This window comes from Rhodococcus marinonascens NBRC 14363, assembly GCF_001894885.1.
GTDB lineage: Bacteria > Actinomycetota > Actinomycetes > Mycobacteriales > Mycobacteriaceae > Rhodococcus_F > Rhodococcus_F marinonascens.
The window spans coordinates 115,344-161,210 of the sequence record NZ_BCXB01000007.1 but is presented as its reverse complement, the minus strand read 5'-3'; the positions used below and the strand labels follow the sequence as shown (position 1 = coordinate 161,210).

Genomic DNA, 45,867 nt, shown 5'->3' with positions numbered 1-45,867 from the left:
GCAGCTGATACCGGGACCGCCACCACCGGCACCGGGGCCGCCACCACCGGCACCGGTATCGCCGGTTACTCACGGCTCGCAGGCGCTCGCCGCGGCCAAGTCGAAGATCGGCTCGCCGTACGTCTGGGGCGCGACCGGCCCGAATGCATTCGACTGCTCCGGACTGGTGCAGTGGGCCTATCAGCAGGTCGGCGTGTCGCTTCCGAGAACCACATACGACCAGGTGAACAGTGGGATTCCGGTGGAGAGGGGTGACTTGCAGCCGGGCGATGTCGTTCTGTTCAACGGCGCCCAGCACGTCGCGCTATTCGAAGGAAACGGAATGGTCGTCCACGCATCCACTACGGGGCAACCCGTCAAGGAGGCACCACTCGATTCGATGCCGTTCTACGCAGCACGTCGGTATTAGCAGCGCACTACGAGTTACGGATCAGGTCTGACGCTCGCTCGCCGATGAGTATTGATGGTGCATGGGTGTGTCCGCGGATGAGGGTGGGCATGATCGATGCGTCGGCAACGCGCAATTTGTCGACGCCCCGCACCCGAAGTTCCGGGGTGACGACGCTGGCGGTGTCGCTGCCCATCCGGCAGGTTCCTACCGGATGGTAGAGCGTGTGGGCGTTTTCCTCCAGCGCCCGAAGGAGCATCTCCTCGGACGGCGTTCTCGGCGACACCGCTGGACGAATCATGCTGCCCAGCTTCGACTTCAGCGCCGGAGCCGACGCCACCTCGTCGCACTGTCTGAGACCCTCGAGCATCGCCTTGCGGTCGACGCCGTCGCTGTCGCTGAGGTAGCGGGGATCGATGACCGGTTTGTCGAGGGGATCTCCCGAACGCAGCGAGATCTCGCCGCGACTCTGGGGCTTCAGAAGGATGCTGCCGATCACCACGGCGTGACGGGTCGCCGGAATGAGTGCCTCGTCGAAGAACGGTGCGGGTCCGAAGATCATCTCCAGGTCCGGCAGTGCCAGATCGTCCTGACTGCGTGCGAAGCCGTACGCCTCTCCCACATTCGAGGTGAGCATGCCCCGGCGGCGGGTGAGGTAGTTGACGAGTTGCGGGAACTTCTCTGCGGCGAACAGCGAATCCGACTCGACGCTGTAGCCGAGGAACGACACCAGGTGATCAAGCAGATTCTTTCCGACCCCGGGCGCATGGCATCGCACTGAGATGCCGTGCTCGCGCAATTGCGTCTGGTCGCCGATACCGGAGAGCATGAGCAGTTGCGGTGTGTTGATCGCCCCGCCGGCGAGCACCACTTCCTTCGCGGCGTGCACGGTGCGTCGAGTGCCGTCTTTCTCGTATTCGACGCCGACGGCCGCCGACCCTTCGAAGAGGACCCGGGTGGCTTGCGCGCCAGTGAGAACAGTCAGGTTCTTCCGTGTAAGGGCCGGTCTGAGGTAGGCGTCGGCAGTGCTCCAGCGCGCGCCACGCTTCTGGGTGACCATGGTCTGTGAGAAGCCCTCGGGCCGACTCTTGTTCGGGCGCTCGACCGGATGGCCGGTCTCCCGGACAGCTTCCAGGAATGCCTGGGTGAGCGTGCGGGGGCTCCGCTGGTGCGAGACCAAGATCGGTCCGGCGGTTCCGCTGTCTGGATCGGATGCGTCCTGCACGTTCTCGATGCGGCGATAGTACTTGACGACCTCCTTGAACGACCACGATTCGTCGGTGAGTTCAGCCCACTCGTCGTAGTCCGCCGCGAATCCGCGTACCCACATCATCGCGTTCATCGACGACGAGCCACCGAGCATCTTGCCGCGGGGCCAATAGATCTCGCGGCCTCCCAACCCCGGTTGTGGTTCCGTCAGGTAGTCCCAATCCAAATTGCTGCGAAATAGTTTCGGGAATGCGGCCGGAATGTGCGCGAACTTGTCCTTGTCCTCGGGACCGGCCTCGAGGACGATGACCGAGCTGCCGGGATCGGCGCTGAGGCGATCGGCCAGCACGGCTCCCGCCGAACCTGACCCCACTATCACATAGTCAGCTACCGACAGTGCCTGGTTCATCGTTCGTCTCCACTTCGACGGGGGTGAGGGACGGAAAGTGCGGGCCCGTCATCCGCGCAAGGCGGACGCGAAGATTGCAGGAAGCCGGGTCCATGAGGGGGCACCGGCAAATCCTGTCAGCAGACGGCCCGTCGTCGCAGCGGTTCGGTTGTTGACGAACCATGGCGGCTTCGGGGAGATGGACATCTCGCCGTTCAGGACCGACCGTGGCGAGGGACGGAAGGGACCGCGCACGATTGTGCGTTCGGGGCGGTTGATGAGGAGTGCGTTGTGCACCACTCCGATCCCGCTCTGGACGTTGTTCAAAGTGTGCCCGGGGAAGGCTCCCCAGGTCGCAGTGGGGGTGAGATAAGCGAGGCCGGTCCACGCGTTCACCGCGATGGCTCCGTACCGCAGGCTTTCGAGGAGTGAATCGAACGCCGATCCCATCGACTTGATGGTTTGCGGCGCGGCGATGATGTTGACGCCGAGGGTACCGACGAAGTCCTCGTTCACCAGGTTCGCGGCCCGCGCAGCGAACTCGGCGCCCCCGTACGGAAGGTCGATCACGCCCAGTACCGGGGCGAAGTACTCAGTCTGGAGAAGTGGTGCGTACTCGTCGAGGTTCAGATCCGTGACGAGGACCCGTCCGCCGTTCATGCCCAAACGCGCCGCCGAGGGAAACACCGCGGTGGCGCCGGCTACACGGGAATCACTCCCGGGGTAGTACGCGGAGCGATCCGGAGCCCGGTCGATAGCGTCACGCAAGGCCGATACGAACTCGTCGCGCTGTTTCCATTCGGACGACACGACCACGGCTTGTGACGCGACACAGTTGTAGCCGCCGTTGTGCAATCGTTGAGTCGCAACGTGTTCTGCCTGGAACTTGATGTCGGCACTACTCCATTTTCCGGGCAGCACGATGGTCGGAGACACACCGCCAAGTTCGCTGGAGATGGGCTTGTCGAGAATCGGTTCGTTCGCCGCCTTGCGGCGGGCGCCGTCGTCGCCGGTGCCGAACACGATGGCGTCGTGGGTGAGTGCGCTGCCGGTCATGTGTACGTGGTCTACGAGGGCGTGGTGTACCAGATACGTCCCGACATCCGCACCGCCGGTCAGTATTCGGACGGCGCCGATCGAGATCAGCGGTTCCAGGACGCGTTCCAGCACGGGCAGTAGTGAGTCGGTGATGGGGTTGAGCTTGAGTGCGACCACACGGTTGTGTGCGATCAGTTCGTACAGGGTATCGAGCGGGGCGATCGAGGTGATGTTTCCGGCGCCCAACACCACGCCGACGCCCTGCGTCCGCGACGGGGCGCGTTGGGCCAGTCCGGCATCGCGCTGTGCGGTCGCACGATCGATTCCGGGCTGCAGCCAGACTTCAGCACTGAATCCGCTCAGGAGCAGCCTGTCGAAGATGTCGAGCGGCAAAGCCTTGACGGTGGTTCGGCCGCCGGGTGCGGTGCCGAATGTGGCACCGTCGAGCGGACTTGTTCCGGCGTCCAGTTTCGCTAGGCTCGCGGACAATGCCGCGGCGGCGATGGCGAAGGGGTACGGCCCCGACATCCATTCCTCGCCGACCAGCGGGGACTTCGGGTTCAGGCCCTTGATCGCGACTGCGGCGTCCACCCAGTCGGCAGCATGTTGCACGGCGAGTTCGCGCACCTTGTCGAGCAGTTGGGCGCGGTCTGCCAAGGAAAGGGCGGCCCACGCGTTCTCGCCTTTCGCGAGGTCGAGGAGGGCGGCATCGACGTCCGGGTGTGCCGAGACGGCGTCGGGTGTGGGGGAGGCGGCTTCGGATTCTGAAGTGCTCACTGTGGACAACTCCGCTGGCTTCGAGTGGACGGATGGCGACACCACAGAGGACGAGCACTTCTGTGGAGTTCAACATTGATTCTCGTCCCCCGCAGGGCGCGGCGCCATAGGAATGCGCTGTCGATGTCGGCACGGGGGCTGAAGAAGCATCGCCGAATCGGGTCCAGCGCCCGTCTCAGAGCTATCCTCTCAATGGGGGCGCTGTCGTCAGCCGGGGTAGGCCAAACAAGTTGAGGCAATGCAAATGAGTGATTCTCGTGAGATAGACAATGACGAGTCCGTGATGCTGAGCCAAGGTGGAGGCTTCGGCCCTGCGGACCGGATCGTCGGCTCGGTCGTCGACCTGGCCGGGATATCTCGGGCGAAAGTGTTCCCGATGTCGAGGCTGGCGTCCTTCGTCGACTCCGGCGCGGGTGCATCACCGAGTTGGAGTGTGCATTGCGTCGACAACCATATCGCGATGACCCCGAGCTTCTCGATGGTCGGCGATCTGCGCCTGCGGATTGACCGAGAGGACGTGAGGAACCTGGGGAACGGAACGTATTGGGCGCCGGCGTGTCTGTCCGAGCAGGATGGGACGCCGTCGCTCGCGTGCACCCGAGGTGCGCTGCGACGGGCGACGGAGAGGTTGGCGGCGGCCGGTCTGGACGCACTCATCGGACATGAGATCGAGTTCACGCTCTTCGGCGCGGTGACCAGGGAGGAATGGGCGATCTACGGATTGAATGCCGTTCTCGCGCAAGAAGAGTTCATAGCAACTCTGCTCGCCACGGCCTCCGTGGCCGGGCTGTCGATCGACCAGGTCCACGCGGAGGGCGGGCTCAACCAGTTCGAGGTGTCCCTAGCGCCCGCAGATCCCGTCAGTGCTGCCGACAATCTAGTTCTCGCACGCGCACTGATCAGCCGTGCTGCACGTACCAGTGGGTTGCGAGTATCCTTTTCCCCGATGCCGGTCGCGGGGGATTACGGTAGCGGCGCCCATCAACACGTGTCATTCTGGCGACGAGGTTTGCCGATCCTGTCGGGCGGTCCCGGCCCGCACGGGTTGACGCCCTCCGGCGAAGGCGCCATCGCCGGCATAACGCGCGCTCTGCCCCAGTTCGTTGCGGTTATGGCCGGATCGGCACTGTCGCACCTGCGGTTGGGGCCGGGAATGTGGGCGGGCGCGTTCTGCTGCTGGGGTCTGGAGAACCGCGAGGCGGCCGTGCGGCTGTGTGCGGATACCGCCGGGAACCCCCACGGCGCAAGCCTCGAGGTCAAGCCCATCGATTCGTCCGCGAACCCGTACCTGAGCAGCGCCGCCATCCTCGGCGCCGCCCACGCCGGAATCGTCGACCATCTTCCTCTCCCGAACGAGGTGTCGGTCGACCCAGCCGATCTCACCGAAGAGAACGTGGTCGAACTGCTCCCGACCTCGCCGTCGGACATGCTCGCAGAGCTCGAGTCGTCAGCCCTCGCGCGGGACCTGTTCGGTCCTCTGATCATCGAGGCTCTCCTCGCGGTCAAGGGCTACGAGTACGCCGAGTACCGCCACAAGCCGGTGGACGAAGTGACACAACAATTGCGGTATGCGTGGACCTGCTGATCGGTGAATCGACCGATCGTCGATTTTTGAAGAAATTGTCCTCGTCGAGGATGATTGATTGCCCGGGTTATGGGTACCGCGTCGAGAGGCAACTAAATCGATGGAGGCAGTCATGAGAACGGGCAGGAGATTGGCCGCGGTGGCGGCATGCGTCACCGTGCTCGGATCGGGGGCATCGGGTGTTGCCTGGGGCGATGCTCTCGACGCTGAAGTGCCGGTGAGCAAGCAGGACTACCTTGTGCAGGAGCCCTACGATCCGCAGAACAACTGCGACGAATTCTACGGGGACTACGTGCCTGGATTTGGTGTCAATCCATACAGCGAGTTGGAAGACGAGTGCGAAGGTTCCAATAGCGACTTCCCACCGCCGGTCAATGAGGGCGAGTCACCGCCCACCGACGACAGAGGGGTGGTCCCTCCGGCGTAGTTGCTGCGGGTGATTGTTGTAGGCACCGGGTACGAGCAGGCACTGGACGTGGTGTCACCGCTGGAATCGTGCGGCCTCTGGTTCCGTGGTGTCCGGTTCCCAACCGGAATGGACCCGCGCTCGACCCCCAATCGGTACACCGCCTCAGTCCACCATCACCAGTGAGAGTGGTGGAGACTCGTCGAACGAGCCGTGATCACCCAGTCTTCGTCCAAGTCCCGCAGCCGTCACTCGTGAATGCGGCGTCCGGTGGTGAGACCGTGACGACGGACGAACCACTGGGTAGGTCGTTGGCGATGATGTCGTCAAACTCTCCTGAGCGGCTGTGGAACTTGGGGTCCGGAACTCGGATATCCACATGTACGTGTAGTCGATTACGGATACTGGGATCATGAGCACTCCGACGCGGCGGCGGTGGGTGCTACACGTCGATCTCGATCAGTTCATTGCCGCGGTCGAGGTCCTGCGCAACCCTGACCTGCGGGGACGTCCCGTTGTTGTAGGCGGTCGCGGAGATCCCACCGAGCGGGGTGTGGTTTCAACGGCATCGTACGAGGCGCGCGAGTTCGGTGTCGGTTCCGGAATGCCACTGAGGATCGCGGCACGCAGGATCCCGGACGCGGTGTTCCTTGCTGTCGACGCCGAGGCATACAGCGAGGTGTCGGGGGTCGTGATGGACACTCTGCGGACGCTGGACGTCGTCGTCGAGGTAGCGGGCTGGGACGAGGCGTTTCTTGATGTCGAGACCGGTGACCCGGAAGCCTTCGCTGAAACGGTCCACGATGCTGTCTTGGCCGCGACCGGCCTCCATTGCTCAGTGGGCATAGGTGACAACAAGTTACGCGCCAAGGTTGCGACCGATCTCGGCAAGCCACAGGGCGTCTATCGGCTCACCGAGGAGAATTGGTTTGCTGTCATGGGGGAGCGCAGCACCGAGTCGTTGTGGGGAATTGGTAGGAAGACCTCGAGAAAGCTTGCTGCCTTGGGTGTTAGCACGGTCCGGCAACTGGCAGACGCTTCGGACCGGGAGTTGGCCGCGACCCTCGGTCCGAACATGGGTCCGTGGTACGCCCGGATCGGTCGCGGTATCGATCATTCGCCGGTCTCGGCTGAGCGGTGGGTTGCGAGGTCGCACAGTCGGGAGACTACGTTTCAACGGAACCTTGTGGACTGGACGGACGTCACGGCAGAGGTCCGTCGCTTGGCAGTTCGCGTCAGGGAGGACATCGTCGCGGAGAACCGTCGGGCGGTGCGAGTGACGGTAAAGGTGCGCTACGCCCCGTTCGACACGCACACGACGAGTATGCCGATGCAGGATCCGACATTCGATGCGGACATGATTGCTGATCAAGCAGCAGCCTTGGTCGATAGGCTCGACCATGAGCGAGAGGTACGACTTCTCGGTGTGCGGTTGGAGATGACGCCGCCTGTGTGAGAAACGCCGCCTGTGTGAGTGGCCGCCTGTGTGAGTGACGGAGTGCTCACGCGCCCGCTGCGGCTCACCTGTCAGCGGCGGGCGAAGACTGCAGGTTCGGAGTTCGGCACCTGCGCGACGAGGTCGCGGGCGACGAGGTGCCGAAGGTGGGCTGCCGCCTCGGACAGTGCCATGCTCTTACCCATGGGAGAGATGTCTGCCCACGGCTTGTACCACTGCATGCGCTCGGCGACCTGCCACACGGTGATCTGATCGTCGCCGAATGCCCTGTACAGATGGTCGAGTCGCTCTTCGTGGTGTTCGATCAACTCGCCGGCCCGGCTCGTGACGTCGTCGATGGGGATGCCGTGCGCGCCGAGTCCGCGGGTGACGTGCATGGTCTGAACGCGACGCAGCGAGTCCATGAATTCGGCCAGGGCGTCGCGTTCTTCCAGCGGGTAGACAAAGTTACCGACATGGGGCGTCGTCTTCTGTAGGACGTGGTCGCCGGTGAACATCACGTCGGCGTCTTCCAGGTAGAAGCAGACGTGGCCGGGCGTGTGTCCCGGGGTGTAGACAGCGCGCAGGCTGCGGTCCGCGAGTGCAATGAGTTGGTTGTCGACCAGGACACGGTCCGGTGCAGAGCTGGGACCGACTGGCGGGTGCGTGCCTGAGAAGCTCTGGAATGCCTCGAGGTCTGATGCGCCGGCGCCGGCACGCGCCATGTTGGCCTTCTGAGAGTTCATCCACTCGGTTCCGAAGCCGGTCGATATGTGCGCGAACAACTCGTGATCGGATTCGTGCATTGCGATCCATGCGCCGGAGGCCTCCCGTACCCGGCCGCACAGACCCGTGTGGTCGGGGTGGAAGTGAGTGAGTACGACGCCTTCCACATCCTTCACCGAGTGCCCGATAGCTTCGAGTCCGGAGGTGAGACCGTTCCAGGCGTTGTCGTCGTTCCAACCGGCGTCGACGAGAATCAGGCCGCCGGGGGATTCCATCGCGTACACGAGTGTGTGACCGAGGGGGTTGTTCGTGATCGGGACCGGGATCTGGAAGATCCCGTCACCGATGGGCGCCGCGTCGGGCATGTGCACACCTCGTCGTCTGGATGAACAAGCTAGTTCCGGTTAACTTCATACTGACCTTTCGCCGCGGAATCCGACACCCCGGGTCCCGGCTGGCGGGACGGTCGTCTCGTAACCCGGCGGTTGATCTGGTCAACGAATCGCGCCGAGATCATCGGTTTCGGTTCGAATCGCCACCGTCCGTGGGAAGGGTTCGCTTCGTGTGACCGTTGGACTGGGAGTCACCTGCCACGTAGGACAGGGCCCGAAGACAACTGTCGGTGGTTGCGTGTATTTTCAGCGGCACCGTTCGAGGTTCAAGGGAAGCGAGGCAACACGGAGTTGGACCGCGGCTTCGCGATTTCCGTTGAAGCGACGGTGTCGTATCTTCGCGATTGCCAGGGCTGCCTTCCAGCGCCGGGCACGTTATGGTTCTTTCCACACTCGCAAAGATCGCGGAAGCATTCCTGGCATGGCGCGTTTGCCACTACGAACTGGAGGATGAGCATGGGAGTCAGTCTGGCAAAGGGCGGGAACGTCTCTCTGACCAAAGAAGCCCCTGGGCTGCAGGCCGTGCTGGTCGGCCTCGGTTGGGATGCTCGCACCACCAGCGGGGCCGACTTCGACCTGGACGCGAGCGCGTTGCTTCTGAATGCATCGGGGAAGGTTATCTCCGATCAACACTTCGTCTTCTACGGCAACCTCACGAGCCCCGACGGCACCGTCGAGCACACGGGGGACAATCTCACCGGCGACGGTGACGGAGACGACGAGTCCATCAAGGTCGATCTTATTTCTGTGCCGACGGACGTCGACAGGATTGTCATCACCGTGTCGATCTACGACGCTCGCGAACGGGGCCAGTCGTTCGGGCAGGTCAGCAATGCCTACATTCGCGTGGTAAATCAAGCCGACAACGTCGAGATCACGAGATACGACCTCACAGAGGACGCGTCGACGGAGACGGCAATGTTGTTCGGCGAACTTTACCGCCACGGAGGCGACTGGAAGTTCCGCGCTGTTGGCCAGGGTTACGAGTCCGGACTCGCCGGACTTGCCCGTGACTTCGGCGTCAACATTGCCTGAGTATTCCCTATCCTGACCTAGAGGTGGCTATCGGACTGATGGGTGGCGCGTTCGTCGCTGCGGCGCTCGTGCTCCATCACCCGAGTACAGCGAAGACCGGTATCGCAGATAATCGACACAACACTGAGGAGAATTGATCGCGTGAGTGTGAACTTGAGCAAGGGACAGCAGGTTTCCTTGACCAAACCTGGCGGCGCCACCCTGACGCAGGTGCGTATGGGTCTCGGCTGGGATGCCGCGAAGAAGCGAGGCATCTTCGGGGGTTTGAAGAACCAGACGATCGACTTGGACGCCTCTGCGCTGCTATTCGATGCTGCGGGCAATCTGACGGATCAGGTGTGGTTCCAGCAGCTTCAGAGCAAGGACAAATCGGTCCTGCATACCGGCGACAATCGCACCGGCGCCGGCGATGGCGACGACGAATCGATCAAAGTTGACTTGCAGCGCATCCATCCTTCGGTCACGACGATTGTCTTCGCGGTCAATTCCTTCACGGGCCAGGACTTCTCGCAGATTGAGAACGCTTTCTGTCGATTGATCGACGAGACGACGGAGACGGAGATCGCCCGGTACACGCTGACCGGATCAGGTAGTCATACCGCCCAGATCATGGCGAAGGTGACTCGTGACGGCGACCGTTGGTCGATGACGGCACTCGGTGCTCCCGCCGCTGGGCGCACCTTCAAAGAACTGCTACCGGCAATCGTGGCGCTCTTGTAATCTCCGCGGGCGGTCCGCGCGGCAGGCTGTTCAGTGGTCGCCGACTGCCCTTCCCGCGCCTTTGATCGTTGTAATACACCCTGCAAGGAGTCAATCAATGTCCGACCTCGACCTCGGATCCACCTCGGCGCCCGCAACGCCGACGGCCTCGGCCGGCAATGCCCTCGTACTGACCCCTCCTGCCCCCGTCGTGATCGTCAAGCAGGAAGAAGCCGCCGACGCGATCGCCCTCGACGACGGCAAGCAGGTCGAGTTGCGAACAAAGGCGACCGCCTTCGCCAATGAGCTTGTGGTCATGGACATGCGATCCCCGGACTTCGCGAAGAAGATCGACTCGATTACCTCGATGGGCAACACCGAAATGCGCGCTTCTGCGGGTGTGACGAACCGCATTCTCGATCGTCCGGCTGCCGGTGCAGGAGCGGCGAAAGGGCGGCAGAGCGACGATGCGCAGACCCGCGTCAGCAACACACTCCTCGATCTACGCAATACCGTCACCGAGCTCGATCCGGGGCGCGCCGAGCTCAGCGGTGCAAAGAAGCTACTCAGGTTCCTTCCCGGCGGTAACAAAATCGACCGATACTTCGCCCGGTACCAATCCTCACAGGCGCACTTGAACTCGATTATCAAGGCATTGGACTCCGGTCAGGACGAGCTGCGCAAAGACAATGCCAGCATCGAAACGGAGAAGGCCAACATGTGGAACATGATGGCCAAACTGACCGAATACAACCAGCTTGCCGCGGCCCTCGAGAGCGCTGTCGAACAGAAGGTCGCCGAGCTCGAGGCATCCGGAAACACCGAGAGTGCGAACACCTTGCGTTCCGACGCGTTGTTTGCGATCCGCCAGCGTCGTCAGGACCTCATGACGCAGATGACGGTCAACGTGCAGGGTTACATGGCATTGGACCTCGTGCGGCGCAACAACCTTGAACTGATCAAGGGTGTGGACCGCGCCCAGACGACCACGATCACTGCGCTCCGCACGGCCATCATCGTCGCTCAGGCACTGTCCCGGCAGAAGCTGGTGCTCGATCAGATCAGCGCGCTGAATACCACGACGTCCAATCTGATCGAGTCGACCTCGAACCAGCTGCGGATCCAGGGGGCGGAGATCAACCAGCAGGCAGCCACTAGCATGATCGACGTCCAGAAACTCCAGGCAGCTTTCGACAATGTCTTCCAGACGATGGATGCGGTCGATGCTTTCCGCGCCCAGGCTGTCGACAGCATGGCAGAGACCGTGACTGCGCTGGAAGGTCAGATCGAGCGCGCAAAGCCCTACCTCGATCGGATCCAGCGTGGATCGGCCGACGCGGCAGGACAGATCGGCTACTGACGAATGATGGCGTGGTTTCGGAGGGGTCAAGGCGAGCCGGATGGTTCGCCGTCGGCCGATGTGCTCGAAGAAGACGAGGATAGTCCCGAGGCGTTGTTTCGGGATCTGCATCAACTCGTCTCCTTCATCAACCTGAACGCTGGACGGCTCTCGAACGAGTCGGTTGTCGCAGCACGTTGTGTCACCGACACACTTCGGGAGGTCATCGCGACCGCTGAAGCCCGGCCCCTGGATATTCATGCCGCCATTTCGGTAAGAGCGATTTCGACCGATTACCTTCCTACGACTCTGCGCAGCTATCTGGCACTCGACGACCAAACTGTGGCAACGGTCGGACGGTCCGGGCATACGCCTCGGCAACTCCTCCTTCAGCAGGTTGATTCGCTGTGGGAGGCTGCCACGGACATCCTTGCCGCAACCAGATCTCACGACGTTGATGCGCTGACGACGCAGGGCAACTTCCTCCGCACAAAGTTCACAAGATCGGACCTTGATTTATGACGAGCGTCATGCGCCGGGGAGCGAATGTCGAACTCACCAGGGAGATCCCAGACCTGGCCGGGTTGGTGCTGGGTGTCAGTTGGGATGCGGGAGGGGAATCGCCTCTTCACGATAATCTCGTGATGGCGACGATTCTCTGTGGCGCGAACGGGAAAGCCCTGTCCGGAGATCACTTCGTCTTCTTCAATCAACTGAACTCTCCGGAGTTGTCTGTTCAGCAGCTCGAGCAAGCACTCGGGGGCGATCAGGAGCAGGTCGAAATCGACTTGTCGGCGATACCTGACACCGTGGTACGACTTGTCGTCGTGCTCTACCTCAACGAAGGTGCTGCGCGGCGCCGTGCCCTTGGTCAGCTACGCAAGTGTGAGTTGAGAGTTCTCAACCTTGCAGGCAACGCCGAACTCGTGCGGTCGGAAGACTTTGCTCCGCTGCTGTCGAACGAGACGGCGTTGGCGCTCGGCGAGGTGTATCGATACAAGAACGGTTGGAAATTCAAGGTAATCGGCCAAGGCTATGCCAATGGCATAGCCGGTATCGCTCATGACTACGAAATCCCTCTGTGAGGGACAGCGTATGAGCTTCGTCGATCCCACTAGCGCGCCCGGCCGTCCCGACCTTGTGTTTCTTCGGCGGCGTACGCGGCCGAAGGTCGGAGCAACCGCCGACCCCGCACCGCCGGTCAACGACGGTCCACAGGTTGACGACCGTTTGTCGGTCGAGCCGCCCACGTATACGAGCGACTTGCTGGATCTGTCGACTCCCGAAGACGTGGCACTCGATCTGTCTGTCGACAGCGTGGTTGCCTCCACGCCCGCGGTCGACGTGCCGTCCTCGGCTCGTCCCTGTAGGCGGGCCGACACCGGGGAACGCACCATCCTGACTCCGGACGAGCCCACCGTCACACTGACCCGGTTGCAGAGTGGCGTGGGCCTACTGGCTGTGGAAGCTGCGTGCTCGGATGCTGTGGGAGACTTGCAGTTCGGATGCGCCTACACGCTCCGGTCCGGTGTTTCATCGACTCTGGCGCCCACCTCCGGCAGGATTGCCGCACCGCCGAACTCCACCGCACCCGCACTATTTGGAATCAATGACGGCCGTGGGAAGTTCGCCATCGATCTACGGCAGTGTCGAGAGTTGGAACGGCTGGTCATCTACGGGTATTCGGACGCCGGCAACGAGGTTCCGTGGAGCGGTACGTTGGTCGTGACGACCTTTGCGAATGGCCGGATCGAGATTCCGCTGGACCCAATGCCCGCAGGGAGCATTGGTGTCGTGATGTCTCTGTACAACGTGCACGGAGAGTTCGTACTGCGCGCCGAAATGTGCCCGATCAGCGGATCGATCCAGCAGGCGTGTCGCGCCTATGGATTCGATCGCATCACCTGGATCGACGATCGAACACCTCTGGACTGAACGCTGATACACCGTTGTCGACTCGGTGGTATTACGAATCCGGCGAGGCGTCGAACAGTGTTGGCTCCGAGGCGATGTCGAAGAGTTTCATTTGCGGCGCGGCCCAGCCCGAAGAGGGAGTTCCTGGTGTGCCGTTGGGCAGGGCGACAACGCGTAGCGCTGTTCGCAGCGACTCGACCGTCTGATTCCACGCGTTTGCCTCATGGTTACAGGCGGCGGCTTCCTCACGGCCGCCGTGACTGTCCGCCTCGGTCGCGGATATGCGCCAAGAGATCTCTTGCTCCGAACTGAGTCGAAGGAACTCGAGTATCTGATCGCGGTCATTCCCGCAGATTTCGGCGACCTCGGTGGCATTCAGGTCGCCGGTGTCGTGCGGATCCAAGTGCATCAAGGTGACGAGCGCACGAGGCAACCCCTCGTCGTCCTCGTCTTCTTCGTTCGGAACTTCGTCCCCATTCGACGCTGAGGCCACCGACGACAGCGGAGACCGGCCACCGAATCGTTCGGCGAAGTCTTCGTCGACGCCTCGGAGTATGTCTCCGAGTGCCTTCAGCGCCTGCGGCAGGTGATTCGGCACAAATGGGCAGGCCATCACGTCGGCCACCGCGTACAGCCGGTCATTGAGCAGAAGCGGCCGGAAGTACCTCCACTTCCTGTTGAAGTCGGAGACGAGTTCCGCAGCCCTCGTGCGATTGGTGATGTCGTGAACCAACGGCACGGAGATGCAGATCGTTGGCTCATGCTCGGCAGGCCAGATGAAGGCCAGCATCTGGTCGAACGGGAGTATCAGATCACCGTCGTCGTCGCGCTTCGGTGTGAACTTCAGGCGCGGAATGATCGTTCGACTGATGAGATCGCGCAGATGCTCGGGATCGCGCGGGACAACGGAGGTGAAGAGGTCGAGGTCTTCCTTGCTCGCTGCAGTCGGGCCGGGCGGTGAGAACACAGGGGTCGAGACCGTGCCGGACGCCTTGGGTGCAAGAAAGACTGGATGGGGGACACCCCACAACTCGCGGAACACGATCACCGTCATCGCCGCCAGTTGATCCGCCCACGACGCCGGTTTGTCTACCCAGAATGCCGGTGAGCCGTTGCCGGCCGGCTCACCCGGCGTGCAGGTCGGAGGATTCCATCCCAGGTCGACCAGACGAGCCTCCTCCACCGCAGCGAGGGACCTGTTGCCCACGAGGAAGTGGTTCGACGGCACCTCGCACCGCACTGTGTCGGGTGCCCAGGCGAGAAACTGCACGCAGCGCGGCACGGCGTCCCGGTCGGTATCGAACGTCGAATCCAGGATCAGCAGGTCGTCCACCTGCATTTCCGCGACGTGGTCCGACAATAAGCGTCGAAAAGCCGACCAGGCCCGCTGCACGCTGCGGTCGTAGTCGAAGTCGTCCAAACCGGGCATCGGCACCCCTGGAACTCGTGAGATGGAGGCGATGACTCGCGCCTCGCGCTGACCTGATCACTGGAATCTAGCGGTCCGCACCGACATGTTCGAGCTGAGAGAGTCGGCGAGTCGTTCGTCCGCTGGTGAGGGCCCAGATCCCCGAGTTGCACGCGGCTGCAAGATGACGTGATTGCGCGGAGGCAGAGGTTGGATTCGTGAGCCTTGATCTCGCTGCGATTCTTTGAACGATCAAAGCGCAGTTGGTCAGGGCGGTCGACGATGTCAGGACCGGTCCAGGGGGTGGCTTGCTGTTGACGAAGTGGTGTCGATTCGCGTATAACTCGCGGACCGGCTTCCAAACGCCAGGCCAATGAAATTGCGAGGAGAAACGTTGGTGCCGAACACTATTTCCGAGTTTCTCGATCCGGCGGATTCGTCGTTGGACGAGCAATGGAGGTCTGTTCTGGCGCGAAAAGCTGTTCCTCCCGGCACACGCCAGGTGAACTTCGTCCCGTGTGAAGTAGTGCTGTCCCTGTGCGCTTCGCTGCTCGTAGACCATCACAAGTACGGAAGTACCACTGCACACAAGGCCGTATTCCCGGTTCAGCATCTGGCGCGGTTGTTCAAGCGACCGGCGTCGAGTTTTCTGGCGAAGATGGCGAACCTGGATGGAAGTCGCAGCCATGGTGGTCGCCACGAGATGGAGGTCGCGATGCACCTACTGTCGGATCACACGATGATGCAGGATGTCTATCTGCGCATCATGCGTGCTGCACGGCGGCGGGGGATCGATCATGGGCACCTGCCCGACTTTCTCGATATCGAAGACGGCGGCGCACTGTTGTTGGTGGGGCAGGAAGAGTTGGTAGAGAGCGAGGTCGAGAAATCGTTGGAAGATACTTTGGAAAAGCGCGCGAGTGAGCAAGATGACGTTCCTCTCGAGTTGACCCAGAGGCTGTTGACCGCGACAGTGCGCATTGGTCAACACCGCTTTGCCCAGGGCGTACTCGCGAACCATCAGCATCGGTGTGTGTTCTGCGGATTGAGCGGAATTATCGCGGGGGAGCGGCGTCCACGGATGCTGACTGCGAGTCATATCAAGCCGTGGCGTGACAGCACTGGCAAAGAACGTCTCGACGGACGGAACGGATTCACCGCCTGCCCCACGCACGACATCGCGTTCGATACGGGGCTGATCACGGTGGATCTCGATCTCACGGTGAGGTACTCCCCGGGGATCGAGCAGGACATGACAATCGAGGCTCCGCTGCGCGCGGCGCTCGGTAAACCGCCTTTGGCGGACAGGCTGATGCTTCCCGATGTGGCCGTCCGCCCTGACATGGTGTATCTCGACTGGCATCGAACCCAGATTTTCGTCGCATCATGATTGGCAAAGGAAGCCGACTCGATGTCGGCACGTATCAAGATCATTACGGCATCTGTGTGTTCGAATATTGAATCACTTCGGGGCGGTAGGTACCGGTAGAACTCGGCGCGGAACGCAGCCATGCTGATACGTGTATCTGCGTGCGATGACTCCCCCGTCCGCCGACCGAGGGATCGATCGATAAGTTGCTTGGTGATCGGGAACCGACGGCACTGGGTCCGCGAGGACGATCTGCAGCACAGTCAGGAGACAGGGCATCACGACTCGCGTCAGGGTTCCTCGGTGACGTGGGGCTCTATGATTTGGGCCGCTCCTTCGATCCCCGCACACGATTCGGATTACGAAGCGCCGGAGAAGCGCTCGGACCAATAGTTTCAGGAGGAGAACACGCCGACTCGATGGCGGGATTGGTGCCCATCACGATGGCGACTCCTGGGGTGGCGGTCCGCCGGTTGCGCGTCCTCCGTCGATGACGCGCAACCGGAACCAGACTCCCTTCGAGCCCATGTTCACGGCGTGGTCGGCGGATTTGCCCGCCGTGTCGGACGATCAAGAAAAGCCCGACGGCTGCCCGTTTCGGGCAGTCGCCGGGCTCGAGCGGGAGGGTGCGAACTACACCCTCCCGATCCTCACCTGCAGAGTCTCAGCTGTGGTCGGCCTTGATCAGATCTGCGCACCGCTCGCCAACCATCATGACGGTGATGTTCGGGTTGACGGTGGTGTGTTCGGGGAAGACAGAGGCGTCGGCGACCCGTAGTCCCTGCACACCCTTGACACGCAGTTGCGGGTCAAGGGGTGACATGTTGTCACCGGCCGACCCCATCCGCACGGTGCCGACGGGGTGGTAGACGGTGTTGTGGGTGCGGCGGATGTAGTCGGCCAGCTCCTCGTCGGATTGCACGTCCTGTCCGGGGAACAGCTCCTTGCCGGCCCAGCCGCTCATCGCCGACTGGGCGACGATCTCGCGGGCCCGGCGGATTCCGGCGATCATGATCCGCATGTCGTAGCCCTCGGGGTCCGTGAAGTACCGGGGATCGACTCGCGGCTTGTCGCGGAAGTCTCTCGATCGCAGGCGCACCGTGCCGCGCGAACGTGCGTGCGTGATGTTGGGGGTGAGGCAGAAGACGTTTTCCGCGGTGGGGTAGCCCTGCCGCACGGTGTGCATGTCGAACGGCACCGACCCGTAATGCATCATCAGGTCCGGCCGGTCCAGACCGTCGTCGACGGTGGTGAACACACCGATCTCCCACCATTGGGTAGAGGATTCGACCATGGGCTGCAATGCCTCCCACGAGATGACACCCTCGGGGTGGTCCTGCAGGTTTGCGCCGACGCCGGGGGAGTCGACAAGGACGTCGATGCCGTGCTCGCGCAGGTGCACGGTGGGGCCGATGCCGGAGAGCATCAGCAGCTTCGGTGAGTCGATGGCACCGGCTGACAGCACCACCTCGCCCGTCGCACGGATCAGCTGGGTGCTGCCGAACTGGTTGTCCACCACCTCGACCCCGACACATCGGGTGCCGTCGAACACCAGCCTCTTGGCGCGCAGACCGGTGAGCAGCGTGAAGTTCTCCCGCTCGGAAATCGGGTGGATGTATGACACCGAAGATGAGGAGCGGGTGCCATCGGCGCGCCGGTTGATCTGAAAGAAGTTGGCCCCGTTGATGACAGTACTGCCGGTGTTGAACTGCGTGGTGGGGATGCCATCCTGCTCGCACGCCTCGAGTAGCGCCACCCCACAAGGATCGGCGGGCGGGACGTTCATCAGATGCACGGGGCCGCTGTCACCGTGATGGGGTGCGTCCGGGCCTGCGTCCTCGTTGGTCTCGAGGCGCTTGAGCACCGGCCACATCGTGTCCTTGTTCCAGCCGGTGGCGCCGTGCGCGGACTCCCAGTCGTCGATGTCCTCGGCGGGGGGCCAGAACGCGATGCACGAGTTGTGTGACGAGCATCCGCCCATCACCCTCGCTCGAGAGTGCCGCAGGAAGGAGTTGCCGTTCTCCTGCGGTTCCACGGGATAGTCCCAGTCGTAACCGGATTCGAGCAGTTCCATCCACCGGTCGAGTTGCAGCACCTCGGGGATGGCGCGGTCGTCGGGGCCGGCTTCGATGAGCGCGACCGTGATGGTGGGATCCTCCGACAGTCGCGCCGCGACGGCCGCACCCGCCGAGCCTCCGCCGATCACGACGTAGTCGAAGGTGCGGTCGCCGGCCGATTCACTCATCGGTTCTCCTGCTGTGATGCGTTCTCGAACCAGCCGGTGACGGCGGGTGCGATGTTCTGATACACGTGCTTGGCCTCACGGTACTCGTCGAGCCCGGTGGGGCCGAGTTCGCGGCCCACCCCGGACTGGCCGAATCCGCCCCACTCAGCCTGCGGCAGGTAGGGGTGGAAGTCGTTGATCCAGATGGTGCCGTGGCGCAACCGGTTCGCCACCCGCTGCGCCCGTCCGGCATCCTGAGTCCACACCGCACCGGCGAGGCCGTAATGGGTGTCGTTGCCGATCAGTACGGCATCGTCCTCGTCGGTGAATGTCTCGATCGTGACGACGGGGCCGAAGGCCTCGTCGACGACCACGGACATTCCGCTGCGCACCTGGTCGAGCACGGTCGGCAGATAGTAGTAGCCGGCGTCCAGATCGGTGTCGCCGGACATGCCGGTGGCGTTTGCACCGCCGCAGCGCAACCGGGCGCCCTCGGCGACACCGGCCTGCACATATGCGTCGACCTTGTCGCGATGCGCCGCCGAAATGAGCGGACCGGTCTCGGCGCGGTCGTCGAACGGACCACCGATCCGGATTTGCTGCGCACGGGCGACGAGCGCATCGGTGAACTTCTCTGCGATCGACTCCTGCACCACGATGCGGGCGCCCGCGGAGCACACCTGTCCTGAGTGGACGAACGCGCCGTTGAGGGCATTGTCGACGGCGGCATCGAAGTCGGCGTCGGCGAAGATCACGTTCGGGTTCTTGCCGCCCAGTTCGAGCGCCACCTTCTTGACGGTCGCGGCCGCGGCCGCGGCGACGATCCGGCCCGTCACCAGTCCACCGGTGAACGAGACCAGGTCGACGTCCGGGTGCTCGCTCAGGGGAGCGCCTGCACCGGGGCCGGCGCCGGTCACGAGATTGGCGACGCCCGCGGGCAGGCCTAGCTCGTCGAGCACGTCCATCATCAGGATTGCGGTGTGCGGGGTGAGTTCGGCCGGTTTGAGGACGAACGTGCAGCCCGTAGCCAAAGCCGGCCCGATCTTCCACGCGGCCTGGAGCAGCGGGTAGTTCCAGGGGGTGATCATCCCGCACACCCCGACCGGCTCGTACTGGATGCGACTGACGACGGTGGCGCTACCGGCATCGACCAGACGACCCGCGTCCTGCGCGGCCGCACGGCCGAAGTACTCGAAGCACGCGGTGATGTCGTCCATGTCGATCTCGGACTCGACGAGCCGCTTCCCGGTGTCGAGGGATTCGGCACGCGCGAACTCGGCCTTGCGTTCGCGCAAGCGTTGCGCCACGCGAAGCAGGAAGGCTCCGCGTTCGCCGGCGGGGACGCTGGACCAGCGGCCGTCGTCGAACGCGGCGCGCGCGGCAGCGATGGCCAGTTCGGTGTCGGCGCTACTGGCTTCGCTGACTGTCCCGACGTGCTCGCGGGTGGCTGGGCACTCGATCTCTCGAACGCCTCCTTCCTTGGCGGCCTGCCACGTGCCGTCGATGAACAAAGTGTTCGCGCTCACTTGTGCTCCATTTCGGCGTTGCTCCCGTTGGATCCGATGCTGACGCCGTTTGTCTCCGGCTCCGCACCCATCTCGACCGGTTCGGTGGCGTCGAGGGCCTCGAAATCGTGTGACCAGTCGATGACCGGATCGCCGTCGACGGCCGTGGACTCGATGCCCTCGCTGCGGTGCAGGAATTCGAGTTGCCGTTCGTAATGGTCGAGAACGTTGCCGATGAGCTGTTCCTTGGTGAACCCGAACACGTCGAATCCGTTGCTGCCGTCGGCCGAGAACACCTCGAGGCGGAAGTACTTGCCCAGCTTCTGTGCGCCCTGACCGTAGCTAGGTGTGTGGTGTTCGGTGGGGTAGACCTGGTAGTGGAACGGCCGCTCACCCTCGAACGGGACATCGAGGTGGTAGGTGTGGATACCGCTCGACTCGACCACCTGTTCGCCGACCGTCGCTTCGGCCCCCTGACTTCGGAGTTCGGCGGCGACCTCGGCAAGAGCCGGTCCGACGACCGTCGTTGTATAACGTTCTGTGGCGTGGGCGCCGGGGAATCGCATGGACCGCTCGATGCGCTGACGCCAGGGCAACGTGGTGCCGCCGGCGCCGCGGCTGGACAGCGCGTTCGGCAGCGAGGTCCGCAGCGACGCGGCCCAGTTCTTCTCCACCTGAAGGGCCTTGAACAGGCCGAGCATGATGAACATGATGACGACGGCGAATGGTAGACCCATGATGATCGTTGCGTTCTGCAACGTGGTGATACCGCCGATCATGAGCATCACCAGGGTCAGCACACCGGTGGCACAGGCCCAGAAGATTCGCACCCATGCCGGACCGTCGGATTCGTTGTCGTGCATGCGGGAGCTGAAGTGCGACATCACCAGGGCGCCGGAGTCGGCGCTGGTGACATAGAACAGCAGACCGGTGAACGTTGCGATCGCCGCGAGGATCGGGGCGCCCGGATACTGCTCGAGCAGCGAGTAGAACGCCCGCTCGGGGGATGACACCGCGGTCTCGCCGAACGCGCTGTCGCCACCGCGGACGATGTCGATGGCGCTGTTCCCGAAGATCGAGATCCACACCAGGATGAAAAGGAACGGAATGGTCAGCGTGCCGAGCACGAACTGGCGGATGGTTCGGCCGCGGGAGATGCGTGCGAGGAAGAGGCCCACGAACGGTGCCCAGGCAATCCACCACGCCCAGAAGAACAGCGTCCATGAAGAGAGCCAGGTCTCCGGCCGGTCGTAGGCGAACGTGTCGAGCGTCATGCCGGGGAAGCGGCTGACGAAGTCGCCCATGTTCTGCACCATGCCGTCGAGCAGGAACGATGTGGATCCGGCGACGAGGACGAACAGCAATAGACCGATGGCTACGACCACGCTGATCTCAGAGAGCCGTCGCACACCACGATTCACGCCGGACACCGCCGACACCGTCGCAATGATCACCGCGACCGCGATCAGGCCTGCCTGCGCGGGCCTGCCTTCCGGCAGGCCGATCAGATCGCTCAGCCCGACGTTGAGTTGAGCAACGCCGATACCGAGGCTGGTGGCGAGGCCGAAAATAGCACCGAGCAGTGCGGCGATGTCCACGAAGGAGCCCAGCGCGCCGTTGATCCGCTTGCCGAAAATCGGGTAGAGGGCCGAACGGATGCTCAGCGGGAGGTTGTGACGGTAGGCGAAGTAGCCCAGAGCCAGGCCCATCAGGGCATACAGCCCCCACCCGATGATGCCGTAGTGGAACAGCGTCCACACCAGGGCCTGTTGGGCCGCCTCGGTGGTCTCGCCGGCTCCGGTGGGCGGCTCGAGGTACTGCGTGACCGGTTCGGCAACCGAGAAGAACATCAGATCGATGCCGATTCCGGCAGCAAAAAGCATGGCCGTCCAGGAGAACAGACCGAAAACCGGTTTGGAGTGGTCGGGTCCGAGCTTGACCTTACCGACGGCGGAGAACGCCGCCCAGACGACGAATCCGAGCACCACCGTGACCAGGAGGATGTAGAACCAGCCCAGGTTGCGAGCGACCCAGGTCACCCCTGTGCCGATAACGGCGTCCGCGTTGTCCGAATTGATCATCGCCCACAGAATGATGCCGATGATGCCGACGCTGGAGCCGATGAAGACCTGCCAGTTTACTGAGATCGGCGGCCCGGATTTCTCCGACGAGCCGTCGGATGGAGACTGTCTACCGTCTACGAGATCGGCGGAGTGTGATCCCGTCGAGCGCACATTCTTCTCATCTTTATTCGGTTCCATCAATGTCCTCATATGATCGGCAATACGCACTAGGGGCGTCGGGCCTGTGGTTCTCGCTGACGCTCCAGGCCGGTCGACCGTATCATTCGAAATCACTCGAATCGGTCACGGTCCAGGCGGCGGCTGTCGAATCGGGCGGTGGCGCTAGCGGGTGTTTGCCGCAGTGGATCAGTGGATCAGTGGGTTTCGCTCCGTGCCGCGAGTGCGTTCCGTCACTTCCACGCAAGGTGTCTGTTCCGCTCACACTCGGTCACGGACCGCCCAGCCTTCCTCAGCCCCCGACCTTCCTCAGCCCCCGGCCTTCCGGAGAGCCGGGAGATCATTGTTCTTAGGCTCTGTGAGTCAAAGTGATTGTTGCCGAACGTATCTAGTCGACCGTGCCGATCGGGAACGAGTACCCTATGAGGGTCGTTGCAGCCCCACGCGGTGTCGCGGCAATAATGTAGAAACGGGCTTCCTCGGCGCTGGACCCAAGCTCTGTCAATGGCGCCGGAGCGTTGCCGGGACCGTCATGATCCAAATTGGTCATGCCCGGGAACGGTGCGCCGGAAGACTGGCCGCTCACCAAGCGGCGGCGCGATACATGCACGGCATCCGCGGACTAGAAGAAATTGCTGGTGGCGAGAGCCAACGTACTCGCTTACCGTTGAGGTGAGAACTCGATCGCGGAGTATCTGTGCGATGTGACTCGAGTCCTCGCGGAGCGCGATCGTGGGTGATGCAAAATGATCGAGTTGGGCGTGCTGGCGCTGGTGTTGGGTGTGCTGTTGATCGTCATCGAGGCACACGTGCCGACTGCGGGCGTGCTCGCCGGGATCGGGGCACTGTTCGTCGGTGTCGGCGTCTGGCTGCTCATGACGTCCAGTGACACGGCACAGATGGTTGCAATCCCGGCGGCCGCTGGAGTTGCGGTGGTCGGGGTGGGACTGGCGGCCGTGAGCGGGAGGAAGGCGTTGACCGCGCGACACGCACCCGTGCGGACCGGGCTGCAATCTCTGATCGGGTCCGACGCTACCGTCCGCAACTGGGCCGGCAGGCAAGGCCAGGTCGAGGCGGCCGGAAGCCTGTGGAAGGCCCAAACACAATTCGGGGATGACGCGACGCCGACCGCGGGCGATGCCGTCGTCGTCGAGCAGATCCGCGGCCTCACCCTCACCGTGCGTCGCCGCGAGCCCTGGGAGGTACCGCAATGACCGCCATCATCGTCATCCTGGGCGTCATCATCACACTTCTTGTTGTGTTGGCGGGCAGCGCGATTCGGGTGCTGCGCGAGTACGAACGGGCCGTCGTGTTCCGGCTGGGTCGGCTGGTTGATTTGAAGGGCCCGGGACTCGTTCTGCTGATCCCGGCGATCGACCGGATGGAGCGGGTCAGCCTCCGGACCGTCACCTTGAAAATCCCCGTCCAGGAAGTGATCACCCGCGACAACGTGCCGGCCAAGGTCACCGCCGTCGCCTACTTCCGGGTGGTCGACGCAGATCGTGCGATCGTCGAAGTCGAAAGCTTTCATGCAGCAACACTGCAGATCGCACAGACGACGCTGAGATCGATCCTCGGAAAGGCCGACCTCGACGCGCTCCTGGCCGAGCGTGAGCGACTCAACGAGGACTTGCAGAAGGTGATCGATCAGCAGACCGAACCGTGGGGAGTCAAGGTCACCACCGTCGAGATCAAGGACGTCGAGATCCCGGCCAACATGCAACGGGCGATCGCCCGCCAGGCAGAAGCCGAGCGCGAGCGCCGCGCCAAGATCATCAACGCCGAAGCCGAGTTCCAGGCCTCCGCCAAACTCGCGGAAGCCGCCGAGGTCATCAGCCGAAACCCGACCACCCTCCAGTTGCGCTACCTGCAGACCCTCAGTGCCATGGGCGGCGAGAACAACTCCACCATCGTCTTCCCGATGCCAATCGACCTGGTTCGACCGTTCCTCGCCGCAGCACGAGGCACGGCAGGGACGGGCGAGGGCGACGAGAGCGCCCGCTTCGAAGCCCAGGCCAACTTGGCGGCGATGATCCCGCCCGCCGGTCCCGAGACGCACGCTCCGCACCGCGCACGAAACTGATTCGTCGTTCAGGAGTTTTCGAGCGGATCACGTTCACCTACCGGCCTGTTGTCTGTACCTTGACCGGTCACCTCATTACGCTTGTCTGGGGCCGGCAATCGGCAGTCGTTCACCCGGGGCGCCTGCCGTTCGGACGAGCGGAAGCGAGAGACCGATGAGCGGCACAGAGGCAACCAAGGTTCGGATGGCCGAGTATCCGCGGCCGTCACACGTCGTTCTGCACCTCAGCGACACCCACCTCGTGGACGGTGACCTGCTCTACGGGGCCGTCGACAGCGGCGCCACCCTGCGGCAGCTGTTCGCCGAGATGCGCGCGTCGAATGTCCGTCCGGACGCCCTGGTATTCACCGGAGACCTCACCGACAGGGGAGCGCCGGGAGCGTACGAGAAGCTTCGGGCGATCGTCGAGCCGGTCGCGACGTCACTCGGTGCGCAGGTAATCTGGGCGATGGGCAACCATGACGACCGGGGCCACTTCCGGACGGTACTGCTCGGGCAGGACTCGTCGTACGAGCCGGTCGATCACACCTACGACGTCGACGGGTTGCGCATCATAGCGCTCGACACGACGGTGCCGGGGTTTCACCACGGTGAGCTCTCCGGGCGCCAATTAGATTGGCTTGCAAAGTGTCTCGAAGTTCCTGCGACTCATGGCACCATTCTGGCGCTGCATCACCCGCCGGTGCCGTGCGTGCTCGATTCGGCGGTCCTGGTGGAATTGCGCGACCAGTGGCGCCTCGCCGACGTACTCCGCGGAAGCGACGTCCGGTCGATTCTCGCGGGACACCTGCACTATTCGACGACGGCGACATTCGCGGACATTCCCGTCTCCGTCGCATCGGCCACCAGTTACACCCAGGATCTCAACGTGCCGATCGGGGCTCAGCGGGGACGCAACGGTGCCCAGGGATTCAACCTCGTGCACGTGTATCCGGAAACTATCGTCCATTCGGTGGTACCGATGGGCACGCACGACACGGTCGGCGAATACGTCACGGCGGAGGCGGCGGCGCAGCGGCTGGGAGACGAGGGGGTGCGGATACCGGACGCCGGTGAGGGGGCCGCCGAGGCCGCCCGGATGTAGTCAGCGCCTACGTGGAAACCTCCCCCGGTAGTCCATCACGTCGGAGAGCCGGAAACGGCGGTGCGTCCCACGCATCTCGATGGGCAGCGCGTTCGAGTCGGCCAACCGGCGCACGTACGTGTCCGAGACCCCGAGGATCTCCGCAGCCTGCGAGGTGGTGAGCAGGTCCGCGACCGCACCGAACGCCACGCTCTGGCCCTCACCGAGAAGCGCAAGCAGTTCGAGTACGGCCTCGTGCACGGGCAAGGGAAGATCGACACCATCGACAGTGACGGTCGGGGACGAAGCGAGCGTGTTTCGCAGCATGGCCGCGATCTCCGGGTCGAGGGTGGGAACGATATGGTCGATGCTCATGGCGGGCCTTCTGTCGAGGTGCTGGAATCTCCCTCACGATCTCACGCATTCCCTTCGTTTCCTCCGGAAGCGCACCCGCATCGAGGTGATCAGACTCCGGTCTCCCACGGTGCAGGGATCGGGAAGTAGTTCTCCAGGAACTGCGTCACCCTATTCGTCCGCAACTCCAGATCGATCTCGGGGGCACTGCCGTCGTTGAGGCAGAAGAAGTCCATCGACCGTTTCGCGAGCAGCGAATCCATGTCTCGGAGACCCGGCTTCATCGTCGTGTCGACGTACTTCACCCTCGCCGCCGTCTGCACTACCGCGCGGCCACTCATCAGCGCGTAGTAGTGATAGAGCGAGTTGGTCACCGAAATATTGGAGCTGGAGCGGAAAGTGCTTGCGGCCGTGGCGGCGAACTCGTCGGGGAACTCCTTCTCCATCTCCTCCATGACGCTCTTGCGAAGTGGGGTGGCGGCGTGTTCGAGGTGTCGGGTGGTCATCAGCCCGAATCGGTCCTGCAGCAACCGGCGGTTGACGCGTGCCGCATTCTCGAAACCGCTGCGCTCTTCGTCGTTGCGGCCCAGTCCTATTCGGGTGTTCGCCTCGATGAACATGCTGACGCCGCCGGGGGAGAAGAACATCTGCGGGCCGACCGCGCGACCGAAGAACATGTCGTCGTTCGAATACAGGAAGTGCTCGGCGAGGCCGGGGATGTGGTGCAGTTGGCATTCCACGGCCTGCGAGTTGTGAGTGGGCAGTACCGACGGGTCGGCGAAAAACTCCTCGCTGGGCATGAACGTGACCCGCGGGTCGTCGGCGAGCCAGGCCGGACGGTCCGAATCGGTGGCTACGAAGATGCGACGGATCCACGGCGCATACATGTGGACGGAGCGCAGCGCATACTTGAGTTCGTCGATCTGCCGGAACCGGGCGGCGGAGTCGTCGCCCTCGCCCACCACGTAGTTCTGCATACGCTTGGCCCGTTGCGCCTGGAACTTCGCGGACGAGCCGTCCACCCACGAGAACACCAGGTCGATGTCGAAGTTGATGTCCGACGCGTGGTCTGCGAACATGTTCTCGATGGTCGGCCACACGCGTCCGAACCGCTCGACGGTGCCGCGGACCGCCTCCTCCGAGCGCACGACGCGCCTGGTCAGTGAGTTTTCCATAGGCAGCACGATCTCGTCGTCGTTGATGGACCACAGTTCGATCTGCACACCGGTGGACGCCCCGTAGCTGAGACCGCCGGCCACGTGCACGCGAGGCCGGAAGAGTCGGAAGATGCGCGCCTTCGAGGTTGCTGAGAGGGTGCCGTCGGCGACGAGAACAGCCGAGCCTCGTTTTGCGTCGACGGTCTTGGAATAGAACGGGAGGTTCTCGCACGCCGTGACCAGCGCGGTCCGCAATGCCTTGCGCAGCAACCAGTTAACCGCGATCACCGGGCGCTCGTCGTTGCCACGCACCAGCAGGTATTCGATGCCTGCCGTGTCGAGGACGTCGCGGACGAACAGCAGATCCTCGACCATCGCCTCGTGCGGTGTGGCCGTGGTGATCGAGAGCGCGAAACGGCCCTTGGACCGGACCACCTCGGGGAGGTCGCGCAACCTCGATTGCGAGGCCGCGGACTCGTGGGCGACGACATCGCCGGTCTCCTGCTCCGGGGGGACGAAGTAGATGTCGTGCGGAGCGGAAGAATGAGTAATTTCTGGGCCTTTCCGGTGACTGTCGCGAGCGCGACAGAGTCAGTGTAGGCGCAGGATAGTGAGGCGGGTCAGTCCAGGACCGTGAAGAACGAATCGCCGTCGTCCGCGGGCCCGTCGATCTGGCCTCGGTCGGTGCGCGAGTCTTCGACAATGACGCCCTCCACCACATGAGCGTGTTTCGTGCCGAACACCGGGATCTCGACGTCGTCGCCGTCGATGACCCGATCGACGTCCGTCGAGAGTTCGTCGTCGGAGAGATTCGCGATCGGGACGTCCAGCTGTTCCTCGAACGCGACGTCGGGCTCTTCCTCGGACAGCTTCACGTCGAGCGATTCTCCTTCGCGCTCTTCCCTTGCCGTCGTCCCGAACTTGTCGGCTTCACTCCACCCGTCCGGCGGGTCGACCACATCGTCGCCGTCGTTGTTGCGCACGTCATCGGAGTCCAAACTTTCGCTGGGACTCAGCGTCTCGCCGGGGCCATCTTCACTACTCATAGTCATCAAATTCCCAGTTCAGGGATGTCGGAAACTTCGACGGGAGTTCGGCTCGTGAAGCTCCCACGTTCAATTCTCCAACACCTTGCCGTCGACGACAATCCGCACCCGGTCGGGGTGGAACGAGAGGTGATCATCGATGCCCGACGCCTCCGCGGTTGTGAAGGGGTAGTACCACGTCGCGTCTTTGACAGCCTCCGAGTCGTCCGGCCCAGTGAAGGACAAGTAGGACGCAGTTCCCTTGTATGGGCAGGAAGTTCTGGTGTCGGACTTGGTGAAGAACTCGGGCCGGACGTCGATGCGGGGAATGTAGTAGCGCACGGGCAATGAGGTCTCGAAGAGCAGGCGCGGGCGGACCGTGTCGGCCACGAGCGTGTCACCCATATAGACCTCGACGTGTCGCGACGACGGTAGGACGTCGACGCGGACGTATGGATCGCGGGCGTGGACGAACACCTGCTGATCCTCTTCGTACCAGGCATCCATCTTGTTCCATTGGAACGCGACGTACGGGCTGAGGTCAAGGGAGTCTGCGAGAGGTTCGTCGTAACCCCACACCGATTGTTCGGCGCAATGGTCGTCGACCAAGAGATCCCAATACCGCGCCTCCCCTTTCCACGGGCAGGTCGTGGTGGCGCCGATGGGTCGGAGAAAGTCGAAGTTCACGTCTTCGCGCGGGATGTAGTAGACGGGAAGGAGTCCTTTCTCGAACAGGTATACGGCACAGGTCGTGTCGGCGACCGCTTGACCTCCGAAGAACACCCTGATGCGCTTGTGATTGGGTTCGATCGAAATGCGCCCGTTCTCCGCCGACTGCTGGGCCTTCGCTGCATGTGTGAGTGCTGTGGACATCGACTACTCCCAAGTTGTCGGTCGCGGTGCTATTCATGTCGCGGTGCTATGACGTGCTCTATCCATGATCGCACTTTCTGGCGGGTGCTAGAAGACCTGTTCGCATCCCGCATCCCGCATGACGAGGGTGGCGGGAATCCAGTTCGGGGAATGTTGACAGTCCCTTCGCGCGGTTCGACGATGGAGGCATGGCCGCGATCACTCCGAAGCCCGAAGTGCATGTCGGCGGTTGTGGAGGGGGACGGCGTGGCTGAGTTGACGGGGCTGAGTTCGGTGGCGGGACTGAGTGCAGAACTGACTGCGCGGGGTATCGACCTCGACACGGGGTCACGGCGGCGCGCAGAGTACTCCTTCGATGCATCCAATTATCGTGTGCCGCCGCTGGCGGTGGCGTTTCCGCGCACACCCGGCGAAGTGGTGGAGATCGTCCGCGCCTGTACCGACCGTGGCATTCCCGTCACCAGCCGTGGTGGCGGTACGTCTCTCGCTGGAAATGCCATCGGCAGGGGAGTGGTACTCGACTTTTCCCGCCACATGAACCGGGTGTGCTCCGTTGATGCGTCTGCCCGCACGGCCGTCGTGGAACCTGGCGTCGTGCTCACGGAACTGCAGAAGGGCGTGCAATTCGCGACGGACGGGGCCTTCACGTTCGCGCCCGACCCGTCGAGCAAATCCCGTGCGACCGTCGGTGGCGCGATCGGCAACGACGCCTGCGGCAACCATTCCGTGCGCTACGGTCGCACATCCGATCACGTTGTTGCGCTCGATCTCGTGACAGCGAGCGGGCACCGACTGACCGCGACCCGCGACGGGCTTCGCGCTACTGACCCTGACGACGCGTCCGCTGTCGCGGAGGCCGAGCGGATCGCTGCCGGACTAGGGGAACTGACGCGCGAGAATCGCGGTGACTTCCGTCTGGAGCTGGGCCGGATTCCGCGGCAGGTATCGGGGTATCATCTTTCGAATCTATTGCCCGAGAACGGATTCGATGTGGCGCGGGCTTTGGTGGGAAGTGAGGGAACGTGCGCGGTGGTCGTGGCCGCCACCGTCGCGCTGGTACCGGTGCCCCCCGCGGCGATGCTCCTGTGCCTCGGGTACCGCGACCTTGTGGACGCCGCGCGGGACAACGCGGTGATCCTCGAGTACGCGCCCGCCGCGATCGAGGGCATCGACTCGGCGATCGTCGACACCATGCGGCACCGGCGCGGCGTCGACTCGGTGATGGGACTGCCCGACGGCGAGGCATGGCTGTACGTCGACCTCGATGGTGAGGATCTCGCGGAGGTCGAACTTCGGGGGGCCGAACTGGTGTCGAAACTGCGCGAGGCAGGCGGGCTCGTCGACTCGCGTGTGGTCGGGGACCCAGCGGAACGAGCGTCGTTGTGGCGGGTGCGCGAGGACGGCGCGGGGCTGTCTGCACGACTGGTCGAGGGCGGCGAATCTTGGACAGGCTGGGAGGATTCCGCCGTTGCACCCGACAAGTTGGCAGACTATCTTGTCGAAATCAAGGCACTGCTCGCCGAATTCGACCTTACCGGTGTGATGTACGGACACTTCGGCGCCGGGTGTATGCATATTCGCATCAACTTCGATCAGCGCACCGAGGAGGGACGCGACGTCATGTCGCGATTCATCCACCGGGCCGCCGAACTGTGCGTGCGGTTTGGGGGATCGATGTCGGGCGAGCACGGTGACGGCCGGGCACGGTCGTCGCTGCTGCCGATCATGTACACCCCCACCATGATGGCGGCGTTCGCCAGGTTCAAGCGGCTATGGGATCCGGCGGCCGTCCTGAACCCGGGCAGCATCGTCGATCCGGAACCGTTGCTGGACAGTCTTGCGCTCGAGGGTGTCGATTCGCGGGCGTGGCAGACCAGTTTCGATCTCACTCTGGCCGCCGATGTCCCGGTGGCACCGTTCGTGCATGCCGTGCAGGGCTGTATCGGGGTGGGTCGGTGCCGGGCATCGACGGGCGGTGTGATGTGCCCCAGCTTCCGGGCGACCGGCGACGAGAAGGACTCCACCCGCGGCCGGGCCCGGGCGCTGCAGGAAATGGTCCGCAATTCACCGACCGTCGCCGATGGATGGCGGTCGGACGACGTGAAGGAATCGCTGGACCTGTGCCTGTCTTGCAAGGCGTGTTCCACCGACTGCCCGGTGGGAGTCGACATGGCCACCTACAAGTCCGAGTTCCTCGACCATCATTACCGGGGCCGGGTGCGGCCGCTGTCGCATTACTCTCTCGGCTGGTTGCCCGTGTGGTTGCGGGTCGCGGAACGGTCTGCCCCGGTGGTGAATAGGCTGACGGCCGGCTGGCCGGCGAAGGTCGCGGCCAAGTCGGCGGGCCTGACCCCGCACCGGTCGATGCCGGAGTTTGCATCCCGCGAGCAGATCCGACGGGAGGTCGGGGATTCGTCGGCGAACGGCAACGCGGACGTCGTGTTGCTCGCGGACACGTTCACGCGCGGATTCCGGCCCGAGGTGATCGGGGCGGCGACGCGGGTGCTCTCCGAAGCGGGGCGCAGTTCCCAGTGCCGCAGCGACGTCTGTTGCGGGCTCACCTGGATCTCCACCGGTCAACTGAAGCAGGCCGTGAAGACACTCGCCAAGGCGGTCGAACTCCTCGACGACGGTAGCGATCGTCCCATCGTCGTACTCGAGCCGAGTTGCGCCGCGGCATTCCGTAAGGATTTGCCCGAACTCGTCCACACCGTCGCTGCTCGCCGCGTCGCCGCACGGGTGCAGAGTTTCGCAGTGGCGGTGCTCGAACAAGCGGAGGCAGGCTGGTCTCCGAGCGTCCCATTACCCGAGGACGTCACCATTCAGACCCATTGCCACGAGTACTCGGTGTTCGGTGCGGGCACTCAGCGGAGGGTGTTGCAAGCGATCGGAGTGCGCCGGGTGCGGGAGGCCACCGGATGCTGCGGTGTCGCAGGAAACTTTGGATTCGAGGCCGACCATTACGACCTCAGTATGCGGGTCGCGGAGCAGGCCCTGGCCCCGGCGCTACGCGAGAGCCCGAAGGAGGCGGTCGTGCTGGCGGACGGGTTCAGTTGCCACATGCAGGTGCGGCAACTCGAACTCACCGAGTCGTCGATACACCTTGCCCAGATGCTCGATCCCGCGCAGTCGGCGGACAACGGATAGAGCGCAGACATGCAGCGGAGAATGATGACCAGCGATGAACGGCATAAGTTCCTTGCCGCCCTGCACGTCGGTGTGATCGCCGTCGCCCGTGCCGGACGGGCACCGCTCGCCGTGCCCATTTGGTACGGCTACGAACCCGGTGGCGACGTGTTCGTCTGGACCGGGCGCGGGTCCATGAAAGACCGACTGATCCGGGTCGCCGGTCGTTACAGCCTTGTCGTTCAGGACGAGACGCCGCCGTATCGGTACGTCAGCGTCGAAGGCTCAGCGGAGTTCGACGAGACACCCACCATCGACGACTTTCGGCGACTCGTCCGCCGCTATGTACCCGCCGATGAGGTCGATCAGTTCGTGGAACAGGAGTTCGATGACGGCGGGATCATCATCCGGATGCGTCCGGAGCATTGGCTGGGAGTGGACTACTCCGGATCTGCAGGTACCTTCGAGTGAAGAACTGGTTCGACTTCACGGGGAGTGAGGCATGGCGCGCATTCGCACACCGGCTGAAGCGGAAGTCAACGCGGCCCAGCAGATGCAACGGCTCGGATACGGTGACGCGGCAGCGCTACTCGGTGGGGCGGGCGGCGGCATCGACGTCCATTCGTCCCGCGCCTACGCTCAGGTGAAATGGCGTGGGGGCAGTGCCGGGCGGTCGCACCTCCAGAGTCTGTACGGGGCCCGCGGAACCAGTCACGCCAGAAAACTGCTGTACTTCTCGGGTTCCGGATACACCGACGAGGCCGTCGCGTACGCGGACGCTGTGGGTATGGCCCTATTTCGATGCGAGCCAGACGGTGAGACCCCTCCGGTCGGTGCCTGTGCCCCGAAATTGGTTGCCGCAGTGAGTAATACGACAGTATCTCCGGACCTGACTTCGCCTCCGCCCCGGCGGTCGAAGCCGCAGTCGCCAGTGCGCTTCCTCGCCCGCAGCATGAGGGCCGTGGTCGCAGGCTTCCTCGCCTCTCATTGGCGACTGCTCGGCGCCGTCGTCTGCACGATTGTCCTGATGATCGCTCCCTTCGGTGAGGGGGTCGTCGCGCTGCGGGTCTTCGCGACGATCATCGCGGTCGTCGGCGCACCGGTGTTGTGGCTTCTCTTCGTCGCGCACCGGCGGGCCTCGGACAGATAGCGTGGGGCTGCGCTCCCATGCTCGTCATACCCAAACGCTGTCACCTCGTCGGCGAAGCAGTCGAGCGCGATCGACGATATTGCGGTGCCACGTCGTCTGGGTGAAGGGCGCTTGGAGTAAGGCAGTACGTCTCTGACTCTCACTGGCGCTGACTCTCACTGGCGCTGACTCTCACTGGCGCTGACTCTGGCTCTGACCGACGCTGGCTCTCACTCACGCTGTGGAACAACTGCACCGGTCCGCGGGCGGGGAGTGGGCAGGGCTGTGGATCTGCCCCACCCGGAGTCATCGGTGAGTTGCTCGAGCAGCGGTTGAATCCGATACGACAGTGGGCTGGTGAGTGCGATTGTGGTAGTCGAATGAGAGATGCCCGGCAGGTTCGCGATTCGCTCGAGCAGTTTCTGCAGTTCCGCGTGTGTAGACGTGGCCACCCGCACCAGCAGGTCCTCGCGGCCGGTGGTCGCGTGGATCTCGATGACCTCCGAGAGATCGACGAGGCGATTGCCGACGGCGGTCAGCTTGCCCTGTTCGACTTCGAGTCCCACGAACGCCTGGATCGGAATACCGACCCTCGCGAGGTCGAGATTCGGGCGAAATCCGGTGAGCAGCCCGCTGGTCTCCATGCGTTTCATGCGGGACTGAACCGTGTTGCGAGCAACACCTAGTGAGTTGGCGAGTTCGGCGACGCTCATCCGAGAGTCGTGGCCGAGCAGCCCGAGCAACTGTGCGTCTAGCTTGTCGATGCTGAGCACTTTGGGTACCTCCTGGAAGTGACGGCCGTCACGCGCTGCGTGAACTGATCAGTTGATCCGGATTGCATTGCCTGAATTGTGAACAAGCTACATGATTAATTTCACTATTTGATCAAACGCGACGGATCGGGACTCGCAGATGACCCAGCTAGACGACGCTCGCCCCATTGCAGCATCCTTTGATCTCGCCGATCGATACCGGGCCGATTCGGGTCCGGTGCTGATGACCGGCGTCCAGGCCATCGCTCGTCAGTTGGTGGAACAGCATGAGCGCGATCGCCGTGCCGGACTGCGCGTCGCGAGCTTCGTGTCCGGCTACCAGGGCAGCCCCCTCGCCGGCCTCGACCGCACCATCGCCGCCATCCCCACGCTGCGCACCGACCACGACGTGAAGTTCGTGCCCGGCATGAACGAGGAACTGGCAGCGACCTCCGTCTGGGGCAGCCAGGTCGACCTTCCGGCAGGCGAGCGCACCCACGACGGCGTCGTCGGCGTCTGGTATGGGAAGGGTCCCGGCCTTGACCGTGCCAGCGACTCCATCCGGCATGCCGCGATGTACGGGGCCAACCCGCGCGGCGGTGTCCTCGCCCTTGTCGGTGACGATCCCAACGCCAAGTCCTCCACTATTCCTTGCGCCAGTGAGCGGTCCATGGCCGCGATGGGCATGCCCGTGTTCTTCCCGCGCAATGCCGAGGAAGTCATCACATACGGCCTCTACGGCATTGCGCTGTCCCGGGTCTCGGGTTGCTGGGTGGGAATGAAGATCGTCGCCGACGTGGCCGACGGGCTCTGGACCCTGGACCGCAACTTCGCCGATCTCGACATCGTCCTGCCCGAGATCGAGTGGAACGGCCGGCCCTGGACCTACCAGCAGCGAATCATGGCGTCCCCGCCGGACAGTGTCCTCGCCGAGGCCGACCTCTACGGGCCACGCTGGGCGATGGTGGAGGCGTTCAGCGCCGCCAATGACATCGACCGACTCGAAGTGAACCCGCCCGCGGCCTGGCTGGGTATCGCCGCCGTCGGCACCGCCTATGACTCGCTGCGCCAGGCATTGCTCGATCTCGGTCTCGGCGACCCCGAACTCGAGGACGCAGGCATCCGCATCCTCCAGATCGGAATGCCCTATCCACTCGGTGCGGGCAAGGTCCGTGAACTTGCCGACGGCGTCGAGCAAATCCTCGTCGTCGAGGAAAAGATGCCGTTCGTCGAATCGCAACTCAAGGACATCCTCTACGGCGGTGCGAGTACTCCTGCCGTGCTGGGCAAGAAGAACGACCAGGGCAAGGCCCTGATTCCTGTCGACGGCGAACTGACCGCCGCCCGTCTCGCCGGACCGTTGCGCCGCGTCCTCGCGGGCCGGGTTGCACTGACTCCGGCGCCGCTGCCGCGTCTCGAGCTGACCGTCCTCCCGACCTCCCGTACCCCCTATTTCTGCTCCGGCTGCCCGCACAACCGGTCCACCGCAGTGCCCGAAGGATCGATCGCTGGTGGCGGTATCGGCTGCCACACCCTGGTCACGATGTCGGGCCGCACCGACAGCGCCGTCACGATGCTCACTCAGATGGGCGGTGAGGGCGCTCAGTGGATCGGACAGGCCCCGTTCACCGACGTCAAACACCTCTTCCAGAATGTTGGCGACGGAACGTATTTCCACTCCGGCCAGCTCGCCGTCCAGGCATGCGTCGCCGCCGGCGTCAACATCACCTACAAAGTTCTCTACAACTCCGTAGTCGCGATGACCGGCGCTCAGGATGCCGAGGCCGGGCTGACCGTGCCGCAGCTGACCCACAAGCTGGCGTCCGAGGGCGTCGAGAAGATCATCGTGTGCGCCGAGGAACCGAAGCGGCACAAGGGCGCCCATTTCGCCGAGGGCACTGTGGTGTGGGACCGCAGCCGTCTCGACGAGGCGCAGCGCGTCCTGCGTGACATCGAGGGCGTCACCGTGCTGATCTTCGACCAGCAGTGCGCTGCCGAGGCTCGCCGCAAGCGCAAGCGTGGCAAGCTACCCGCTCGACGCACCCGCGTCGTCATCAACGAGGCCGTCTGCGAAGGCTGTGGTGATTGCGGTGTGAAATCGAACTGCCTTTCGGTGCAGCCCGTCGACACCGAGTTCGGGCGCAAGACCAAAATTGATCAGACCACTTGCAACACCGACTACTCCTGCCTCGAGGGCGACTGCCCGTCGTTCGTGACGGTCGAGTTGCCAGAAGGAGGCGCAGCCGAGAGGCGGCGCGAGGTGCCCACCCCGCCTGAGGTCGGCGATCCCGTCACCTCGGTGTGGACCGGAACGCACAACCTGTTCATGGCCGGTGTTGGCGGAACGGGCATCGTCACCGTCAACCAGGTCCTGGGCATGGCGGCCCTGCGAGCCGGACTGCATGTCGAAGGCCTCGACCAGACCGGTCTGAGCCAGAAAGCCGGACCGGTCACGTCACACCTTCGGCTCAGCGACGGGAAGATGCGGTCCGGGGGTGCTGCGCCCTCCAACAGGATCAGCCCGGCCACCGCCGACTGCGTTCTCGCGTTCGACCTGCTGACCGCGGCCGACGCCAAGTACGCCGGTTTCGGCAGTTCCGACCGCACGGTTACCATCGCGTCGACGAGTCAGACCCCGACCGGTGACATGGTGTACGACCCGGCCGTCCGCTACCCCGACGAGGGAAAGTTGCTCGAGCGTCTCGACGTTTCCTCCCGCGAACTGACCGCGATCGACGGGCTCGCTGCCGCCACGGCACTGTTCGGCAGCACCGCCGCCGCAAACTTCCTGTTGGTCGGTGCGGCGTATCAGGCCGGCGGGCTGCCCGTTCCCGTTCGCTTCATCGAGGAGGCCCTCGAGATCAACGGTGTGGCGGTGGAGTCCAACAAGGCAGCATTCCACTGGGGACGCGTTGCTGTCGCCGACCGTGCGGCGTTCCTCGCGGCCACCGGACCGGCTGGCGTGCCGCAGCGTAGCGACACCGTCGTCCCAACCCACCTGTTCGCCGGGTCCACTCTCGGCGGCGCAACTCTCGAGCTGACGCAGCGCCGCGCCGCCAACCTGGTCGCGTTCCAAGGCGATCGCGTTGCGGCCCGGTACCTCGCCCTCGTGCAGCGGGCATGGGACGCTGAGCGCACGCTCGGTTACCGCACCGAATTCAGTGAGGCCGTCGCGGAGGGGCTGCACAAGCTCACCGCTTACAAGGACGAGTACGAAGTGGCCCGGATGCTTACCGATCCCGCCTTCCTCGAGGCGGCCGCCGGCGAGGTGCCCGGCGCGGGCAAGCTCACCTACAAGCTGCACCCGCCGGTCCTGAAAGCTCTGGGCCGCAAGAGCAAGATCGGTTTCGGCCCCCGCTCGCACGTTGCACTCAAGGCACTTTCCAAGGCGAAATTCCTGCGCGGCACCGCATTCGACCCGTTCGGCTACGCCAAAGTCCGTCAGCTCGAGCGACAGCTGCTCGCGCATTACGAGACGACAGTGACGGGGCTGATCGCAGACCTCTCCGCCGGAAGCTACGACACCGCCATGCTGATCGCCGCGACACCCGACTTCGTGCGGGGCTACGAGGACGTGAAATTGCGCAACGTCGCCGTCTACCTCCAACGTCTCACCGAACTCGGCGTGGACGTCTCCTCCATCACAATCAATACAGATTTCGAAAGGCCCTGAGAACAGATGACTCTCACTGCGGAACGTTACGACACCGAACTGCACCGGAACGTCGGAGTGTTCGAACGTACCGATTTCCCCGCCGATTCCGCGCACGAGCAGGTGACCTTCTTCCAGGACCCGGCTACAGGCCTCAAGGCGATCATCGCCATTCACGACACCACGCTCGGACCGGCCCTCGGAGGCACCCGCTACTACCCATACGCGGACGAGGCCGCGGCCCTGAAGGACGTACTGCGACTCTCCCGCGGCATGACCTACAAATCGGCCATCGCCGGAGTCGACCTCGGCGGCGGTAAGGCCGTCATCATCGGCGACCCGGCCACCGGGAAATCGGAGGCGCTGCTCGAGGCCTACGCACGCTTCGTGCAGACACTCGGCGGCCGCTACATCACCGCCGGTGACGTGGGCACCAACTCCGACGACCTCGACGTCATGGGCCGTGCAACCGACTACGTCGTTGGATGCAACACCGCGGCAGGTGGTTCCGGCGACAGTGCCCCGATGACTGCGCTCGGCGTGTTCCACGGCATGAGGGCTGCCGCCCAGGCCAAGTGGGGAAGCCCGAGTCTCGCCGGACGGACCGTAGGTGTCGAGGGCGCCGGCAAGGTCGGCTACCAACTGATCAAGCTCCTGCTCGCCGACGGCGCGTCGGTGGTGGCGACCGACGTCAACGCTGCCGCCCTCGAACGGGTCGCGCGGGACTACCGTGAGGTCACGATCGCACCGGCCGTCATTGACAGGGCGGTCGACGTCTATGCCCCCTGCGCGATGGGTGCCACGCTCACCGGTGAGTCCGTAGCCGCCATCACCGCTGAGGTGATCTGCGGAGCCGCCAATAACCAGCTGGCGGACACGGCTGTCGAACACGATCTCGCCGACCGCGGCATCATCTGGGTCCCGGACTACGTCGCCAACGGCGGCGGGCTCATTCAGGTCGCCGGTGAGCGGCTCGGAACGTCGACCAAAGATGTCCGCACACAGGTGGAGAAGATCTTCGCCACCGTCGTGCAGATTCTCGATGTCGCCAAGCGTGAAGGCATCCTCGCCGGTGCCGCGGCAGACGCCGTCGCCGAGACCCGCCTCGCCGCTGCACGCTAGACGGCCGGCGTGCGTGGTTGACGGCTCGGCCGTCGTGCGTGGTTGAGGAGCCCCGCGCTCGTCAACCACGCACCGCGAAGAGGCATAGGCTCTCCCTCATGAAAACCGAGTTCGTCCGCTGGACCGAGGACGGCATCGAACATTCGGCGGTGTGGCGGTCCACCGGCGGTGCGACGCCGCCGAAGAAGATCCTGGTGGCCGACGACTCGATGACAGCGGACGAGGCCTACCGACTCGCGTGCGAGGGGACGGCGCTGCTGTGGCGCGGAGATTTCCACAACGCCCGCCAACTCGGCACCGCGGTCGCTGCCCGGACCGACCGCAAGACCCGAAAGACTTCCACCGACCCCGCCACCGCCTTCCACCTGCACCGGCAGACGCAGTCGAGGAGGGCCGGCATTCTCGGAATGCTGTTGGTGCCGTTCGACGCCGACCAGACCGTTCCGCTGCGACGCGCCCCCGACGTGCGGCAGGCCGTGCTCGAGGCGTACGGGCCGACGGATCAGCCCACCGTCACCACTCTGCGTGATCTGTTGGGGGCTGTCGGTGCCCACGAATGGCAGAAGAAGGGCGTCGAGATCCCGGTACTCGGTGCCCGCATCCATCCCGGCTACGGCGTGTTCTCACCCATCCGAGGCGAGTACGTGGACCTCGTGGCCGACACCCCGCTGCCGTCTCTTGCGTCCGCCTTCGACATTGGCACCGGAACGGGCGTGCTGGCGGCCGTCCTCGCCCATCGCGGGGTCGAGAAGGTGATCGCGACCGAACTCGACGTGAAGGCGCTCGCCTGCGCGAGGGCGAATCTGCACCGGCTCGGCTACGCCGACCGGGTGCAGGTGGTGGAAGCGGACCTATTTCCGGAAGGTCGCGCACCTCTGGTCGTGTGCAATCCGCCGTGGATCCCCGCTCGGCCGACCTCCCCTATAGAAAACGCGATATACGATCCGGACAGTCACATGCTCAGCGGGTTCCTACATGGACTGGCCGAGCACCTCGAGCCCGGGGGAGAGGGCTGGCTCATCCTGTCCGACATCGCAGAGCACCTGGGACTGCGGACCCGAGACGAATTGCTGACCATGATCGATGCCGCCGGGCTGAGAGTTCTCGAGCGCCGGGACGTCAGACCAAGGCACGGCAAGATCGCCGACCGCAGCGACGCCCTTTTCGCCGCGCGTAAGCGGGAACTGACGTCGCTGTGGCGGCTCGGCGCGCAGGAGTTGTCGCCCGGGTAGTGCCCCTCGTGAGGTCCCGTCGCCCACTCGAACGCTCATCCAGAAATTTGGAAAGCGGATAGCCTCGTATATTGAATGACGGTAGCCCCGGTTGTTGACTGTGGAAGTATTTGTGGTATGCCAACGAATCCATACGGTGGCGGCCCCGGCACAGGGATAAGTCTGCCCGAATATTTCAAGCCGACCCCTTCGGTGAATAGCCGGAATCAGTACTATCCGGGCACCGAAGAACTCGGCCCCGACGAGATGCGGATCTCGTTCGTCGGTTCGACGCCGTTCCCACCGCGGCGGGATCAGGCAGGAACGTCGATCATGGTCGAATTGGGCAACGGCGAGCGGCTTTTCTTCGACTTCGGTCCAGGCTGTCTGCGCAACATCATCTCGATGCAGGTGCCCCAGCAGGAGATCAACGACATCTTTCTCAGCCACCTGCACGTCGACCACTACCACGACCTTTCCTACCTTCTTCCGTTCTCCGCATGGTCCGGTAGGTACACCCCGCTCCGTGTCCACGGCCCGTCCGGTAGAACCCCCGAACTGGGTACGCAGGGGATGGTCGATGGCATGAAGCAGATGCTTCGGTGGCATCTCGAGGCTTTCGATCAATTCCCGATCGGTGATGGATACGAAGTTGACGTGAATGAGTTCGATTGGAAGGACGAGAACGGCGTCTGCTTCGACCGCAACGGTGCGCAGGTCAGGCACTGGCGACGCTCGCACGCCAAAGACGGGGCGAGCGCGTATCGACTCGATTGGAATGGGCTCAGCTTCGTGTGGACGGGTGACGGTCGACCCGACGAACTGACCGCCGAGTACGCGGCAGGCGCTGACGTGTTCGTGACGGAATGTCAGACCGACACGGCGAGATTGATCCAGCAGAAGTACGGGTTGCCCGAATGGCTCTACAACTACACGATCGACACCCATCACACCCCGCACTATGCGGCAGGCTACCTGATGAAGCAGGTCAACCCACGAATCGGCATGGTGACGCATATCGAGTTCGAAGAAGACCTGGTCGCTGAGACCGTTGCCGGTATTCGCGCACACTGGGATGGGTTCTTAGCGTTCGGCGCCCCCGACGTCGTGACGGTCAACGTGACCTCCGACGCGATCTGGATACGTAAGGCGGTGCTCCCGGGCCTGACCGGATCTCGAATCCCCGACTTCCGCAAGGTTTTGGGAAGGCCGGACGTCCCCGAGGAACTGGTTCTCCCCCGTCCTCGTCTGCTACGAGAAGATCAGCAGGAGCAGCTCACTCGGGATCTGGAGATCGATCCGCACAAGTACTACCCGCCGGATGTGTACAAGGAGCCGCTGGTCCAGCTTCCCGACCCGCTGACGATGCCTATTCGGCAGATCATGGAAAACTTTGGGTATGACGTCGACTGACGCGCGCGACGAGGGGTCGATGACCGCGTCGGGTCACGCGCCGTCAAGGGTCGTCGTGCCGATGACCGTGCTCACAGGGTTCCTGGGTGCGGGAAAGACCACTCTGCTCAATCGCATCCTGACAGGCGAGCACGGCCGCAAGATCGCCGTGCTCGTCAACGATTTCGGCGCGATCAACATCGACGCGGATCTCGTCGTGGGTGTGGCCGGCGAGATGGTCTCGCTGGCCAACGGGTGTGTGTGCTGTGAGGTGCGGGACGATCTCGTGGCCGCGACCGTCGCCCTGCTCGAGCGCGACATCAGGCCGGAGCACATCGTGCTCGAGGCGAGTGGTGTGGCGGAGCCAATGAGCTTGGCCATGACGTTCTCGCAGGAGATGTTCGACGCTCGACTTCGGCTCGACGGGATCATCACGGTGCTCGACTGCGAGCAGTTCCTGGATATCCCGGATCTGATGGAACACAAGCTGCGTCAGATCGTCTGCGCCGACCTCGTCGTGCTGAACAAGACCGACCTTGTGTCGTCAGAGCGCGTCAACGAGGTGCAGGCGTGGATCAACAATCGAGTGCACCGCATTCGTTACGTCCCCGCCACCTACGGTGATGTGCCGCTCGACGTACTACTCGGCCTCGACCGGGCTGTCGACGCTGGACTGATGTGCGACGAGGAACGTGGGCATGACACGCAGCACCCACACGGTTCCCAATTCGCGACAAGCAGTTTCACCACAGCGGCACCGCTCGATCTGCAACGGCTGATGGTGGTGGCGAAAGGGCTGCCCAGCAGCGTCTACCGAATGAAGGGCGTGGTGTCGAGCACTGACGAACCCCACCGCCGCTCGATCCTCCAGGTCGTGGGCCGCCGGGCCTCAATCACGCCCGATGTTCCGTGGAACCGGACAATTCCCTCGACGCAGATCGTCATGATCGGGGCGAACGACATGCCTGCAGACGGCATCGTCACCTTGTTGCGGGAATGCGAGGTCGAGGGGATGCGAGATCCATCCGGGGTGTGCAACTAGTTCTCCGTATCTATTTTGGTCCATAGCATTTGGTGGCCGGGCGTAGCGATCACCGCGCAAAGAAACTTCATGTTGGAGGGAACCGGGTCGCGCATGCAACGGGTGTGTGGGTTCCGAATCGCGCCGATACTGGCGTCGCATGATCAATCGGGGCACACCGAGGCAATGTCTCAGCGGCAGATGTCGGAGTTGAGAGCGGGCAAAGGTGTTGCGCGGTGGTCGGTGGGCCTGTGGCTGCCTCACTCTCTGCTGTTCGTCGCTGCACTCGGATGGTGGTGGACCGTCGCCGGCGTGGGACACATGGGATCCTCTGCGATGGCGACGATGTCGTTCGCGGCCTTCCTTCTTGCGTGGGTCGCCATGATGGCGGCGATGATGCTGCCGGCCATCCTGCCGGTGGTCCGTTTGTACGCACTGGCAGTTGTACGGGGCGCCGCAGCGCCCGTAGGGGTGTTCGTCGGCGGCTACTTGGTGGTGTGGAGCGCGGTGGGCATCCCGGCGTACTTCCTTTGGCGGCGCTTGAATGGGCCGCTGGCAGAGGCGAGTCCGTGGGCGGCCCGCTTCGCCGGTGCGGTCGCCATCGGGGCGTCGGTCTATCAGTTGACGCCGCTGAAGTCGTTGTGCCTGCGTCATTGCCGTTCGCCGCTGGCCTTCTTTCTCCACCACGGCCGGAATCTCGACCGGCCGGTCGGGGCGGCGCTGGCCGGTGGTCGGCACGGGGTCTACTGCCTCGGCTGTTGCTGGATGCTGATGGCCCTACTAGTTGCCCTGGGCACCATGTCGTTGGGGTGGATGATTGCCCTTGCCGTCCTGATCCTACTCGAGAAGGCGGCCCCATTCGGAGATGTGCTGGCCCGGGTTGCTGCGGCTGGATTGCTCGTTCTCGGTGCTGCTCTCGTGCTCTACCCGGCTCTCATCGGGAACATCGTGTGAAAGAGAGGCTTGAAAATGTCGACTACCGAACAGCGCACTAGGTGGGCCCTCGAGGGTCGCGGTTACGAGTTCTGCAACTGCGCGCCAGGCTGTGCCTGCAATTTCTTCGGGTCCCGAGTTCAGCAGACGGCAGCTGCAAGGGCATGCTTGGCTTCGACATTCTCGAAGGCTCGTGCGGAGACGTCGACCTCGCCGGGGTGACGGCGATCGCGGTCCTCGATTGGCCCGGCGCCATTCATGACGGGGGCGGCAGGACGGTGTTGATCGTTGCGCCCGACACCAGCGAGGATCAGGTAGATAGCCTGCATCAGATCCTCACCGGCCAACTCGGCTGCGACCCGTGGGGTCTCCTCGGCGGAACCTTCGAGGTTGTCGGCCTGGTAAGGGCACCAATCAGTTTCGAGGGCACCGGGGTGAAGGTAACCATGATTGCCGAAGGTTTGGGCCGTGCCACTGGTGATTCCTTGAAGAACTCGGTGACCGGGGAGGACCACCAGGCTCAGATCGTGCTGCCCGACGGCTTCATCTGGAAGAAGGGTGAGTGCGGCATCGGAACCTTTGAGATCGAGGCCGAGGGCCTCCACCTCGACTACGCCGATACCAACTGGATCGCCTACGAGTTCGACTGGTCCAACGCCTGATCGGGCGCCCCCGGAAACTGAGGCTTGAGGTCGCGTCAGTGCACCAGGGGCACATCGAGCACACAGCAACCCTGAGAGGTGCGGTGCAGAGCCAAGTTTCGCTGTTGGTAACTGGATGTCTGCGTGATGGGCGAGCGGCTCCAGACGGTTCCGTGCCTTCTCTCAGAGGATTGGAACGATTCCTCCAAGCGAACGACATGCCTGCCGACGGCATCGTCACCCTGTTGCGGGAAATGCTGAGGTCGAGGGTATGCGAGACCGATCCGCTGAGGGCCGGTCTTCGCGCAGTTTTGCACTTGATCGTGCGGAATGGCGACCGTTCTGAGTCGTCGCTCTGCGCAGCACCACGACCTCCGCTGCGTGCGGAGGCGGTAAGTGCCATCGCTGTGGCGGCTCAGAGTGTAGGCGGATTCGCCCGATCAGCGCTTCTTAACGTGCGAGACGATCTCCGCGTCGTTCTGACCGGTCGTCTTCGTCTTCTTGTCGGCGCGCTTCTCCTTCAGCGATTTGCCAGATTTCTTCGACATGGAATTGCGGGGCGATTTGTCAGCCATGGACCATCCCTGAATGCGGAACCTGGACGGCTCCGATAGAGCAAACGTTACGCCATATCTCGGAAAGCCTGAACCGATTGCGGAAACACTTGCCGCTAAGACGGATCGTCGTCGAACGGGGTTCGCTCCTCGGGGCTGTTGAACACGCCAGTCTGCTCGGGTTGCGGCTTGGGTTCGGGAGCGGAAGTCGTCGGCGGCAGCACGACAGTCCGGAGGGTGTCGCGCAGGGCGCCCACGATCCGCTCCCAATGCTCTGCCGTCGAATCGTCGTTGTCGCGGAGGTGAGTAACCCAAGCGGTGCAGGTGTCGAGGAGCGTGAGAATCCGGACGCGGTCGTGACCGCAGACGTCGGCGACGGCAGTCGGATCGATATTGGCTACGAACCCGGGATCGAGGTGGAACAGGGTGAGAAGTTCCTTCGGCAGATCAGCAGCCGTCATGGGGGTGTCGGCGACGGGTTCCTCATCACCGGAGTTGTCGCGATAGAAAGACAGCTTCCCGCCGAATCGCTTCGAGAACTCGTCGTCGACGGTCTCGAGAAATTCGGAGAACAAGTTGCAGGTGTCGGTCAGATGCTGCGGAACGAACGGGTTGCCCGGCACCTCCAGGAAAGCCGACAACCGGTCGTCCACCAGGATGAACTTGATCCGCGACCAGGTGCGGTTCAGGTCACCGGTGACCTCGGCGGCCCGGGTGCGATCGCTGATGTCGTAGATCAGTGGCGCGAACAGTTGCACGTCGAAGGAGTCGGCGACCGGCCCGACGAACAGGATGGTGTTGCCCATCCGGATCGGAACGTCGCCGTCGGGGTCGCGTTCGGGAAGCAGACCGAGCAGCGGCACGAGCGAGAGCATGATCAACTCCTGCAGATGCTCGACGTCACGTGGCAGAACGGCTGAAGCAGGGTCGACGTCTTCCACGAGCGGCGGTCGCACCGCGATCGGGTCGAACGGGACTGCAGGATCGGTGAGGGACGTTTCGGTGCTAAGGAACGACGGGTGCGGCACTCCCCATACGTCGCGGAATGCCGCCACCGTCATCGCCGCCAGTTGGTCGGACCACGACAGCTTCTTGTCGATGTAGAACGCGGGAGAGCCGTCGTCGGATTTGTCGTCCGGACCGCGGGTGGGCCGGTTCCAGCCGAGTTCTGTGAGGTAGGTCTGTTCGGCATCGGACAGTCTGCGGGCGGGATGTAGGCGGTGGTTCGACGGCAGTTCGCAACGCACCGTGTCACCGTCCCAGACGAGGAACTGGACGCACGGACTCAGCCCCTCGGATTCGTCGAGTTCCTCAAATCCCGATTCGAGCACCAGAAGGTCCTCGTCCTGCATTGCTGCCAGGTAGTCCGCGAGGCGCCGCTGGAACTGGGCCCAATCGTGGTTCACGCTCGAATCCAGGTCGAATTCTTGCATGTCTGCTCCGTCCGGGTGGGCAACGAATCGCCTTCTTTCCCTCTACACGGTAGCGGCGATCACCGCCCCCGTGGCACAGGACGGCGCGTGTTCAGACGGGGTATCCGGCCGCGATCGGTCCGGTCAGTTGGTTGACCGCGTGCAGCAGGTCCCACGACGTGCCCGGTTCCACTGCCACGGTTGCATCGCCCCACACGAGGTAGCGGCCGTCGCTTGCGATGTCGCGCCACGCGAGACCGCCCACCGGTTGCGGACGGTGACGTGCACCG

General features: G+C 63.7%; 40 protein-coding genes (1 of these 40 cut by a window edge). 24 read left to right on the top strand and 16 right to left on the bottom strand.

All coding sequences use genetic code 11. The annotated features are described in order from the left end of the window. Positions 1 to 409 (top strand): C40 family peptidase (locus tag RM2_RS07965; RefSeq protein WP_139277692.1); only part of this gene is annotated, 409 nt, incomplete at its 5' end. Between the two features lie 7 nt (positions 410 to 416). Here the strand turns inward: RM2_RS07965 and RM2_RS07960 are convergent. Both RM2_RS07960 and RM2_RS07955 read right to left on the bottom strand, forming a co-directional pair. Beyond that, a complete protein-coding gene (locus RM2_RS07960; RefSeq protein WP_072688285.1) occupies positions 417 to 2,006 on the bottom strand; it encodes a GMC family oxidoreductase in 1,590 nt (529 codons plus the stop codon). Between the two features lie 48 nt (positions 2,007 to 2,054). Then, a complete protein-coding gene (locus tag RM2_RS07955) occupies positions 2,055 to 3,800 on the bottom strand; it encodes an aldehyde dehydrogenase family protein (RefSeq protein WP_072688284.1) in 1,746 nt (581 codons plus the stop codon). 283 nt (positions 3,801 to 4,083) lie between these two features. On the opposite strand from RM2_RS07955, the gene RM2_RS07950 reads away from it, so the two are divergent. Both RM2_RS07950 and RM2_RS07945 read left to right on the top strand, forming a co-directional pair. Then, a complete protein-coding gene (locus RM2_RS07950; RefSeq protein WP_072688309.1) occupies positions 4,084 to 5,385 on the top strand; it encodes a type I glutamate--ammonia ligase in 1,302 nt (433 codons plus the stop codon). 112 nt (positions 5,386 to 5,497) lie between these two features. Next, the gene (locus RM2_RS07945; protein ID WP_072688308.1) at positions 5,498 to 5,812 is read left to right on the top strand and encodes a hypothetical protein; all 315 of its coding nucleotides are present in this window, start codon (positions 5,498 to 5,500) and stop codon (positions 5,810 to 5,812) included. A gap of 196 nt (positions 5,813 to 6,008) precedes the next feature. Here RM2_RS07945 and RM2_RS26130 read toward each other — a convergent pair whose 3' ends face one another. Further along, positions 6,009 to 6,170: an Rv1352/Rv1906c domain-containing protein gene (locus RM2_RS26130; protein WP_507762063.1), complete on the bottom strand. Its 162-nt coding sequence runs from the start codon at positions 6,168 to 6,170 to the stop codon at positions 6,009 to 6,011. 33 nt (positions 6,171 to 6,203) lie between these two features. On the opposite strand from RM2_RS26130, the gene RM2_RS07940 reads away from it, so the two are divergent. After that, the gene (locus RM2_RS07940; RefSeq protein ID WP_072688283.1) at positions 6,204 to 7,247 is read left to right on the top strand and encodes a DNA polymerase IV; all 1,044 of its coding nucleotides are present in this window, start codon (positions 6,204 to 6,206) and stop codon (positions 7,245 to 7,247) included. Between the two features lie 71 nt (positions 7,248 to 7,318). On the opposite strand, the gene RM2_RS07935 is transcribed toward RM2_RS07940, so the two are convergent. Further along, on the bottom strand, positions 7,319 to 8,317 hold the full coding sequence (locus RM2_RS07935; protein WP_072688282.1) for an MBL fold metallo-hydrolase: 999 nt from the start codon (positions 8,315 to 8,317) through the stop codon (positions 7,319 to 7,321). 483 nt (positions 8,318 to 8,800) lie between these two features. Between RM2_RS07935 and RM2_RS07930 the strand changes: the two genes are divergently transcribed. The 6 genes from RM2_RS07930 to RM2_RS07905 all read left to right on the top strand — a co-directional run bounded on the left by RM2_RS07930 (position 8,801) and on the right by RM2_RS07905 (position 13,352). Further along, positions 8,801 to 9,379, top strand: coding sequence for a TerD family protein (locus RM2_RS07930; protein ID WP_072688281.1), 579 nt, complete (start codon positions 8,801 to 8,803; stop codon positions 9,377 to 9,379). 141 nt (positions 9,380 to 9,520) lie between these two features. Then, positions 9,521 to 10,099: a TerD family protein gene (locus tag RM2_RS07925; RefSeq protein ID WP_072688280.1), complete on the top strand. Its 579-nt coding sequence runs from the start codon at positions 9,521 to 9,523 to the stop codon at positions 10,097 to 10,099. 97 nt (positions 10,100 to 10,196) lie between these two features. After that, entirely contained in the window at positions 10,197 to 11,438 is a 1,242-nt protein-coding gene (locus RM2_RS07920) for a toxic anion resistance protein (RefSeq protein ID WP_072688279.1), read from the top strand. Positions 11,439 to 11,498: 60 nt separating this feature from the next. Continuing rightward, positions 11,499 to 11,939, top strand: coding sequence for a hypothetical protein (locus RM2_RS07915; protein WP_169846686.1), 441 nt, complete (start codon positions 11,499 to 11,501; stop codon positions 11,937 to 11,939). After that, complete coding sequence (locus RM2_RS07910) at positions 11,936 to 12,502, top strand: TerD family protein (protein ID WP_072688277.1); 567 nt, start codon at positions 11,936 to 11,938, stop codon at positions 12,500 to 12,502. The genes RM2_RS07915 and RM2_RS07910 overlap by 4 nt, the downstream gene beginning before the upstream one ends. A 10-nt stretch (positions 12,503 to 12,512) precedes the next feature. Next, complete coding sequence (locus RM2_RS07905) at positions 12,513 to 13,352, top strand: hypothetical protein (RefSeq protein WP_072688276.1); 840 nt, start codon at positions 12,513 to 12,515, stop codon at positions 13,350 to 13,352. Between the two features lie 31 nt (positions 13,353 to 13,383). Here RM2_RS07905 and RM2_RS07900 read toward each other — a convergent pair whose 3' ends face one another. Next, complete coding sequence (locus RM2_RS07900) at positions 13,384 to 14,760, bottom strand: TY-Chap domain-containing protein (protein ID WP_072688275.1); 1,377 nt, start codon at positions 14,758 to 14,760, stop codon at positions 13,384 to 13,386. 376 nt (positions 14,761 to 15,136) lie between these two features. Between RM2_RS07900 and RM2_RS23380 the strand changes: the two genes are divergently transcribed. Further along, entirely contained in the window at positions 15,137 to 16,129 is a 993-nt protein-coding gene (locus RM2_RS23380; RefSeq protein ID WP_245813770.1) for an HNH endonuclease, read from the top strand. Between the two features lie 643 nt (positions 16,130 to 16,772). Here the strand turns inward: RM2_RS23380 and RM2_RS07885 are convergent. The 3 genes from RM2_RS07885 to betT are packed head-to-tail and all read right to left on the bottom strand — an operon-like array spanning position 16,773 to position 22,098. Then, positions 16,773 to 18,353, bottom strand: a complete 1,581-nt coding sequence (locus RM2_RS07885; protein ID WP_072688272.1) for a GMC family oxidoreductase — start codon at positions 18,351 to 18,353, stop codon at positions 16,773 to 16,775. Then, a complete protein-coding gene (locus tag RM2_RS07880) occupies positions 18,350 to 19,858 on the bottom strand; it encodes an aldehyde dehydrogenase family protein (RefSeq protein ID WP_084721681.1) in 1,509 nt (502 codons plus the stop codon). The genes RM2_RS07885 and RM2_RS07880 overlap by 4 nt, the downstream gene beginning before the upstream one ends. Continuing rightward, positions 19,855 to 22,098, bottom strand: coding sequence for a choline BCCT transporter BetT (betT, locus tag RM2_RS07875; protein ID WP_072688270.1), 2,244 nt, complete (start codon positions 22,096 to 22,098; stop codon positions 19,855 to 19,857). The genes RM2_RS07880 and betT overlap by 4 nt, the downstream gene beginning before the upstream one ends. 725 nt (positions 22,099 to 22,823) lie before the next feature. On the opposite strand from betT, the gene RM2_RS07870 reads away from it, so the two are divergent. From RM2_RS07870 to RM2_RS07860, 3 genes are all read left to right on the top strand, one after another. Continuing rightward, the gene (locus tag RM2_RS07870; RefSeq protein ID WP_072688269.1) at positions 22,824 to 23,291 is read left to right on the top strand and encodes an NfeD family protein; all 468 of its coding nucleotides are present in this window, start codon (positions 22,824 to 22,826) and stop codon (positions 23,289 to 23,291) included. After that, entirely contained in the window at positions 23,288 to 24,160 is an 873-nt protein-coding gene (locus RM2_RS07865; RefSeq protein ID WP_072688268.1) for a slipin family protein, read from the top strand. Before RM2_RS07870 ends, RM2_RS07865 begins: the two co-directional genes overlap by 4 nt. A gap of 154 nt (positions 24,161 to 24,314) precedes the next feature. Further along, positions 24,315 to 25,244, top strand: coding sequence for a phosphodiesterase (locus RM2_RS07860; protein ID WP_072688267.1), 930 nt, complete (start codon positions 24,315 to 24,317; stop codon positions 25,242 to 25,244). Here the strand turns inward: RM2_RS07860 and RM2_RS07855 are convergent, their stop codons facing one another. From RM2_RS07855 to RM2_RS07840, 4 genes are all read right to left on the bottom strand, one after another. After that, positions 25,245 to 25,598, bottom strand: coding sequence for a helix-turn-helix domain-containing protein (locus RM2_RS07855; protein ID WP_072688266.1), 354 nt, complete (start codon positions 25,596 to 25,598; stop codon positions 25,245 to 25,247). Positions 25,599 to 25,687: 89 nt separating this feature from the next. Then, complete coding sequence (locus RM2_RS07850) at positions 25,688 to 27,187, bottom strand: stealth family protein (RefSeq protein WP_174553833.1); 1,500 nt, start codon at positions 27,185 to 27,187, stop codon at positions 25,688 to 25,690. Between the two features lie 167 nt (positions 27,188 to 27,354). Then, the gene (locus RM2_RS07845; RefSeq protein ID WP_084721679.1) at positions 27,355 to 27,786 is read right to left on the bottom strand and encodes a hypothetical protein; all 432 of its coding nucleotides are present in this window, start codon (positions 27,784 to 27,786) and stop codon (positions 27,355 to 27,357) included. Between the two features lie 63 nt (positions 27,787 to 27,849). Continuing rightward, positions 27,850 to 28,632, bottom strand: coding sequence for a DUF427 domain-containing protein (locus RM2_RS07840; RefSeq protein ID WP_072688264.1), 783 nt, complete (start codon positions 28,630 to 28,632; stop codon positions 27,850 to 27,852). 246 nt (positions 28,633 to 28,878) lie between these two features. Between RM2_RS07840 and RM2_RS07835 the strand changes: the two genes are divergently transcribed. Genes RM2_RS07835 through RM2_RS07825 form a run of 3 tightly spaced genes read left to right on the top strand, consistent with a single transcriptional unit; the run spans position 28,879 to position 32,908 of the window. Further along, positions 28,879 to 31,779, top strand: a complete 2,901-nt coding sequence (locus RM2_RS07835) for an FAD-binding and (Fe-S)-binding domain-containing protein (RefSeq protein ID WP_072688306.1) — start codon at positions 28,879 to 28,881, stop codon at positions 31,777 to 31,779. Positions 31,780 to 31,788: 9 nt separating this feature from the next. Beyond that, on the top strand, positions 31,789 to 32,229 hold the full coding sequence (locus RM2_RS07830; protein WP_072688263.1) for a pyridoxamine 5'-phosphate oxidase family protein: 441 nt from the start codon (positions 31,789 to 31,791) through the stop codon (positions 32,227 to 32,229). 31 nt (positions 32,230 to 32,260) lie between these two features. Then, positions 32,261 to 32,908 carry a restriction endonuclease gene (locus RM2_RS07825; RefSeq protein WP_072688262.1) on the top strand — a complete coding sequence of 216 codons (648 nt, stop codon included), beginning with the start codon at positions 32,261 to 32,263 and terminating at the stop codon, positions 32,906 to 32,908. A gap of 209 nt (positions 32,909 to 33,117) precedes the next feature. On the opposite strand, the gene RM2_RS07820 is transcribed toward RM2_RS07825, so the two are convergent. Continuing rightward, positions 33,118 to 33,660, bottom strand: a complete 543-nt coding sequence (locus tag RM2_RS07820; protein WP_072688261.1) for an Lrp/AsnC family transcriptional regulator — start codon at positions 33,658 to 33,660, stop codon at positions 33,118 to 33,120. A gap of 139 nt (positions 33,661 to 33,799) precedes the next feature. Here RM2_RS07820 and RM2_RS07815 point away from each other — a divergent pair, with 139 nt between their 5' ends. The 7 genes from RM2_RS07815 (at position 33,800) to RM2_RS07785 (ending at position 43,632) form a co-directional block, all read left to right on the top strand. Continuing rightward, the gene (locus tag RM2_RS07815; protein ID WP_072688260.1) at positions 33,800 to 37,312 is read left to right on the top strand and encodes an indolepyruvate ferredoxin oxidoreductase family protein; all 3,513 of its coding nucleotides are present in this window, start codon (positions 33,800 to 33,802) and stop codon (positions 37,310 to 37,312) included. Positions 37,313 to 37,318: 6 nt separating this feature from the next. After that, positions 37,319 to 38,413, top strand: coding sequence for a Glu/Leu/Phe/Val family dehydrogenase (locus RM2_RS07810; RefSeq protein WP_072688259.1), 1,095 nt, complete (start codon positions 37,319 to 37,321; stop codon positions 38,411 to 38,413). A gap of 98 nt (positions 38,414 to 38,511) precedes the next feature. Continuing rightward, the gene (locus tag RM2_RS07805; protein WP_072688258.1) at positions 38,512 to 39,645 is read left to right on the top strand and encodes a methyltransferase; all 1,134 of its coding nucleotides are present in this window, start codon (positions 38,512 to 38,514) and stop codon (positions 39,643 to 39,645) included. A 117-nt stretch (positions 39,646 to 39,762) separates the two neighbouring features. Then, the gene (gntH, locus tag RM2_RS07800; protein WP_218017213.1) at positions 39,763 to 41,037 is read left to right on the top strand and encodes a guanitoxin biosynthesis MBL fold metallo-hydrolase GntH; all 1,275 of its coding nucleotides are present in this window, start codon (positions 39,763 to 39,765) and stop codon (positions 41,035 to 41,037) included. Further along, a complete protein-coding gene (locus RM2_RS07795) occupies positions 41,024 to 42,058 on the top strand; it encodes a CobW family GTP-binding protein (RefSeq protein ID WP_084721677.1) in 1,035 nt (344 codons plus the stop codon). Before gntH ends, RM2_RS07795 begins: the two co-directional genes overlap by 14 nt. Before the next feature lie 165 nt (positions 42,059 to 42,223). Next, on the top strand, positions 42,224 to 42,991 hold the full coding sequence (locus RM2_RS07790) for a DUF2182 domain-containing protein (protein WP_072688304.1): 768 nt from the start codon (positions 42,224 to 42,226) through the stop codon (positions 42,989 to 42,991). A gap of 41 nt (positions 42,992 to 43,032) precedes the next feature. Beyond that, a complete protein-coding gene (locus RM2_RS07785; protein ID WP_281250403.1) occupies positions 43,033 to 43,632 on the top strand; it encodes a DUF1326 domain-containing protein in 600 nt (199 codons plus the stop codon). 419 nt (positions 43,633 to 44,051) lie between these two features. Here the strand turns inward: RM2_RS07785 and RM2_RS25600 are convergent, their stop codons facing one another. From RM2_RS25600 to RM2_RS07775, 3 genes are all read right to left on the bottom strand, one after another. Next, on the bottom strand, positions 44,052 to 44,186 hold the full coding sequence (locus RM2_RS25600) for a hypothetical protein (RefSeq protein WP_281250402.1): 135 nt from the start codon (positions 44,184 to 44,186) through the stop codon (positions 44,052 to 44,054). Positions 44,187 to 44,281: 95 nt separating this feature from the next. Continuing rightward, a complete protein-coding gene (locus RM2_RS07780) occupies positions 44,282 to 45,598 on the bottom strand; it encodes a T3SS (YopN, CesT) and YbjN peptide-binding chaperone 1 (protein ID WP_072688255.1) in 1,317 nt (438 codons plus the stop codon). A 91-nt stretch (positions 45,599 to 45,689) separates the two neighbouring features. Beyond that, on the bottom strand, positions 45,690 to 45,867 hold the end of the coding sequence (locus RM2_RS07775) for an ESX secretion-associated protein EspG (RefSeq protein WP_084721676.1). It continues 227 nt past the right edge of the window; 178 of the gene's 405 nt are visible here — the last part of the coding sequence; its start codon lies beyond the right edge, outside the window; the stop codon is at positions 45,690 to 45,692.

What these genes read in the sequence shown, in the direction of transcription:
- RM2_RS07960 (WP_072688285.1), bottom strand. Translation starts at nt 2,006, where the DNA reads ATGAACCAGGCACTGTCGGTAGCTGACTATGTGATAGTGGGGTCAGGT.
- RM2_RS07950 (WP_072688309.1), top strand. Translation starts at nt 4,084, where the DNA reads ATGCTGAGCCAAGGTGGAGGCTTCGGCCCTGCGGACCGGATCGTCGGC.
- RM2_RS07945 (WP_072688308.1), top strand. Translation starts at nt 5,498, where the DNA reads ATGAGAACGGGCAGGAGATTGGCCGCGGTGGCGGCATGCGTCACCGTG.
- RM2_RS07940 (WP_072688283.1), top strand. Translation starts at nt 6,204, where the DNA reads ATGAGCACTCCGACGCGGCGGCGGTGGGTGCTACACGTCGATCTCGAT.
- RM2_RS07935 (WP_072688282.1), bottom strand. Translation starts at nt 8,317, where the DNA reads ATGCCCGACGCGGCGCCCATCGGTGACGGGATCTTCCAGATCCCGGTC.
- RM2_RS07930 (WP_072688281.1), top strand. Translation starts at nt 8,801, where the DNA reads ATGGGAGTCAGTCTGGCAAAGGGCGGGAACGTCTCTCTGACCAAAGAA.
- RM2_RS07920 (WP_072688279.1), top strand. Translation starts at nt 10,197, where the DNA reads ATGTCCGACCTCGACCTCGGATCCACCTCGGCGCCCGCAACGCCGACG.
- RM2_RS07910 (WP_072688277.1), top strand. Translation starts at nt 11,936, where the DNA reads ATGACGAGCGTCATGCGCCGGGGAGCGAATGTCGAACTCACCAGGGAG.
- RM2_RS07905 (WP_072688276.1), top strand. Translation starts at nt 12,513, where the DNA reads ATGAGCTTCGTCGATCCCACTAGCGCGCCCGGCCGTCCCGACCTTGTG.
- RM2_RS07900 (WP_072688275.1), bottom strand. Translation starts at nt 14,760, where the DNA reads ATGCCCGGTTTGGACGACTTCGACTACGACCGCAGCGTGCAGCGGGCC.
- RM2_RS07885 (WP_072688272.1), bottom strand. Translation starts at nt 18,353, where the DNA reads ATGAGTGAATCGGCCGGCGACCGCACCTTCGACTACGTCGTGATCGGC.
- betT (WP_072688270.1), bottom strand. Translation starts at nt 22,098, where the DNA reads ATGGAACCGAATAAAGATGAGAAGAATGTGCGCTCGACGGGATCACAC.
- RM2_RS07870 (WP_072688269.1), top strand. Translation starts at nt 22,824, where the DNA reads ATGATCGAGTTGGGCGTGCTGGCGCTGGTGTTGGGTGTGCTGTTGATC.
- RM2_RS07865 (WP_072688268.1), top strand. Translation starts at nt 23,288, where the DNA reads ATGACCGCCATCATCGTCATCCTGGGCGTCATCATCACACTTCTTGTT.
- RM2_RS07860 (WP_072688267.1), top strand. Translation starts at nt 24,315, where the DNA reads ATGAGCGGCACAGAGGCAACCAAGGTTCGGATGGCCGAGTATCCGCGG.
- RM2_RS07855 (WP_072688266.1), bottom strand. Translation starts at nt 25,598, where the DNA reads ATGAGCATCGACCATATCGTTCCCACCCTCGACCCGGAGATCGCGGCC.
- RM2_RS07845 (WP_084721679.1), bottom strand. Translation starts at nt 27,786, where the DNA reads ATGACTATGAGTAGTGAAGATGGCCCCGGCGAGACGCTGAGTCCCAGC.
- RM2_RS07840 (WP_072688264.1), bottom strand. Translation starts at nt 28,632, where the DNA reads ATGTCCACAGCACTCACACATGCAGCGAAGGCCCAGCAGTCGGCGGAG.
- RM2_RS07830 (WP_072688263.1), top strand. Translation starts at nt 31,789, where the DNA reads ATGCAGCGGAGAATGATGACCAGCGATGAACGGCATAAGTTCCTTGCC.
- RM2_RS07825 (WP_072688262.1), top strand. Translation starts at nt 32,261, where the DNA reads ATGGCGCGCATTCGCACACCGGCTGAAGCGGAAGTCAACGCGGCCCAG.
- RM2_RS07815 (WP_072688260.1), top strand. Translation starts at nt 33,800, where the DNA reads ATGACCCAGCTAGACGACGCTCGCCCCATTGCAGCATCCTTTGATCTC.
- RM2_RS07810 (WP_072688259.1), top strand. Translation starts at nt 37,319, where the DNA reads ATGACTCTCACTGCGGAACGTTACGACACCGAACTGCACCGGAACGTC.
- RM2_RS07805 (WP_072688258.1), top strand. Translation starts at nt 38,512, where the DNA reads ATGAAAACCGAGTTCGTCCGCTGGACCGAGGACGGCATCGAACATTCG.
- gntH (WP_218017213.1), top strand. Translation starts at nt 39,763, where the DNA reads ATGCCAACGAATCCATACGGTGGCGGCCCCGGCACAGGGATAAGTCTG.
- RM2_RS07795 (WP_084721677.1), top strand. Translation starts at nt 41,024, where the DNA reads ATGACGTCGACTGACGCGCGCGACGAGGGGTCGATGACCGCGTCGGGT.
- RM2_RS07790 (WP_072688304.1), top strand. Translation starts at nt 42,224, where the DNA reads ATGTCTCAGCGGCAGATGTCGGAGTTGAGAGCGGGCAAAGGTGTTGCG.
- RM2_RS25600 (WP_281250402.1), bottom strand. Translation starts at nt 44,186, where the DNA reads ATGGCTGACAAATCGCCCCGCAATTCCATGTCGAAGAAATCTGGCAAA.
- RM2_RS07780 (WP_072688255.1), bottom strand. Translation starts at nt 45,598, where the DNA reads ATGCAAGAATTCGACCTGGATTCGAGCGTGAACCACGATTGGGCCCAG.